Annotated in this window: 48 protein-coding genes and 2 rRNA genes (1 of these 50 only partly in view); 16 read left to right on the top strand and 34 right to left on the bottom strand. The window is 71.5% G+C overall.

Going from position 1 to position 57,483, the window contains the following annotated elements:
- A protein-coding gene (gene ctaD, locus NMN56_RS33415; protein WP_274046243.1) for an aa3-type cytochrome oxidase subunit I crosses the window boundary here: on the top strand, positions 1–1,062 show its 3' portion. Its footprint begins 672 nt before the window's first position; the window shows 1,062 of its 1,734 coding nt (coding positions 673–1,734); the start codon falls outside the window, past its left edge; it ends in the stop codon at positions 1,060–1,062.
- Here the strand turns inward: ctaD and NMN56_RS33410 are convergent.
- The 5 genes from NMN56_RS33410 to NMN56_RS33390 form a co-directional block, all read right to left on the bottom strand.
- Positions 974–1,981: a helix-turn-helix transcriptional regulator gene (locus tag NMN56_RS33410; RefSeq protein WP_274046242.1), complete on the bottom strand. Its 1,008-nt coding sequence runs from the start codon at positions 1,979–1,981 to the stop codon at positions 974–976. The two genes, ctaD and NMN56_RS33410, sit on opposite strands and share 89 nt — an antisense overlap.
- A 113-nt stretch (positions 1,982–2,094) precedes the next feature.
- Complete coding sequence (locus NMN56_RS33405) at positions 2,095–3,099, bottom strand: hypothetical protein (protein WP_274046241.1); 1,005 nt, start codon at positions 3,097–3,099, stop codon at positions 2,095–2,097.
- A complete protein-coding gene (locus NMN56_RS33400; RefSeq protein WP_274046240.1) occupies positions 3,096–4,355 on the bottom strand; it encodes a glycosyltransferase family 4 protein in 1,260 nt (419 codons plus the stop codon). Before NMN56_RS33400 ends, NMN56_RS33405 begins: the two co-directional genes overlap by 4 nt.
- Positions 4,356–4,517: 162 nt before the next feature.
- Positions 4,518–5,873: an ABC transporter substrate-binding protein gene (locus NMN56_RS33395; RefSeq protein ID WP_430542777.1), complete on the bottom strand. Its 1,356-nt coding sequence runs from the start codon at positions 5,871–5,873 to the stop codon at positions 4,518–4,520.
- Entirely contained in the window at positions 5,848–6,411 is a 564-nt protein-coding gene (locus NMN56_RS33390; RefSeq protein WP_274046238.1) for an MTB12 C-terminal domain-containing protein, read from the bottom strand. The genes NMN56_RS33395 and NMN56_RS33390 overlap by 26 nt, the downstream gene beginning before the upstream one ends.
- Positions 6,412–6,534: 123 nt before the next feature.
- Between NMN56_RS33390 and NMN56_RS33385 the strand changes: the two genes are divergently transcribed.
- Genes NMN56_RS33385 through NMN56_RS33375 form a run of 3 tightly spaced genes read left to right on the top strand, consistent with a single transcriptional unit; the run spans position 6,535 to position 10,442 of the window.
- Complete coding sequence (locus tag NMN56_RS33385; protein ID WP_274046237.1) at positions 6,535–7,059, top strand: hypothetical protein; 525 nt, start codon at positions 6,535–6,537, stop codon at positions 7,057–7,059.
- A gap of 3 nt (positions 7,060–7,062) precedes the next feature.
- The gene (locus NMN56_RS33380) at positions 7,063–9,771 is read left to right on the top strand and encodes an ABC transporter permease subunit (protein ID WP_274046236.1); all 2,709 of its coding nucleotides are present in this window, start codon (positions 7,063–7,065) and stop codon (positions 9,769–9,771) included.
- Positions 9,768–10,442 carry an ATP-binding cassette domain-containing protein gene (locus NMN56_RS33375; RefSeq protein WP_274046235.1) on the top strand — a complete coding sequence of 225 codons (675 nt, stop codon included), beginning with the start codon at positions 9,768–9,770 and terminating at the stop codon, positions 10,440–10,442. Before NMN56_RS33380 ends, NMN56_RS33375 begins: the two co-directional genes overlap by 4 nt.
- Before the next feature lie 39 nt (positions 10,443–10,481).
- On the opposite strand, the gene NMN56_RS33370 is transcribed toward NMN56_RS33375, so the two are convergent.
- Positions 10,482–11,096 carry a LysM peptidoglycan-binding domain-containing protein gene (locus NMN56_RS33370; RefSeq protein WP_274046234.1) on the bottom strand — a complete coding sequence of 205 codons (615 nt, stop codon included), beginning with the start codon at positions 11,094–11,096 and terminating at the stop codon, positions 10,482–10,484.
- A gap of 455 nt (positions 11,097–11,551) precedes the next feature.
- On the opposite strand from NMN56_RS33370, the gene NMN56_RS33365 reads away from it, so the two are divergent.
- Both NMN56_RS33365 and NMN56_RS33360 read left to right on the top strand, forming a co-directional pair.
- Positions 11,552–12,373, top strand: coding sequence for a hypothetical protein (locus NMN56_RS33365; protein WP_274046297.1), 822 nt, complete (start codon positions 11,552–11,554; stop codon positions 12,371–12,373).
- A 181-nt stretch (positions 12,374–12,554) separates the two neighbouring features.
- Positions 12,555–12,821, top strand: a complete 267-nt coding sequence (locus NMN56_RS33360) for a hypothetical protein (protein WP_430542776.1) — start codon at positions 12,555–12,557, stop codon at positions 12,819–12,821.
- 141 nt (positions 12,822–12,962) lie between these two features.
- Here the strand turns inward: NMN56_RS33360 and der are convergent, their stop codons facing one another.
- From der to aroH, 5 genes are all read right to left on the bottom strand, one after another.
- Positions 12,963–14,429, bottom strand: a complete 1,467-nt coding sequence (der, locus tag NMN56_RS33355) for a ribosome biogenesis GTPase Der (protein WP_274046232.1) — start codon at positions 14,427–14,429, stop codon at positions 12,963–12,965.
- 67 nt (positions 14,430–14,496) lie between these two features.
- Positions 14,497–15,084, bottom strand: a complete 588-nt coding sequence (locus tag NMN56_RS33350) for a lysophospholipid acyltransferase family protein (RefSeq protein ID WP_430542778.1) — start codon at positions 15,082–15,084, stop codon at positions 14,497–14,499.
- A gap of 65 nt (positions 15,085–15,149) precedes the next feature.
- On the bottom strand, positions 15,150–15,878 hold the full coding sequence (gene cmk, locus NMN56_RS33345) for a (d)CMP kinase (protein WP_274046230.1): 729 nt from the start codon (positions 15,876–15,878) through the stop codon (positions 15,150–15,152).
- Positions 15,879–16,045: 167 nt separating this feature from the next.
- Positions 16,046–17,134 carry a prephenate dehydrogenase gene (locus NMN56_RS33340; protein ID WP_274046229.1) on the bottom strand — a complete coding sequence of 363 codons (1,089 nt, stop codon included), beginning with the start codon at positions 17,132–17,134 and terminating at the stop codon, positions 16,046–16,048.
- 22 nt (positions 17,135–17,156) lie between these two features.
- Positions 17,157–17,519, bottom strand: coding sequence for a chorismate mutase (gene aroH, locus NMN56_RS33335; protein WP_274046228.1), 363 nt, complete (start codon positions 17,517–17,519; stop codon positions 17,157–17,159).
- A gap of 103 nt (positions 17,520–17,622) precedes the next feature.
- Between aroH and NMN56_RS33330 the strand changes: the two genes are divergently transcribed.
- Complete coding sequence (locus NMN56_RS33330; protein ID WP_274046227.1) at positions 17,623–17,943, top strand: DUF952 domain-containing protein; 321 nt, start codon at positions 17,623–17,625, stop codon at positions 17,941–17,943.
- 315 nt (positions 17,944–18,258) lie between these two features.
- Here the strand turns inward: NMN56_RS33330 and NMN56_RS33325 are convergent, their stop codons facing one another.
- From NMN56_RS33325 to pyrG, 9 genes are all read right to left on the bottom strand, one after another.
- Complete coding sequence (locus NMN56_RS33325) at positions 18,259–19,581, bottom strand: pseudouridine synthase (protein ID WP_274046226.1); 1,323 nt, start codon at positions 19,579–19,581, stop codon at positions 18,259–18,261.
- Positions 19,581–20,330, bottom strand: coding sequence for an SMC-Scp complex subunit ScpB (gene scpB, locus NMN56_RS33320; protein WP_274046225.1), 750 nt, complete (start codon positions 20,328–20,330; stop codon positions 19,581–19,583). Before scpB ends, NMN56_RS33325 begins: the two co-directional genes overlap by 1 nt.
- Positions 20,323–21,501 carry a segregation/condensation protein A gene (locus NMN56_RS33315; RefSeq protein WP_274046224.1) on the bottom strand — a complete coding sequence of 393 codons (1,179 nt, stop codon included), beginning with the start codon at positions 21,499–21,501 and terminating at the stop codon, positions 20,323–20,325. The genes scpB and NMN56_RS33315 overlap by 8 nt, the downstream gene beginning before the upstream one ends.
- 25 nt (positions 21,502–21,526) lie before the next feature.
- Positions 21,527–22,183 carry a hypothetical protein gene (locus NMN56_RS33310; protein ID WP_274046223.1) on the bottom strand — a complete coding sequence of 219 codons (657 nt, stop codon included), beginning with the start codon at positions 22,181–22,183 and terminating at the stop codon, positions 21,527–21,529.
- The gene (locus NMN56_RS33305; RefSeq protein ID WP_274046222.1) at positions 22,180–23,244 is read right to left on the bottom strand and encodes a ParA family protein; all 1,065 of its coding nucleotides are present in this window, start codon (positions 23,242–23,244) and stop codon (positions 22,180–22,182) included. Before NMN56_RS33305 ends, NMN56_RS33310 begins: the two co-directional genes overlap by 4 nt.
- Positions 23,245–23,743: 499 nt before the next feature.
- The gene (gene ald, locus NMN56_RS33300) at positions 23,744–24,859 is read right to left on the bottom strand and encodes an alanine dehydrogenase (protein ID WP_274046296.1); all 1,116 of its coding nucleotides are present in this window, start codon (positions 24,857–24,859) and stop codon (positions 23,744–23,746) included.
- Between the two features lie 175 nt (positions 24,860–25,034).
- Entirely contained in the window at positions 25,035–27,218 is a 2,184-nt protein-coding gene (locus NMN56_RS33295) for a tetratricopeptide repeat protein (RefSeq protein WP_274046221.1), read from the bottom strand.
- 175 nt (positions 27,219–27,393) lie between these two features.
- Entirely contained in the window at positions 27,394–28,029 is a 636-nt protein-coding gene (locus NMN56_RS33290; RefSeq protein ID WP_274046220.1) for an NUDIX domain-containing protein, read from the bottom strand.
- Between the two features lie 3 nt (positions 28,030–28,032).
- Entirely contained in the window at positions 28,033–29,718 is a 1,686-nt protein-coding gene (gene pyrG, locus NMN56_RS33285; RefSeq protein WP_274046219.1) for a CTP synthase, read from the bottom strand.
- A gap of 430 nt (positions 29,719–30,148) precedes the next feature.
- Here pyrG and NMN56_RS33280 point away from each other — a divergent pair, with 430 nt between their 5' ends.
- Positions 30,149–31,978 (top strand): glycoside hydrolase family 15 protein, encoded by a 1,830-nt coding sequence (locus NMN56_RS33280; RefSeq protein WP_274046218.1) that lies wholly within the window; start codon positions 30,149–30,151, stop codon positions 31,976–31,978.
- 145 nt (positions 31,979–32,123) lie between these two features.
- Here NMN56_RS33280 and NMN56_RS33275 read toward each other — a convergent pair whose 3' ends face one another.
- Positions 32,124–33,302, bottom strand: coding sequence for a beta-1,3-glucanase family protein (locus NMN56_RS33275; RefSeq protein WP_274046217.1), 1,179 nt, complete (start codon positions 33,300–33,302; stop codon positions 32,124–32,126).
- Positions 33,299–34,246, bottom strand: coding sequence for a glycoside hydrolase family 16 protein (locus NMN56_RS33270; protein ID WP_274046216.1), 948 nt, complete (start codon positions 34,244–34,246; stop codon positions 33,299–33,301). Before NMN56_RS33270 ends, NMN56_RS33275 begins: the two co-directional genes overlap by 4 nt.
- A gap of 143 nt (positions 34,247–34,389) precedes the next feature.
- On the opposite strand from NMN56_RS33270, the gene NMN56_RS33265 reads away from it, so the two are divergent.
- On the top strand, positions 34,390–35,532 hold the full coding sequence (locus NMN56_RS33265) for a LacI family DNA-binding transcriptional regulator (RefSeq protein ID WP_274046215.1): 1,143 nt from the start codon (positions 34,390–34,392) through the stop codon (positions 35,530–35,532).
- A 109-nt stretch (positions 35,533–35,641) separates the two neighbouring features.
- Here the strand turns inward: NMN56_RS33265 and NMN56_RS33260 are convergent, their stop codons facing one another.
- The 8 genes from NMN56_RS33260 to NMN56_RS33225 form a co-directional block, all read right to left on the bottom strand.
- Positions 35,642–37,156 (bottom strand): glycosyltransferase family 1 protein, encoded by a 1,515-nt coding sequence (locus tag NMN56_RS33260; protein ID WP_274046214.1) that lies wholly within the window; start codon positions 37,154–37,156, stop codon positions 35,642–35,644.
- A gap of 345 nt (positions 37,157–37,501) precedes the next feature.
- Positions 37,502–39,253 (bottom strand): DNA repair protein RecN, encoded by a 1,752-nt coding sequence (gene recN / locus NMN56_RS33255; protein ID WP_274046213.1) that lies wholly within the window; start codon positions 39,251–39,253, stop codon positions 37,502–37,504.
- 90 nt (positions 39,254–39,343) lie between these two features.
- Complete coding sequence (locus NMN56_RS33250) at positions 39,344–40,246, bottom strand: NAD kinase (protein WP_274046295.1); 903 nt, start codon at positions 40,244–40,246, stop codon at positions 39,344–39,346.
- Between the two features lie 41 nt (positions 40,247–40,287).
- Positions 40,288–41,097: a TlyA family RNA methyltransferase gene (locus tag NMN56_RS33245; protein ID WP_274046212.1), complete on the bottom strand. Its 810-nt coding sequence runs from the start codon at positions 41,095–41,097 to the stop codon at positions 40,288–40,290.
- A gap of 3 nt (positions 41,098–41,100) precedes the next feature.
- On the bottom strand, positions 41,101–41,529 hold the full coding sequence (locus tag NMN56_RS33240; protein ID WP_274046211.1) for a hypothetical protein: 429 nt from the start codon (positions 41,527–41,529) through the stop codon (positions 41,101–41,103).
- 29 nt (positions 41,530–41,558) lie between these two features.
- Positions 41,559–42,449, bottom strand: coding sequence for an ABC transporter ATP-binding protein (locus NMN56_RS33235; protein WP_274046210.1), 891 nt, complete (start codon positions 42,447–42,449; stop codon positions 41,559–41,561).
- Positions 42,450–42,613: 164 nt separating this feature from the next.
- Complete coding sequence (locus NMN56_RS33230) at positions 42,614–43,645, bottom strand: FecCD family ABC transporter permease (RefSeq protein WP_274046209.1); 1,032 nt, start codon at positions 43,643–43,645, stop codon at positions 42,614–42,616.
- On the bottom strand, positions 43,642–44,700 hold the full coding sequence (locus NMN56_RS33225; protein ID WP_274046208.1) for a FecCD family ABC transporter permease: 1,059 nt from the start codon (positions 44,698–44,700) through the stop codon (positions 43,642–43,644). Before NMN56_RS33225 ends, NMN56_RS33230 begins: the two co-directional genes overlap by 4 nt.
- 132 nt (positions 44,701–44,832) lie before the next feature.
- On the opposite strand from NMN56_RS33225, the gene NMN56_RS33220 reads away from it, so the two are divergent.
- Both NMN56_RS33220 and NMN56_RS33215 read left to right on the top strand, forming a co-directional pair.
- A complete protein-coding gene (locus NMN56_RS33220) occupies positions 44,833–45,855 on the top strand; it encodes an ABC transporter substrate-binding protein (RefSeq protein WP_274046207.1) in 1,023 nt (340 codons plus the stop codon).
- A gap of 127 nt (positions 45,856–45,982) precedes the next feature.
- Positions 45,983–46,867 (top strand): siderophore-interacting protein, encoded by an 885-nt coding sequence (locus NMN56_RS33215; RefSeq protein ID WP_274046206.1) that lies wholly within the window; start codon positions 45,983–45,985, stop codon positions 46,865–46,867.
- A gap of 147 nt (positions 46,868–47,014) precedes the next feature.
- Here NMN56_RS33215 and NMN56_RS33210 read toward each other — a convergent pair whose 3' ends face one another.
- A complete protein-coding gene (locus NMN56_RS33210) occupies positions 47,015–48,154 on the bottom strand; it encodes an HAD-IIA family hydrolase (protein ID WP_430542775.1) in 1,140 nt (379 codons plus the stop codon).
- Between the two features lie 260 nt (positions 48,155–48,414).
- Here NMN56_RS33210 and NMN56_RS33205 point away from each other — a divergent pair, with 260 nt between their 5' ends.
- From NMN56_RS33205 to NMN56_RS33185, 5 genes are all read left to right on the top strand, one after another.
- Positions 48,415–49,704, top strand: a complete 1,290-nt coding sequence (locus tag NMN56_RS33205) for a DUF1015 domain-containing protein (protein ID WP_274046205.1) — start codon at positions 48,415–48,417, stop codon at positions 49,702–49,704.
- A gap of 196 nt (positions 49,705–49,900) precedes the next feature.
- Positions 49,901–51,418: a pyridoxal phosphate-dependent decarboxylase family protein gene (locus NMN56_RS33200; protein ID WP_274046204.1), complete on the top strand. Its 1,518-nt coding sequence runs from the start codon at positions 49,901–49,903 to the stop codon at positions 51,416–51,418.
- A 23-nt stretch (positions 51,419–51,441) separates the two neighbouring features.
- Positions 51,442–52,803 (top strand): lysine N(6)-hydroxylase/L-ornithine N(5)-oxygenase family protein, encoded by a 1,362-nt coding sequence (locus NMN56_RS33195; RefSeq protein WP_274046203.1) that lies wholly within the window; start codon positions 51,442–51,444, stop codon positions 52,801–52,803.
- Positions 52,800–53,378 (top strand): GNAT family N-acetyltransferase, encoded by a 579-nt coding sequence (locus tag NMN56_RS33190; protein ID WP_274046202.1) that lies wholly within the window; start codon positions 52,800–52,802, stop codon positions 53,376–53,378. Before NMN56_RS33195 ends, NMN56_RS33190 begins: the two co-directional genes overlap by 4 nt.
- Entirely contained in the window at positions 53,375–55,183 is a 1,809-nt protein-coding gene (locus NMN56_RS33185; protein ID WP_274046201.1) for an IucA/IucC family protein, read from the top strand. The genes NMN56_RS33190 and NMN56_RS33185 overlap by 4 nt, the downstream gene beginning before the upstream one ends.
- Positions 55,184–55,298: 115 nt before the next feature.
- Here NMN56_RS33185 and NMN56_RS33180 read toward each other — a convergent pair whose 3' ends face one another.
- From NMN56_RS33180 to NMN56_RS33170, 3 genes are all read right to left on the bottom strand, one after another.
- Complete coding sequence (locus NMN56_RS33180; protein ID WP_283742533.1) at positions 55,299–56,021, bottom strand: tetratricopeptide repeat protein; 723 nt, start codon at positions 56,019–56,021, stop codon at positions 55,299–55,301.
- A 1,118-nt stretch (positions 56,022–57,139) separates the two neighbouring features.
- Positions 57,140–57,256, bottom strand: a 5S ribosomal RNA gene (gene rrf / locus NMN56_RS33175).
- A 131-nt stretch (positions 57,257–57,387) separates the two neighbouring features.
- Positions 57,388–57,483: ribosomal RNA gene (locus tag NMN56_RS33170) — 23S ribosomal RNA — on the bottom strand; the annotation flags it as partial.

The raw sequence follows: 57,483 nt of genomic DNA, 5'->3' as shown, positions 1-57,483 counted from the left end.
GTGCTGGCCGCGGCGCTGCTGTGCCTGGAGGCCGACCGGCGGTTCGGTTCGATGGTCTTCGAGGCCGGCAACGGGGGTGCGCTGCTGTGGCAGCACCTCTTCTGGTTCTTCGGGCATCCGGAGGTCTACATCATCGCGCTGCCGTTCTTCGGCATCGTCAGCGAGATCATCCCGGTCTTCTCACGGAAGCCGATCTTCGGCTATGTGATGCTCGTTGGCGCGACGATGGCGATCACCGGCCTGTCGGTGGTGGTCTGGGCGCACCACATGTTCGCGACGGGCGCCGTGCTGCTGCCGTTCTTCTCGTTCATGTCGTTCCTGATCGCGGTGCCGACGGGCGTGAAGTTCTTCAACTGGATCGGCACGATGTGGAGGGGCTCGCTCTCCTTCGAGACGCCGATGCTGTGGTCCATCGGCTTCCTGGTGAGCTTCCTGTTCGGCGGGCTGACGGGCGTGCTGCTGGCGGCGCCGCCACTGGACTTCCATGTGACCGACTCGTACTTCGTGGTGGCGCACTTCCACTACGTCGTCTTCGGCACGGTCGTCTTCGCGACGTTCGCCGGCTTCTACTTCTGGTGGCCGAAGTTCACCGGGAAGATGCTGGACGAGCGGCTCGGCAAGATCCACTTCTGGACGCTGTTCGTGGGGTTCCACCTCACCTTCCTCGTGCAGCACTGGCTGGGTGCCGAGGGGATGCCGAGGAGGTACGCGGACTATCTGGCGGCCGACGGCTTCACCGCGCTCAACACGCTCTCGTCCATCGGCGCCTTCCTGCTGGGCATGTCGACGCTGCCGTTCTTCTACAACGTCTGGAAGACGCACAAGTACGGCGTGAAGGTGGACATGGACGACCCGTGGGGCTACGGGCGTTCGCTGGAGTGGGCGACCTCCAGCCCGCCGCCCCGGCACAACTTCGTGACCCTGCCGCGCATCCGCTCCGACTCCCCGGCCTTCGATCTGCACCACCCGGAGATCAGCCTGCTGGAGGCCGCACACCCGGAGAGCCTCGGGGTGGCACAGGAGACCCGAGGGAGCGAGTCAGCCGGTCCCTCAACCGGCTGATGTGCGCGGCCAGTTCGGGAGGCTCGCGCACCTCGAAGTCCATGCCGAGCATCAGGATGTGCACCAGCAGCGCCTCCTGCGAGTAGCCGCCGGTACGCAGCAGGCAGCTGTGCTCGTCGACGGCTTCAAGTGTGCCCGTCGACAGGGATATCCGTTCGGCGGCCACCTCGATCGGCACACGCAGCACCACGGTGGCGCGTGCGGCGTAGACGCGGGTGGAGACGCCCTCGGAGACCCACGCGGCGAGATCCTCGGCCGGGGGCGTACGGGGCGCGAAGCGGGGGCCGTGCGGCGGGGTGAGGGTGATCCGGTCCGCGCGGAACGTGCGCCAGTCCTCGCGGTCCAGGTCCCAGCCGACCAGGTACCAGCGGCGGTGGGTGGTCACCAGCCGGTGCGGCTCGACCTCGCGCCGCGAGGGGGTGCCGTCGTGTGCCGCGTAACGGAACCGCAGCCGCTCCAGGTCGCGGCAGGCGTGGGCCAGTTCCGTGAGCACGCCGGCGCCGACGGCGGGGCCGCCGGGTGCGCGGAGCATCGGCACGGTGTACTCGGTCAGGGCGCCGACACGGCGCCGCAGCCGGTGCGGCAGCACCTGTTCCAGCTTGGCGAGGGCACGGGCCGAGGACTCGGTGATGCCCTCGATCCCGCCGTGCGCCGCGCCGCGCAGCCCCACGGCGACGGCGACGGCCTCCTCGTCGTCCAGCAGCAGCGGGGGCAGTTCGGCACCGGCCCCGAGCTGGTAGCCGCCCGCCGTGCCGGTGGTGGAGTGCACCGGGTAGCCCAGCTCGCGCAGCCGGTCGACGTCCCTGCGCACGGTGCGCGGGCTGACGCCGAGCCGGTCGGCGAGTGAGCCGCCCGTCCACTCCCTGTGGGTCTGCAGCAGCGAGAGCAGTCGTAGCAGCCGCGCGGAGGTCTCCAGCATGTGGCCGAGTCTGGCACCCCTTGCGGCCGGTCAGTGTCCTCGTTCTTCCCGTCGGTCTTCTCGTCCCCCCGGTCCGCTCCCTCGGTCTCCCAGTCCCTCAATCTCCCGGTCCCTCAGTCCACCAGGTCGCCGGCCTCGGGTTCCCGGTCGATCCGTACGGCCAGGTCGTTGTTGAGGGTGTAGTACGGGGTCGCGGTCGCCACGGGTCCTGTGGTGGCGCTGTTCGGGCCGCTTCGCTGTTCCGGCAGGGGCTCGATGCGCTGCGCGGGATAGGTGAAGATCCGCTTCTTGTCCGGCACGTCGTCCAGGATCCGCGCGATACGGATCGGCTTCTCCCCCTCCCCGGGGCGCAGCCACAGGTCCCACAGCTGGTGGTCCGCCAGCTGCGGGTAGGGCAGTACGGCGGTGAAGTCGGCCCCCTCGGCGGCCACTTCGGCGAACACGGACTCCGCCTCGCCGCGCCGTGGCCGCGCCTCCAGCCGCGCGCTGGGGACGATCTCGGCACCGTAGAGCCGCCCGCACAGCACGAGTCCGCCGTCCATCACCCGCAGGGAGCCCGCCTCGGCGTGCGGCCAGCGCAGCCAGGCGCGGACGCTGAGGTTGCCGTGCTTGGTGGCGTACGGGATGCGCACGCCGAGCCATGTGCGGCCCTCACGCGGGGTGCGGTCGACCAGTGAGCGCAGGTCGTTGATGCCGGGCGCCAGGCGGCGCGGCTCCTGGTCGTCGAGGGCGAGGAAAACGTTCCAGCGCCCCTCCGAGAGCGGCATGGTGCTCGGCAGCGCCGCGCGCAGGGTGATGAGGGGCGCCCCGTCCTCCACGGGCGCGAGCGGCAGCCGCACCGTCTCGGTCTCGCCGGAGGGACCGGGGCGCAGGCGCAGCAGCAGCCCGGGGTCCTGGCCCGGCTCCGTCCCTTCGGGCAGTCTCACATCGAAGGTGAGGCCGCCCGCGATGTCGGCGGTGCAGTCGGCCGTGGGGCCGCGCTGCGCCGACTGACTCTTCCCGGGCGCCGGGGACTTCGCGGCGCGCGCGGGCCGTTCACGCGTGGCGGCGGGGGGCTTGGCGAGGGGCACGGGTCCGGGTGTCCCTGCCGCCGCTACGGTGTCGGTGGTGCTGCTCATGCTGTGCGTCCTCCCTGGAGCGCCCCGAAGCCCGCTGTTGTGCCCTTGATGGCGTCCTTGACCGCGTAGGCACCGCCGAGGAGCGAGCCACGCGTGCGGTGCAGGCCGCGGCTGCCGCGGCTCATCAGGTCCCGCATCAGGGATTCGTAGTGCGCCCCGACGTGTGAGGGGTCGAAGCGCTCGGCGTCGGCCAGTGCGGCCTGTCCCATGCGGCGGCGCAGTTCGTCGTCGTTGATGAGGCCGAGCAGCGCCCCGGCGACGGCGTCCTCGTCGCCCATGGGCACGAGCCTGCCGTCGACTCCCGAGCGGATGATCTCGCCGGGTCCGTGCGGGCAGTCGGTCGCCACCACGGGCAGCCCGCAGCGCATGGCCTCGACGATGGTCATGCCGAAGGACTCCAGGCTGGAGGTCACGGCGGCGATCGAACCCTTGGCCCACTCCGGCTCGATGGGGTGGGTCGGCCCCATGAGGAAGATGTGGTTGTAGAGGCCGAGTTGGTCGATGAGCTTACGCAGCTTCGGCCGCTCGCGTCCGCCGCCGTAGATCCGCAGCCGCCAGTCGGGCCGCTCGGCGACCACCTTGGCGAAGGACCTGATCAGCAGGTCGTACCGTTTCGCCGGCGCGAGGCGGCCCGCCGCGACGACCCACTTGCTGGTGCCGTCGGACGGGATCACATCGGGCGCGGGCACGCTGTTGGGCACGGCCTCGATACGCACGCCGGGCAGCCGGAACAGCTTGCGGTAGTCGGCGGCGTCCGCCTCGGTGACGGTGGTCAGGCCGTCGAGCCGGGGGTAGACGCCGCGCAGCACGAGCTTGAGGCGGCGTGAGTGCGTGGCGAGCGTGAGGTGCTCCTGGCCGAGCCGTACGGGCCCGCGGCGGGTCTGGCGCGCGAGGTGTGTGTTGAGGCCAGGCCGGGTACCGACGACGACGTCGGCGTCGGTGCCACCCAGGTGTTCTCCGATGAGGCGGTCGGTCAGCGCGCTGTACATCGGGTACTTGCCGTCGGCGGCCGGAAAGACCTGGGCCGGCCGGGTGTGCTCGGCGCCGAGGCTCTCGGCCGCGGCACCTCCGCGGGTGTCGACGAGATAACGCAGCCGCACCCCTGGCCCTGGGTCGAAGACCGGTCGGTCCCGGCTTCTGAACACCGAAACGACCTCCACATCGTGTTGTTCGGCCAGGCTGCGGGCGAGGTTGTAGGTGGTACGCACCGTTCCCCCGATGGCGTACCCGTTGTGGATCAAGAACGAAATGTGCATATTCCCCGAGTCCCACAGATCCTTGCGGTCAGTCCCCCTCTGTCCGCCTGTCACCTGCGTAGACCGTTATCGACAAGGAAGGGTTGGGTGGGATGAGCATCTTGTTTCAGAAGAGTTCTAAAAGGTTTCGAAATTGTTATCCCGCCGTGGGAACGCCTGTACTCACGGCTGGTAACCGAGCTGCGGCACCGTGAAGCAGTTGTCCGTCATGTCCCCTCCCTGGTCGCGCCAGCCCTTGCCGTCCCGCCACCGGGCGACGGACAGACAGGTCCGCCGCTCCCCCGGCGGCTCCGCGCGGTGCCCGAACTCCGCGGGAAGCAGCAAGCCCCGTGCGGTGTACGGCTTCCCGCTCTCCATGAAGCGCTCAACGCAGGGACGTGTCAGGCGGTCACCGCAGGACTTCGCCGCGTCGCTGAACCACATCGCAGCCGCCCAGCCCTCCAGCTGCCACTGTGACAGGGCCGGTTCGTCCCCGCCCTTCTTCTTTCCGTCTTTCTTCGCCTGCCGCCCCATTTCGTCGCGGAATGCCCGCACCTGGGGATGGGAGCTGTCCTCGTAGTTGCGGCTGCTGCCGGTCGCCCACAGCGCGTTACGGCAGCGGGGTGCGTTCTTGTACTCGTCCGGGACCGCTGACGACCAGTTCTGTACGTTGGTGACCTTCGCCGTCAGCTTCACTTCCGCCTCGTCGATCGACTCACACAGCTGCGCGTTGCCGTGGGTGTCCATCGCGTCGAAGACCAGGTCCACCTTCTGGGAGCGCAGGTCGGCGGCGACGGCGCGGAAGTTCGGCAGCGCGAAGTCCACCTGTTCGCTCACCACGTCGTAGCCCTCCGTCTTCAGCCCGCGTACCACCAGCCGCGCGTAGGCCGCCGAGGACGACTGGTTGTAGGAGACGACGGCGGCCTTACGGGCGCCCTGCTCGCGCTTGAAGTAGCGGTAGACCTCGGTGCCGCCGTACAGCTTCCCTCCCCAGCCCGGCTCGCCGCCCTCGCGCGGTGCGAGGCTGCCGTAGATCCCGTACAGATGCGGATAGGTCTCGTACTCGGGCCCGATGGGCTGGCCGCCGATGTCGGGCACCTTCGCCTTCGCGACCTGCGGGGCGCCCGCGTAGTCCAGCGAGGCGCCCGCCACGAGCGCGAACACCTTCTCCCTGTGCAGCAGCCGCTGCACGCACTCGTTGCTGCCCGCGCCGCTGCCCCCGTCGTCGCAGGTGACGACCTCGACCTTGCGACCGTGTACACCCCCTTCACGGTTGAGCCGCTCGAAATAGGCCCGCGCGCCGTCCCGCGGCCCCGTGAAGGCGGCGCCTCCCACCGGGCTGGTGGCGCTGCTGATGATGCCGACCTTGACGGGCGGGCCTGCCGCCGGGGCCGAGGGGCCCCGGCGCTCGAAGTCGCTCTCCGGCAGCCTGCTCCCGCACCCGGCGGCCAGCAGCGCCGCCACGGCCAGGAACAGCGTGAGCGCGCGGCGGCAGGGAAGGGACACAGGCCGCTCAGCAGCCGGGTGCCTTGGGGACATCGGTCCCGCTCAGCTTGACCAGCGCGCAGAGCGTCTTGACCGAGACCTTCCAGGTGTCGTCCTGCTCCACGGCCGCACCCTTGGCGTCGGGCAGCGCCGTGGCCTTCTTGAGCAGCAGGGTGTAGGCGACATCGGCCTCGGTGCCCGAGGTGAAGCTGACCTTGTTGACCTTGGCCTGAACCTGTCTGCCGCGCTCGTCCTTGTTGAACGCCTCCAGGAGCAGCTGCATCTGTTCGCCGTTCTCCAGGACCTTGGCCTTGTCGCCGTTGGAGACCTGGGGGTCGAAGAAGCGCTCCCAGTTCTTCCTGACCTCCTTCTCCGCCGCCTCCGGGTCCTCGGGCTCCCCCGCCTGTGACCCCTCGTCCGAAGCGCTGGTCTCGTCGTCCGGTCCGGCTCCCGGGGTGCTGACGGGGGGCGGCTCGGGTTCGCTCGCCCTGTCCTCGCTGTCGTCACCGCATCCGGCAGCGCCCGTAACCGCCCCCAGCACGAGGACCGCCGCGAGGGCGACACCCCTTACGGGGCGCTTCCCACGCCTCATCTGCCCCACCACCGTACGTAGTTGGTCGTCGGTGTGCTTCTGCCTTCGGCTTCCTCACGGCATAGTGCCTCTCATCGCACGTCGTGCACAGTAGGCAGCAGGCACGGGTAGCCAGGGGGACGAATGCGGTTGCTGATCTCGCGCTGGGGCGGCTGGGGCGCGCTCGCCGCCGGCGCTGTGCTCTGTGCGATCGGCTGGTACGGCGTCTCGGGCGAGCGGTTCGCCGAGCGCCAACTGCCCTATCTGGCCTCGTGCACGGTGCCGGGTGCGGCGCTGATCGTGGCCGGCGCCGTACTGCTCGCCGCGTACGGGATCGAGGGGCCGCTCGCCCGCGAGCCGCTCCCCCCGGGGCCCCGGGGCGGGGAGGCGGACGAGCCGCGGCACGCGACGGCCCACGGGGGCCAACAGGGCGCGGTTACCGACCACTTGGGGCTTACGGCGGACGGGTCCGGGACGCACGCCGAGCCCGGCCCGCTGGTCGCCGTGCCCGCCGGAACCCTGGCACACGCGGCCGGCTGCCCGCTGGTCGACGGCAAGCCCGAGGCGGCGCCCGTCACCGCGGAAACGGTGCGCGAGCGGGGGCTGCGCCCGTGTCCGATCTGCGAGCCCACGCTGCCCTTACCGCCGCAGCAGGACGCGGAGGCATAGGAGTTGGCCTCCCTCACCTACGACCTGACCCTCGCCGGGCTCGCCGTCGGCAGTGCGGCGGCGCTCACCGGTATCGGGCTGATCGTCACCTACCGGGCCACCGGAGTCCTCAACCTCGCGCACGGCGCCGTCGCCATGATCTGCGCGTACCTGCTGCGCCAGCTCACCGTCGAGTGGGGCTGGCCCCTCGCGCCCGCTGCGGCCTTCACCCTGCTGGTCTTCGCGCCGGCGCTCGGCCTCGTGCTCGACCGTGCCGTCTTCCGGCCGCTCGCCGGGCACGCGGAGCACATGGCCTCGGCCCTGGTGGCCTCGCTCGGTGTCTTCGTCCTCCTCGTCGGTGCCGCGAGCCTCCTGTGGGGTACGGGAGCACGCGCCGACGCACCCGAACTGCTGCCCGCCGACCCGTGGATCCAGCTCTCCACCGCCGTCGCACTGGCCCTCGCCGTCTCCGCCGTCACCCGCTGGACGCGCTTCGGGCGCGAGCTGCGCGCCGTCGTCGACGACCGCGGGCTCGCCGTGCTCTCCGGCATCGACGCGGGCCGTGTCTCCGCCGCCGGCTGGGCCTTCGGCACCGTAACGGCCGGGCTGACGGGCGTACTTCTCGCACCGCATCTGCGCCTCGACCCCTACGGGCTGCCGCTGCTCGTGATGGAGGTGATGGCCGTCGCTGTCGCCGCGCGGATGCGGAGCCTGCCCGTCGCCGTGGGGGCCGCGCTCCTCGTGGCCGTCGCGCAGAGCCAGTTGGCGCGGTTCCATCCCGAAGGCTGGGCGCAGCCGCTGGTGCAGGCCGTCGGTTCGAACCTCTTCGCCGTCGCGCTGCTCGCCGCCGCCCTCGCCCTGCCCGCCGTACGCACACCGGCCACGCCCGACCCGGTCCCGCCCCACACCCGCGCTCCCCCACCCGTACCGGCCACTCCCACACCGCCCGCCACCCCGCGACCGCCCGGGGTGCCACGGGTTCCCGCGGCGCCTGGCGAGACGGACGGGCCAGCCGGGCCAGCCGCACCCGGAACAGCCCACGCACCCAGCGCGTTCCGCGCATCCCGCGCGCCCACCGCGTTCCGCACGTCCGGCGCGTCCGGCGCGTCCGGCGCGTCCGGCGTCCACGCCGTGCCCCTGCCGCTGGTGGCCGCGATCCTCTTCCTGCTCCCGCTCGGTTTCGCGGGGAGCGACCTGCACACCTCCGTCCAAGTGCCCGCGCTCGCCGTCATCCTGCTGTCGCTCGTGGTCGTGACGGGGCGCGGCGGGCAGATCTCGTTGGGGCAGGCGGCCTACGCCGGGCTCGGCGCGCTGCTCACGGCGCAGCTCTCGCCCCACCTGCCGAACCTCCTCGCGCTGGCAGCCGCCGTACTGGTGGTCGCCCCGCTGGGCCTGCTCACCGGCTGGCCCGCCATCCGCAGGCAGGGGCTCGCACTCGCGCTCACGACCCTCGCCATCTCGCTGACCGTGAGCCGCTTCGTACTCGAACAGCCCTACGCCGTCGAGGGCTTGGTACCCGACCGGCCCTCCGGGTTCGACGACGACCGGGCCTATTACGCGCTGGAACTCCTGCTCCTGGCCGCGGCTGCGCTCAGCGTCTGGGCCCTGCGGCGCGGCAGGTACGGGCGTGCCCTGGCCGCCATCCGGGACCACGAACAGGGAGCGGCAGCGGCGGGCGTGCGCGTCCCGGCGCTGAAGCTCGGCGCCTTCGTGACGGGAGCCGCGCTGGCCGCGCTGGGCGGGGGCCTGCTCACCATGGGAGCCCGTGCCTTCGACCCGGGTGCCTTCGATCCCGTACGGGGGCTGCTGTGGTTCGCGGCGATCGTGGTCCTGGGCTCCGACTCCGTACTCGGCGCACTGCTCGCCGCCGCGCTGCTCGTGGGGCTCGACGCGGGGACACAGGGCGGCTGGGCCGCGGCCGTGATCGGCGTCCTCGCGGTGGCGAGAGGCAGACTCCCCCTGCCGCGCGCCCTCCTCGCCCGGCGGCCCCCGACCGGCGGCCGGGTGAGCAGGGCGCGCGCGGAAGGGGCGGTACGGCCGCGCGCGGAAAAGGCGGTACGGCCGCCGCTGGCGCGCAGACGTACCCCCGCGAGGCAACACGGCCCCGAAGACCGGGGGACGCTCCACGTCGTCGGCCTCACCGCCGCATACGGCAGGCGCACCGTGCTCGAAGAGGTCGCGCTCGACATCCCCAGAGCCCGTATCACGGCGCTGACGGGCCCCAACGGAGCGGGCAAGAGCACCCTGTTCCACTGCCTCGCGGGCACACACCGTCCGGTCGCCGGCAGGGTGATGCTCGGGGACAGGGACATCACCCGCATGCCCGCACACGCCCGTACGCACCTGGGCATAGCCCGTACGTTCCAGCAGCCGGCGGTCTTCCCCTCGCTCACGGTCGAGGACAACGTCCGGGTGGCAGCCGAGCATGACCCGCGCCAAGCCGTCCGCGCGCTGCGCCTGTTCGAGCTGACGGACCTGGCGGGAGCGCCGGCCGCGGGGCTGCCGACGGCCGCACTGCGCCGCCTCGAACTGGCACGCGCACTGGCGACGGACCCGCACACCCTGCTGCTGGACGAGCCGACGGCCGGCCTGGACCCCGCCGAGACGGCCGCCCTCGTACGGGTGCTGAAGGCGCTGGCGGCCGACGGCATGGCGCTGCTCGTCATCGAGCACGACCGCGAGCTGGTGGCCGAACTCGCGGACTCGGTCCACACGCTGGAGGCGCGTCCATGACGGTGGAGCTGGCGCTTGAGGGAGCACGCGTGCACTACGGGCCGCTGGAGGCGCTGCACGGCGTGGACCTGGCGGTACCCGCAGGACATCTGACGGTGCTGCTCGGGCGCAACGGCTCGGGCCGTACGACGGCGCTGCGTGCCCTGGCGGGCACGGTGCGGCTGACGGCGGGACGGGTGCGCAGGCGGGGCGCCGACGTGAGCCGTACCCCGGCGCACGTACGGGCCAGGGACGGCCTGGTGTTCGTGCCCGACAGGCAGGCGGTGTTCGGCACGCTCACGGTCGCCGAGAACGTGGAACTGGCGGCCCGTTCACCCGTCCCGCCCCGCCAACTGCCGTATCCGGCGCTGCGGTCACTGCTGGCCCGTACGGCGGGGACGCTCTCGGGCGGCGAGCTGCGCATGCTCGCGGTGACACGCGCGCTGCTCTCGCCGGCCCGTGTGCTGCTGCTCGACGAGCCCACGCAGGGCATGGCCCCCGCAGCCGTGGCCCGTACGTACGAGCTGCTGGGCGAGGCCGTGCGTGCCGAGGCGCGCACGGTGCTGCTGGCCGAGCAGCGGCTGGAACCCGGGCTGCGCGCCGCGACGACGGTGGTGCACGAACTGCGCAGGGGCGCTGTGGCGTTCAGTGGAGAGCCGCACGAGACGCTGCCGCCCCGCCAGGCAGGGTGACCTGGCGGGGCGGCCTTCAGCTGTCCTGCGGCCCCGCGGTCACAGGTTGATGCGCTGGCCGGGCACGATGAGGTTCGGGTCACCCCCGATGACCTTCTTGTTGGCGGCGTAGACCGCACGCCAGTTCTTGTGGTGGGCCGCTGCGATCGTGCCGAGGGTGTCGCCGCTCTTCACGATGTAGTCACCGGAACCACCGCGTACCGAGCCCCTGTTGATGCGCGTGGCGGGACGCTCACTCGGCTGCGGCTTGGCGGGCTTGGCCTTGGGCTGCGCCTTGGGCTGTGCCTGGGGTGCCGCGGGAGCCTTCCCCGAGGCCCCGGCCTTGGCCGAGCAGTTCGGCCAGGCGCCCCAGCCCTGCGCCGCCTGGACCTTGGAGGCGACGGCGATCTGCTGGGCCTTGCTGGCCTTGTCGGCGGTCGGCGCGTACGCCGTACCTCCGTGTGCGCGCCAGGTGCCGGCGGAGAACTGGAGCCCGCCGTAGTAGCCGTTGCCTGTGTTGATCTTCCAGTTCCCGCCGCTCTCGCACTGGGCGATGCGGTCCCACACTCCGTCGTTCGGCGCCGCCGAGGCCGTAGGGGCCGTGGCGGCGAGCAGTGCGAGCGGGGCGATGATTCCGGTACCCGCGAGCACGGCAGCTGTACGACGCTTGGACAAGAGAAACCCTCTCGACAAACCCGGGAGCCCCCGTTCGTCTCCCCCGAGCGGATGAGTGCGAGGCGCGTCCGGCGCCTGCCCTCTGCTCCGCTGTCCCGGGTGATGCTCGGTGCACCGCCGGGAAACCTATGGAGCTACTCGCCCCACTATCAACCGGATCCTTAACGTTCCAGGCCAGTTGCCGGTTACTCGCTATAACGGCGACTTCAAGACACCCCCCATAAGGGGTGAAAAAGGGGCATGCCACCCACCCGGCTCGCATCCCTGTGAGCCAGCTCACTGGTCGAACTTGCGGACGCTCTACGCGAGTTGACGAGGAGTGAGTGCTTCCGCGGTCAATGTCACTCCCCGTGCCCGACATGGGGATTCCGTTCCCTCCGGCGCGTGACCGCGACCACAGATCACCCGTTGTCCACACGAACAGGAACCGAAAGCCAGGAGCCTCCGTGTCCCCCATGCTCGATGTCAGCGACGCCGTACGCGCCGAGATCGGCGAAGCCGAAGCCGACCGCCTGCTCGCCGGAGAGAACGCCCCGGGAAGTTACGACTGCACCTCATGCCGCACGCCGGGCGACACCGGCCAGGAGCGCACCAGCACGGTGCTGTTCGTCGGCGACGAGACCGCCGTACTCGCCTTCGCGCACGCGACCTGCATCCCCTCCCAGGTCGTGACCGTCTCAGAGGACCAGCTGCAGGGAGCCGTGCGCAGCATCACCGGCGACCGGACGCCGCCCGCACCCCAGGCACCCTCCGTCGCCTCCGTGCCGCCGCCGGCGCCCGCCGGGCCACAGCCGGGTCCACGCCAGGCCGTGCTCGGCGTGACCTGCGGTCAGGTGCTGATCAAGGACACCCTGCACGCCGCGATCGTCGTCGAGCCGACGGGGCCCATCACGCGGCCGGGGTCCGACGGGCCCGGCGACGACTTCCTCCCGCTCCTCATCGAGCAGGGCTTCATGCCGGTCACGGACGTGGCCGGGCAGCCCTCGCCCGTCTCCGGCTGGTCGGTGCTGCTGGCGATGGGCCAGCTGCACGCCATCCTCCAGCCACCGGCCGGGCCGGGAGCGCAGCCCGTCGCCTGGTGGCAGGCGCACCAGCCGCTCGCTGTCACCGAAGGCTGGCGCACGGCGGCGAACAAGAGCCACACCGTCATCGTCTACGCGGCGCCCTCGGGCTCCATCGGCCAGCAGCCACGCGAGGACCTGCTGCGCGAGGCGCTGGAGAAGGCGGCGGCAGGCGGCGTCCTGGTGGCGGCTGCGATGCCGCTCGCCGGAACGTGACGGGGCGTCAGGTATGACAGCAGAGCGCGGCGGCAGCCCGTGCGATCAGGTCATTCGCCGCGCGGGCCCGCATCCGGCGGGCGGCGCGTTCGTTGGCACAGTCGTGCAGCCTTACGAACCTCCCCGAGCCCACAACTCCCATCTCAACCAGGGGCAGATCCCCGGAATGCGACCGGCGCGCGTGCCACAGGAGAGTTCGGCCACCCCGATCTACGACTCGCTGTACGCGGAGTACCGCAGGCTCTTCAGAGCCCTTCCGGGAGACCGCACGGGCGAGGAGGAGCTGCGGTTCGAGGGCTTCGGCACGGTGCACGGCACGGGTACGGGCCACTGGAGCGAGCGCTCGTGGGGCGCTCAGGAGCCGTCCGAGAGCGCCTGGCACGTCCCCGCGGCTCCCGGGTGGCACCGTCCGGCGCTTCCGCCGGCGCCCCGCGACGGCCACCGCTGAGACCGCGGACGCCGTCAGCACCCGCCGGGACCTGCGGACACCGCCCGCGGGACCCGCGGACGCCGTCTTCCGTACCTGTCGTCCTCCGTAGCCGTCGTCTTCCGTGCCCGGCGGGACCCGTGGCCCCGCCGGGCACGGGTCTCACTTCTTACGGCCGCGCTTCTCCCTGACCCGGACCGAGATCTGGATCGGGGTGCCCTCGAAGCCGAACTCCTCGCGCAGCCGGCGCTCGACGAAGCGGCGGTAGCCCGCCTCCAGGAACCCGGAGGCGAAGAGCACGAAGCGCGGCGGCTTCGTTCCCGCCTGGGTACCGAAGAGGATGCGCGGCTGCTTGCCGCCCCGCACGGGGTGCGGGTGCGAGGCCACGATCTCGCCGAGGAACGCGTTCAGCTTCCCGGTCGGCACCCGCGACTCCCAGCCCGCGAGGGCCGTCTCGATCGCGGGAACCAGCTTCTCCATGTGCCGCCCCGTACGGGCCGACACGTTCACCCGGGGCGCCCAGCGCACCTGCACGAGGTCGCGGTCGATCTCCCGCTCCAGGTAGAAGCGGCGCTCGTCGTCCAGCGTGTCCCACTTGTTGTAGGCCAGCACGACCGCGCGGCCCGACTCGACGGCCATCGTGATGATGCGCAGGTCCTGGACGCTGATCGACTCGTTCACATCGATGAGGACGACGGCGACCTCGGCCTTCTCCAGCGCAGCCGCCGTACGCAGCGAGGCGTAGTAGTCGGCGCCCTCCGCCATGTGCACACGGCGCCTGATGCCCGCCGTGTCCACGAACTTCCAGGTGACACCGCCGAGTTCGATCAGCTCGTCCACCGGGTCGCGGGTGGTGCCCGCCACGTCGTCCACGACGACGCGGTTCTCGCCCGCCACCCTGTTGAGGAGCGAGGACTTGCCGACGTTGGGGCGGCCGATGAGCGCGATACGGCGCGGGCCTCCCAGCGCGGTGCCGAAGGTCTGCTCGGGAGCCTCGGGCAGTGCCTTGAGCACCTCGTCCAGCATGTCGCCCGTACCGCGTCCGTGCAGCGCCGACACGGGGTGCGGCTCGCCCAGACCGAGGGACCACAGGTAGGAGGCGTCGGCCTCGCCCGAGGGCCCGTCGACCTTGTTGGCGCACAGCACCACGGGCTTGCCCGCGCGGCGCAGCAGCTTCACCACGGCCTCGTCGGTGTCGGTGGCGCCGACCCCGGCGTCGACCACGAAGACGACGGCGTCGGCCGCCTCCACGGCGAACTCCGCCTGCGCGGCGACGGACGCGTCGATGCCGAGCACGTCCTGCTCCCAGCCGCCGGTGTCCACCACCTTGAAGCGGCGGCCCGCCCACTCGGCCTCGTAGGTGACCCGGTCCCTGGTGACCCCCGGCCGGTCCTCCGTGACCGCCTCACGGCGGCCGATGATGCGGTTCACCAGCGTCGACTTGCCGACGTTGGGGCGGCCGACGACCGCGAGTACGGGGAGTGGTCCGTGCCCGGCCTCGCCGAGCGCGCCCTCCACGTCTTCTCGTTCGAAGCCTTCTTCCGCGGCGATCTCCATGAACTCCGCGAACTCGGCGTCGCCGAGCTCACCGTGCCCGTGCTCGTCGCCGGAGTGATTCTGGTCGTCCATGACGTCTCGTCCTCATAGTTCTACGTGGCTCTACTTCAGGCTTCTACAGGTCGTCTGGTCTGTCCGGTCAGCGGCCCGTGAGCCGCCTGGCCTTCCCCAGGTGTCCGCTCAGCCGCTGCTGGAGCTCTACGGTCGCCTCGTCCAGCGCGCTCCTCGTACGCCGGCCGCTGCCGTCGCCGACCGTGAACGGGTCGCCGAAGACGACGTCCACGCGGCCCCGCAGCGGCGGCAGTGCCCCGATGAGGCGGCCCTGCCGCTCGGCGCTGCCGAGCACGGCGACGGGGACGACGGGTGCACCGGAGCGGAGCGCGAAGTAGGCGAGCCCGCCGCGCAGTGCGGCGAAGTCGCCCTCTCCCCGGGTTCCCTCGGGGAAGATGCCCAGCACTCCCCCGCGCTCCAGCACACCGAGCGCGTTCCCTATGGCGCTGCGGTCTGCCGCCGTGCGGTCGACCTTCAGCTGTCCGATGCCCCGCAGGAACGGGTCGAGCGGGCCGGTGAACGCCTCCTGCTTGATCAGGAAGTGCACCGGCCTGGGCGCCGTACCCATCAGCATGGGTCCGTCGATGTTGTGGGAGTGGTTGACCGCGAGGATCACGGGCCCCGTGGGCGGCATCCGCCAGGCGCCCAGCACCCGGGGCTTCCACAGCCCATACATCAGTCCGATGCCGATACGGCGTCCGACGGCTGCCCCCCGCGTTCCCGGAAGGGAGTCGGTTGGTGTCACTGTGCGGCCTTCTCCATCCGCCCGGCCTTCTCCGCCGCCGCCTTCTCGATCAGGGTGACCACGCACTCGATGACCTGGTCCAGGCTCAGCTCGGTGGTGTCCACCTCCACGGCGTCGTCCGCCTTCTTCAGCGGGGACGCCTTGCGGCTGGAGTCGGCCTTGTCGCGCTGTGCGAGGGCCTGCTGGGTCGCCGCGAGGTCGCCTGCCGCGCTCCCGTCGGCGGCCTTCAGCTCCCCGCTGCGGCGTGCGGCGCGCGCCTCGGCCGAGGCCGTGAGGAACACCTTGAGGTCGGCGTCGGGCAGCACGGTCGTACCGATGTCCCGGCCCTCGACCACGATGCCGCCTCCTGCCCCGGCCGCGATGGCCCGCTGGAGCCCGGTGATCCTGGCCCGTACCTCAGGGACCGCGCTGACGGCACTGACAGCCGCCGTGACCTCCTGGGTACGGATCGGACCCGAGGCATCGGCGCCGTCGGCGGCGATGGCCGGGTCACGGGGGTCGGTGCCGGAGACGATCGAGGGCTTGCCCGAGGCGGCGGCGACCTCGGTGGCGTCGTTCACGTCGATGCCGTTGGTGAGCATCCACCAGGTGATCGCGCGGTACTGGGCTCCGGTGTCGAGGTAGCGCAGTCCGAGCTGGGCCGCGACGGCCCTGGAGGTGCTGGACTTGCCCGTGCCGGAGGGGCCGTCGATGGCGACAATCACTGCTGCCGGGGTTGCAGACACGGTGGTGGGCACCTTTCGTGAATCTCTGGTTTCTCGGAGCAGGGCGTGGGACGCCGGACTGCGCACGGACAGGAAGCTCCGCACACGGAAGCCCCGCACAAGGCTACCGGCTGCCCGGAACTCACCACGCTGCCCGTCGTCGGCGCCCGCCCCTCAGGCTGCCCCCGTCACTGCTGACGCAGCGCCCAGCCACGTTCGCGGAGCGCGCCCTCCAGCACGCGGACGGCGCCGGGTTCCACCATGAGCTGCACATACCCGGCCTGCTGCCCGGTGGCGTGCTCGATCCGTACGTCCTCGATGTTGACCCCGGCCGAACCCGCGTCGGCGAAGATACGGGCCAGCTCGCCCGGGCTGTCGCTGATGAGCACCATCACCGTCTCGTAGACGGCGGGCGCCTGACCGTGCTTGCCGGGGACCCGGGTGCGCCCCGCGTTGCCGCGGCGCAGCAGCTCCTGGATGCCGGCCGCGCCCGCTGAGCGCTTGTCCTCGTCGGCCGAGTCCAGAGAACGCAGCGCGCGCACCGCGCCCTCCAGATCGTTCGCGACCCCGGCGAGGACATCGGCGACGGGACCCGGATTGGCGGAGAGGATGTCCACCCACATCGCCGGGTCGGAGCCCGCGATACGTGTCACGTCGCGGATGCCCTGGCCGCACAGGCGTACGGCCGTCTCGTCGGCCTCCTCCAGGCGGGCGGCGACGAGGCTGGAGAGGAGCTGGGGAGTGTGCGAGACGAGCGCGACGGCACGGTCGTGCGCGTCGGCGTCCATGACCACGGGCACGGCCCCGCACAGCGCGATCAGCTCCAGCGCGAGGTTGAGCACCTCCGTGTCGGTGGCCGGCGTCGGCGTGAGCACCCAGGGCCTGCCCTCGAACAGGTTGGCCGTCGCGGCAAGCGGTCCCGACTGCTCGCGCCCCGACATGGGATGGCTGCCGAGGTACGAGGCCAACTCGCCGCCCAGCTCGGTCAGTTCGCGGCGGGGCCTGCCCTTGACGCTGCCGACGTCGATGACCCCGCGCGCCAGTTCGCGCCGCTGCACATCGGCGACGGTCGCGGGGATGTGCGCCGGCGGCACGGCGACGATCGCCAGGTCGACGGGCTCCCCGGGTTCGCTCTCGGTACCGGCGCCCAGCGAGGCCGCCGTACGGACCCGTCCGGCGTCGCGGTCGCTCAGGTGCACCCGCACGCCACGCGCGGAGAGCGCGAGGGCGGCGGAGGTGCCGATGAGTCCCGTGCCGAGCACGAGGGCTGTACGCATTACCTGGGGGTGTCCTTGCACGTCACTGGGCGATGTCCTTGCGGAGAGCGGCGGCGGCGCCGAGATACACGTGGCTGATCCCGGCCTTGGTCAGGCCGGTCTCCGTATGCGCCAGGATACGGACCACCCGGGGCATCGCGCCCTCGATCTGCAGCTCCTGAGCGCAGATCAGCGGCACGTCGACGATCCCCAGTTCGCGCGCCGCGGCAGCGGGGAAGTCGCAGTGCAGGTCGGGGGTGGCCGTGAACCAGATACTGATCAGGTCGTCGGCCGTCAGTTCGTTGCGCTCCAGCACGGTGATGAGCAGCTCGGAGACCCGCTCCCGCATGTGCGCCGGCTCGTCCCGGTCCAGCTGAACCGCGCCCCGTACCGCTCGTACCGCCACCCGTCCGCTCCCTTGCGTGTCCTGATCCCGTGCCTGACCAGGGTAGATCCGCATGCGTTCGGATGTGCGCGACGCCCGCCCAGTGAGACGGTACAAGAGAGGCATGATCTTCCACGTGGTCCCGCTCGACGACTGGCTGCTCGCTCCCGACCGCCCGTACGCGCCGCGGGTGCTGACCGACGGCGGCTTCATCCCGTGCACGGCCGAGGAGTCCCAGGCGCTGGCCGTGGCCGACGCGCGCTTCCGCGAGGCCGTCGGCCCGCTGATGGCCCTGATGATCGACGAGCACCGCCTGGACGCACGGGTGCGCTGGGAGCCCTCGCCGCAGATCTACGGGCGGATCAACCGCTCAGCCGTCGCCGGGATGCTGGAGGTCGAGCGCGACCACGAGGGCCGGGCGCTGTCACTCGCGCTGTGGTCCTGAACCCCGCACGCGGCGGCGGCACGCGCTCCGCACGTATGGCCCGCTGTCCGCACGGACGGCCGACGCGGTGCCACGAGTGGCCCGCGCTCCTCATGAGCAGACCCGTGACGGCGCTGTGTGCCGCTGTCACGGAGGCAGCCACCGTCGCACTCCCCCGGGCCGTGCCGGGAGCCACGCGGGCCGCACAGGTCCACCAGGCCCCTCGGCTCCCTGGACCGGCGCAGCGGCCCCGTACCGGCGGCTCCGCGCTCCCGCCCCTTCCCGCCGGTGTACCGGCGCCGCCCTCGGGCGGCAGGAAGGAGCGGGGTCGGGCGGCTACAGGCCGACCTCGTTCATGAGCATGCCGACCTCGGTGTTGGTCATCCGCCGCAGCCAGCCCGACTTCTGGTCGCCCAGCGCGATGGGCCCGAAGCGGGTCCGCACCAGCCGCTCCACCGGGAACCCGGCCTCCGCGAGCATCCGGCGCACGATGTGCTTGCGCCCCTCGTGCAGCGAGACCTCGACCAGGTAGTTCTTGCCGGTGTTCTCGACGACCCTGAAGTGGTCGGCCCGGACGAACCCGTCCTCAAGCCGGATGCCTTCCTTGAGCCGCTTGCCGAGGTCGCGCGGCAGAGGCCCCTGGATGGCGGCCAGGTACGTCTTGGGCACGCCGTAGCGCGGGTGCGTCAGCCGGTGTGCCAGCTCACCGTGGTTGGTGAGCAGGATGAGGCCCTCGGTCTCGGTGTCGAGACGGCCCACGTGGAAGAGCCGGGTCTCACGGTTCTGCACGTAGTCGCCCAGGCACTGCCGCCCGTCCGGGTCCTCCATGGAGGCCACGACACCGGCCGGCTTGTTGAGCGCGAAGAACAGGTGGGACTGGGTGGTGATGGTCAGCCCGTCCACCTTGATCTCGTCCTTGGCCGGGTCGACGCGCAGGCCCTGCTCGCGGACGATCTCGCCGTTCACCTCGACCCTGTTCTGCTGGATCAGGTCCTCGCAGGCACGCCGCGAGCCCATGCCGGCCCTGGCCATGACCTTCTGGAGCCGCTCGCCCTCCTGCTCGCCGAACGTCTTGGGGAGCTTGGTCGCCGGCTCGCTGTGCCGCTGCCTGTTGCGCTCCTCGATCTGCGCGTCGTACTCGCGGGGCCTCGCGGGGGCCGAAGCCCTGCGGGAACGTGCCTTGGGCGCACCGCTCTTGGTGACCTCCTTGCGCACGTTCCCCGCACCGCCCCTGCCGCCGCCGGCCGGCTTGCCACCGGTCGACGGCTTGCCACCGCCGGTGGGCCTGCCACCGGCCGCGGGACGGCCACCGGTCGCGGGCTTGCCACCCGTCGTGGGCCTGCCGCCGGAAGCGGGACGGCCGCCCGGGGCCGACTTGCCACCCGGCGCCGACTTGCCGAAGCCCGAGGACTTGCCACCGGTCGCCGGCTTTCCGCCGGTCGCGGGCCTGCCCCCGGTCGCGGGCCTGCCGCGGTCTCCGGTCGGTTTCGAGGCGGGAGTCCCCGGCTTCCCGGCCGCCCCACTCTGGTTGTAGCGCCGTTCCTCGGGCCGGGGCTGCTGGCGGGACTGCCCCTGCTGTCGCGACTGGCCCTGCCGCCCCTTCTGGCTGCCCTGTTTGTCGTTGCGGTTTCCGCCGGTGTTCCTGCCACTGCTTCGCATCAAAGTTCCGTCTGGGAGTCGCTGGAAAGGTCGTCTACGTCGAACGACGGCATGCTCTCCTGGGTCTCCCCCTCGACGGCCTCCGCCTCCGGAAGGAAGGGCGCCAGCTCCGGAAGCTCGTCCAGGCCGCGCAGGCCCATCCGCTCCAGAAAGTAATGCGTCGTCCGGTAAAGGATCGCACCTGTATCGGGTTCCGCGCCCGCCTCCTCCACCAGACCCCGTTGCAGGAGGGTGCGCATCACCCCGTCACAGTTCACTCCGCGCACGGCCGAGACCCGCGAACGGCTCACGGGCTGGCGGTACGCGACGACCGCGAGGGTCTCCAGCGCGGCCTGTGTGAGCCGCGCCTGCTGCCCGTCCAGTACGAAGCGCTCGACCGCGTCCGCGTACGTGCCCCGCGTGTAGTAGCGCCAGCCTCCGGCCACCAGCCGCAGTTCGAAACCGCGCCCCTCGCGGGTGTAGTCGTCGGCCAGCTCGCGCAGTGCGTCGGAGACCTCGCGGGGCCGCCGCTCCAGCACCCTGGCCAGGTGCTCGGGGGTCGCGGGCTCGTCGACGACCATCAGTACGGCCTCCAGGGCCGGCTTCAGCTCCAGCTCGGCGACGGCGGAGGCACCAGCGGGCGCCTCCGCACCCCCCGTGCCCTCCGCCCGCTCTTCGTCACCGGCGGCACGCCGCACGGGCCCGGCCCCGGAATCGGCCTCGGCCGCCTGCACCTCGTAGGTCTCGTTCACCTCGTAGGTCTCACTCATCCGCTGACTCCCCTGACGTCCCCGGCTCCCCCGGCTGTCCCGGCTCCTGGTCGAACTCGTCGGTCACCACCGGTGCCGCGTCCGCCGCACCGCTCCATCTGACGAGCAGCGCCCCGAGCGCCTCGTCCTGTTCCAGTGAGACGGCCTTCTCGCGGTACAGCTCCAGCAGCGCGAGGAAGCGGGCGACGACCGTGAGCGTGTCCGGTGCGTCGGCCGCCAGCTCCTGGAAGCTGGCCTCGCCGCGCTCGCGCAGCCGGGCCACCACGACCTCGGCCTGCTCCCGCACGCTGACCAGCGGCGCGTGGATGTGCTCGACGTACACCTGGGGCTTGGGCTTGGGCCGCATCGCCTTGACCGCCAGCCTGGCGAACCCCTCGGGCCCCACACTGATCGCCACCTCGGGCAGCAGCTCGGCGTGGTGCGGCTCAAGACCGACGGTACGGGGGAAGCGGCGGGCCTCGTCCTCCAGCCGGCCGGCGAAGATCGTCGCGATCTCCTTGTAGGCCCGGTACTGGAGGAGCCGCGCGAACAGCAGGTCCCTGGCCTCCAGCAGCGCCAGGTCCGCCTCGTCCTCCACCTCGGCCTGCGGAAGCAGCCTGGCGGCCTTGAGGTCGAGCAGGGTGGCGGCGACAACGAGGAACTCGGTGGTCTGGTCGAGGTCCCACTCGGGCCCCATGGCCCGGATGTGCACCATGAACTCGTCGGTCACCCGCGAGAGCGCGACCTCGGTGACGTCCATCTTGTGCTTGGAGATCAGCTGGAGCAGGAGGTCGAACGGCCCCTCGAAGTTGTCCAGCACGACCCGGAACCGGCCGTCCCCGACCTCGCTCTCGACCTCACTCTCGGCCGAGCCCCCGGCACCGTCCCCGGCACCGGACGTGACATCCGTCTCGGGCCCGGCTTCCCCCTCGGGCTCGACGGCCGCTTCGGGGTCTGCCGCGACGGCGGCTTCAGGGTCTGCTTCGGTGGCGGCTTCGGTGGTGACTTCCGTCACCGGTTCCTGTACGGGCTCCGAGTCCGGTGCGGGCTCCGGTTCCTGTACGGACTCGTGCGCCGGTGCGGGCACCGCGTACGGCGTCTCCGGCTCGCTGTCCCCGTACGCGGAACCGGGCCCCCGCCCGAGCGGTCGGCGGGAGCCCTGGTTCGCACGTGTGTCGTCAGGACTGAGCATCGCAGGCAGCGTACTGGCAAGCCCTTCAGCGCCCGCGCAACCGCCGTACGAGAATGCTCGCGTCCCCGCGGGACTCCAGGTCGGCCAGGACAACGGCGACGGCCTCGCGCACGATGCGCCCTCTGTCGACGGCGAGTCCGTGCTCACCGCGCAGCACGAGCCGCGCGTGTTCGAGGTCCATCAGTTCCTCGGCCGAGACATAGACCGTGATCTTCTCGTCGTGCCGCTCGCGCCCGCTGGGGCGGCGGTTGGCCGCCCGGGAGCGCCGGGACGAAGAGCCGGACGGCTGCCGCCCCTTGGCGTTGGCGTTGGCATTGGCGTTCCCGCGCCCCGCACCCGCTGCCCCGGCCTGCTGCGAGGCGGGGGACGGGGAAGCCGGGCCCGAAGCGGGGGACGGGGAAGTGCCCCGTTCCTCCTGCCTGGTGGCCGAGCGTGCGTCACGCCCGCCGTGCTCGCCGCCGCCGGAGTGGGTCTCGCCCTCCCCGGCCTCTCCGCCCTCGTACGCCGCCGTGTGCTCCTGCCGGCCTTCGGGGTCGGGCTCGGGCTCGGACGCGGGGGCGGGCACCTTGGCCGGCGCCTCGCCGTTCAGCTGGCCCTTGCCTTGCCCTTGCTGGGGGGCCGACGGCTGCACCGCTGATCCCCCGGTCGTACGGAACAGTTCGTCGGCTGCCGGCAGACTCACGCGGCGTGGCACCGGGCGAGCACCTCCCTGGCGAGCTGGCGATAGGCGGCGGCACCAACGGAGTTGGAGGCGTACGTGGTGATCGGCTCACCCGCGACCGTGGTCTCGGGGAAGCGGACGGTCCGGCCGATGACCGTGTGGTAGACGTTCTCGTCGAACGCCTCCACCACGCGCGCCAGCACCTCTCTGCTGTGCACGGTGCGCGAGTCGTACATCGTGGCCAGGATCCCGTCCAGTTCCAGCTCGGGATTGAGCCGCTCCTGGACCTTCTCGATGGTCTCGGTGAGCAGCGCCACACCGCGCAGCGCGAAGAACTCGCATTCCAGCGGCACGATCACCTTGTGTGCAGCGGTGAGCGCGTTCACGGTGAGCAGTCCCAGCGAGGGCTGGCAGTCGATGACGATGAAGTCGTAGTCGTTCATCAGCGGGCCCAGCGCGCGCTGAAGTGTCGACTCGCGCGCGACCTCGCTGACCAACTGCACCTCTGCTGCGGACAAATCGATATTGCTGGGAAGCAGGTCCATCCCCGCGACCGCCGTCTTCAACAGCACCTCGTCGGGTGCGAGACCCCGCTCCATGAGCAGGTTGTAGACGGTGAGGTCCAGCTCCATCGGGTTCACGCCGAGGCCGACCGAGAGCGCGCCCTGCGGGTCGAAGTCCACGAGCAGCACGCGGCGTCCGTACTCCGCGAGCGCGGCGCCCAGGTTGATGGTCGAGGTCGTCTTGCCGACCCCGCCCTTCTGGTTGCACATCGCGATGATCTTCGCCGGGCCGTGTTCGTTGACCGGTCCAGGGATCGGGAAGTACGGCAGTGGCCGCCCCGTCGGGCCGATGCGCTCGCGGCGCTGGCGCGCGGCGTCGGGCGCGAGGGTGGCGGCGTACTCCGGGTCCGGCTCGTACTCCGCGTCAGGATCGTAGAAGTGTCCCTCCGGCAGTTCGCCGTGCTGCGCGTCGCGCTGGGGATCCTTGTAGTCGGCGAAACGCTCGGCGGACTGACCGTTCGTAGCGTCGCCGGCCGTGGCGTTCACGTGGTGGCCGTCCATGCTCTGGTGGGCTGTCATGCTCGGAGTCGGGTTCTGGTGGGCTGCGAAGGTGCGGACAGCGACGGAGCCGACACCCGCGGGCTCCGAGGGACCTGAGGACCCCTGGCCTCGCACAGGCGCTCCTGGTTGACCACCCCCGGGAGAAAATGTCGACTCATTCACAAGTCGTCCTACCTCCTTGGTGACCAGGAAATTTCTAGACAGGTCAGCGTGACACCATGCCGACGGTTGGCGACTCTATGGCGTGTCGGCGGTCCGCAGCAACACAATCCGCCGGAGACGGCACGATGTGTCGGTAACGGAGCGGCCCTGTGTCAAGGGCCTCAGAGTGCCGCCGGCACCGATTCGTGGGTGGGCAAATCGGTTAGACAGTTACGTTCGCGGCGAGTTGAGAACCGCCCGCACAGAACTGATTACGCCACCGGCCGAACCCTGTTCCCCAAGGTCCGGCCGGTGACGTGATGTTGCCGACGTTGACGCAGCGGCCTGACCGCCGGGGTCTCAACGAAGCGCCGCCTCAGCCCAGAAGCGTGGCGGTGTCCCGTACGGGAAGGCCGTGCGCCTCGCCGACGGGACCGTAAGTGACCTCGCCGTCGTGGGTGTTGAGCCCCTTGGCGAGAGCGGCGTCCCGGCGCAGCGCCTCCCGCCAGCCCCGGTTGGCGACCTCCACGATGTACGGAAGTGTCGCGTTTGTCAGCGCGTGCGTCGAGGTGTTGGGCACCGCACCCGGCATATTGGCGACGCAGTAGAAGACCGAGTCGTGGACCGGGAAGGTGGGCTCGGCGTGGGTGGTGGGACGCGAATCCTCGAAGCAGCCGCCCTGGTCGATCGCGATGTCGACAAGCACACTTCCCGGCTTCATCCGCGACACCAGCTCGTTGCTCACCAGCTTCGGCGCCTTCGCGCCGGGGATCAGCACGGCGCCGACCACCAGGTCGGCGTCGAGGACGGCGCGCTCCAGTTCGTACGCGTTGGAGGCGACGGTCCGCACGCGGTTGCCGAAGATCCTGTCGGCCTCGCGGAGCTTGTTGACGTCCTTGTCGAGCAGGGTGACGTGGAAGCCGAGGCCGACGGCGATCTGTGTCGCGTTCCACCCGGAGACGCCGCCGCCGATGACGACGGCCCGGCCCGCGTTCACACCCGGAACGCCACCGGGCAGCACGCCTCGGCCACCGGCGGAAGCCATCAGGTGGTAGGCGCCGACCTGGGGCGCGATACGGCCCGCGACCTCGGACATCGGCGCGAGCAGCGGCAGGCCGCGGCCCGGCAGCTCGACCGTCTCGTAGGCGATGGCCGTGGTGCCCGAGGCCAGCAGCGCGTCGGTGCACGCGCGGGAGGCGGCGAGGTGGAGGTAGGTGAAGAGCGTCTGGTCCTTGCGGAGCCTGTGGTACTCCTCGGCGACCGGCTCCTTGACCTTCAGCAGCAGATCGGCCGTCGCCCACACCTCGTCGGCCGTTCCGAGAATGGCGGCGCCCGCTTCGGTGTACTCACCGTCCGGGATGGAGGAGCCGGTCCCGGCTCCCCGTTCCACGTACACCTCGTGTCCGTTCCGTACCAGCTCGTGCACCCCTGCCGGGGTGATGGCCACGCGGAATTCGTTGTTCTTGACCTCGCGGGGGATGCCGACCTTCACGTCGATCACGGTCCTTGACTCAGAGTGCAGAAGGCAGAAGAAGGCCGCGTCGCGCATGCGGAAGACACCCGTGATGACCGCGGCTAGACCAGTTTAATGAAGGACGCTGAGCTGTCCAGCCTTACAAAGGGTCGATCTTTTCTGGGATCGCTATATGTTTCGCAGGTCGCAGGGTTCAGGCGCCATCTGCTCCGGCGGCGCCCCCCTCCGCTGTACGCCGGTCCTCCGCTTCCGGTTCTCCCGGTTCCCGCCGCTCCCCGGCATCTCCCGGCGCTTCCGCATCCGGCCGCTCCGCCTCCGTGAGCAGCAGGTTCGCGGCGGCACGGTGGGCACGCTCGGCTCTCAGGTCGCCCACGCGCCGGCAGGCGTCGGCGAGCCGCAGCCGCAGCGCCGCCTCCAGCCGCCTGTCCCCCGCACGCCGCGCGGCCTCCAGCGCCTGCCCGCAGGTACGCAGCGAGTCGTGCGGGCGGTCCGCGTACTCCTGCACCCTGGCGGCCTCAGCCAGCGCGCGGGCGTGTGCCGCGGGTTCGCGCAGCCTGCGGAAGGCGGCGGCAGCGGCCCGCCACGCGCGCAGCGCCTCGTCCCAGTGGCCCGCGTACGTGTGCACGGCGCCGATCCTGCCGTGCAGCCTGGCCACGGCCTCGCGGTCGGCCCGCTCGCCCCTGGTGAGCCGCAGCGCGAGCGCTCTGCCGTACCAGTCGGCGGCGCGCGCCCAGTCGCCCAGCTCCGCGTACGTACCGCCGAGCGACTCCAGCGAACGCCCGGCGGCCAGCGGGTCCTTGCCCGCGCGTGCGGCGTCGAGCGCGGCACGGTAGCGCCCGAGCGCCCCGTCGAGCCGGTCCGTACGGGCGTCGAGGTCACCGAGGTTGAGCAGCGCCGCAGCGCGCTCGCGGTGCAGGGCGCCGCGTTCGGCGACGGCGAGTACGAGTTCGTGCAGCCGGTACAGCTCGGGCGCCGCCTCGTCGGGCTCGCGGTGCGCCTCGAAGGCGCGGCCCAGCGCGGAGACCAACCTGCGGGCGAGCGTGTCGAGTTCGCCGTCGCCGTCCGCGACCGCCATGCGGGTCGCCGCCAGCATCGCCGGCCGCCGCACCTCCAGCCACGCGCGGGCCTCGGCGGGGTGCGCGAAGCGCAGTGAACGGGGCATGCCCGCCATCCTCTTGCGCGCCTCGGAACCCGACGGCTCGCAGACCGCGCGGCACGCCTGGAGCTGCCGTACCGTCCGCTCCAGCATCCGCGCCCTGGCCAGCAGCGCCTGCGCCGGGCGTTCGTGCTTCTCCAACTCGGCGCGCAGCAGCGGGTCGAGGCACCCCGGGACCTCGTAGCACTCGGCGCCCAGCGCGCGCAGCAGGCCCAGCCGTACGAACTCCTCCAGTGCGGAGCGCGCCACCCCGACCGAGCAGCCGGCCAGCGCCGAGGCGGTCTGCGGGTCGGCGAAGCCGGCGGGGGCGAGCGCGAGCAGGCGCAGCATCCGCGCGGGCGTCGGCGCGAGGGAGCCGTGCACGAGGCGGAAGGCGCGGGCGAGGGGGCCGGGGGGCTGTCGCTGGGGGTGGGACTGCTGGGGGTGGGACTGCTGTTCCTGTTCGGCGGCGGCCTCGCGGGGCGGTTCGGGCTGCTCCCCGAGCTGCTTGGTCGCATCGGCGACGGAGAGCTTGGGCCTGGCGCCCAGCCAGCCGCCCATCAGCGCGAGCGCGGCGGGCAGATCGCCGCACGCCTCGGCGAGCGCCTCGGCGCTGCGGGGGTCGACCGTGACACGGGGCGCCGAGCCCACCCGGCGTGCGAGGAGTTCGACGGCGGCGGCGCGGTCGAGGCCGCCCAGCGTGCAGGGGCGCACATCGGGGACTCCGGTCAGCGGCCCCGAGGAGACCGCGACCACGAGGCACTCACGTGACTCGGGCAGCAGGTCGAGCACCTGGTCGGAGTGGGCCACATCGTCCAGCAGCAGCACCAGGGGCGCACTGGCCGTCAGCGCGGAACGTACCGCGTCGCACAGGTCGTCCTCGTCGCAGCCCGCAGGCGGGGTACCGGTGATGCCGAGCGCGGCCAGCAGGTCGCGCGCCGCGCGCTCGGTGGAGACGGGGACTCCGCCGGGGTCGGTCAGCCGGGCCCTGAACACCCCGCCGGGGTAGCGGCCCGCGTGCCGCCGCACGAATTCCTCGGCCAGCGCTGTGCGCCCTGACCCCGGGGCCCCTGCGATCAGCAGGACCCGGCTGTGCGCGGGTGGGTGGCCCGAGAGGGTGTGCAGGCCGGCGCGGCCGATGTCGTCACGCAGGGCGCGGAGTTCGCGGTCGCGCCCGGTGAAGGTGTGGGGGCCTGTGGGGCCCGTGGCCGTTCCTGTGGGCTGCACCGCCTGATCCGTCACGGGCCACGCTCCCGTTCACCTGCGCCTGTGCGTACGAACGCACCGAGCGTAGTTCACAACCGGATCTCAGCCGGGGAGTCAGGTCGCGCCGTGCGGGCTGAAAATCACCACAGCGGCCCAGCCGGGTGAGCCCGCTCGCCGGACGGGCAGCGCGTGCCCGTCCGGCAGGTGAGCGTTACGCCTCGAAGGGGCGCGCGGGCCAGGGTGCGTCGGACGGGCGCAGCGCGCCCGTCCCGCCGCCGCCCATGAGGACAGCGTTGAGCGCGAAGGCGCCCACGACCAGGCAGTTGTTGTGCAGCTCGCCGGCGAGCGCGCCGCGTACCAGCTCCTCCAGGGGGATGCGTGCCAGCTCCATGTCGGCCTCCTCCTCGGAGACCTCGAAGCGGACGCCCTCGGCCTCGGACAGCTCCCGTGCCAGGAAGATCCGTACGGCCTCGTCGCTGCCGCCGGGTGTGGTGTAGACGTCGACGAGAACGCGCCAGTCCTCGGCCTTCACATGAGCCTCTTCGTACAGCTCGCGCTGGGCCGCGTGCAGCGGGTTCTCGCCGGGGATGTCGAGCAACCCCGCGGGGATCTCCCACAGCTTCTCGCGCACCGGGTGGCGGTACTGGCTGAGCACCAGCACCCGGTCCTGGTCGTCGAGGGCCAGGATGGCGACGGAGCCCGGGTGCGTCTGGTAGTCCCTGCGCACCACGGCGCCGTCGGGCATGACGACGTCGTCGGTACGCACACCGGTCTTGTTGCCCTGGAAGGGTGTGGAGGTCGCGGTGACCTCCCACTCCTCAGGAGTGTCAGCGATACGTGTGGCCATCGTTCACTCCCCCTCGGACTGGTTCTGACCCTGGCTCTGGCCCTGGCCCTGCTGGCGCTCGACGGCGGCCTTGACCAGACCGGCGAAGAGCGGGTGCGGGCGGGTCGGGCGGGAGCGCAGCTCGGGGTGTGCCTGGGTGGCGACGAGGTACGGGTGCACCTCGCGCGGGTACTCGACGTACTCGACGAGCTTGTTGTCGGGCGAGGTGCCGGAGAAGACGATCCCGGCCTTCTTCTCCAGCTCGGTGCGGTAGTGGTTGTTGACCTCGTACCTGTGCCTGTGGCGCTCCTGGACGTAGGGCTCGCCGCCGTACGTCTCGCGGACGAGGGAGCCCTCGGCCAGCTTGGCGGGGTACATGCCCAGCCGCATCGTTCCGCCCATGTCGCCCTCGCCTGCGACGATGTCGAGCTGCTCCTCCATGGTGGAGATGACCGGGTGCGCGGTGCCCTGGTCGAACTCGGTGGAGTTGGCGTCCTTGATGCCGGCGAGGTTGCGGGCGCCCTCGATGACGATGCACTGGAGGCCGAGGCAGAGGCCGAGCAGCGGGATCCCGCGCTCCCTGGCGTAGGTGATGGCGCCGACCTTGCCCTCGACACCGCGGTCGCCGAAGCCGCCGGGGATGCAGATGGCGTCGCAGTCGGCGAGCTGGCCCTCGGCGCCCTCGGGGGTGCGGCAGTCGTCCGAGGTGACCCACTTGATCTTCACGCGGGCCCGGTTGGCGAAGCCTCCGGCACGCAGGGCCTCGGTGACCGAGAGATAGGCGTCGGGCAGGTCGATGTACTTGCCGACCAGTGCGACGGTGACCTCGTGGTCCGGCTCGTGCACACGGCGCAGCAGGTCGTCCCACTGGGTCCAGTCCACGTCGCGGAAGGGCAGGTCCAGCTTGCGTACGACGTAGGCGTCCAGGCCCTCGGTGTGCAGGACCTTGGGGATGTCGTAGATCGAGCGCGCGTCCTTGCAGGCCACGACCGCCGCGTCGTCCACGTCGCACATCAGTGAGATCTTGCGCTTGATGGAGATGGGCACATCGCGGTCGGCGCGCAGCACGATGGCGTCCGGCTGGATACCGATGTTGCGCAGCGCGGCGACCGAGTGCTGGGTGGGCTTGGTCTTCAGCTCGCCCGAGGGGCCGATGTAGGGCAGCAGCGAGATGTGGACGACGAAGACGTTGTCCCGGCCGACCTCGTGGCGCACCTGGCGCACGGCCTCCAGGAAGGGCAGCGACTCGATGTCGCCGACGGTGCCGCCGACCTCGGTGATGACCACGTCGACGTCGTCGGTCGCCATCCGCCGGATGCGGTGCTTGATCTCGTTGGTGATGTGCGGGATGACCTGGACGGTGTCGCCCAGGTACTCACCGCGGCGCTCCTTGGCGATGACCTGGGAGTAGACCTGGCCCGTCGTGACGTTGGCCGAGCCGTCGAGGTCGACGTCGAGGAAGCGCTCGTAGTGGCCGATGTCCAGGTCCGTCTCGGCCCCGTCGTCGGTGACGAAGACCTCTCCGTGCTGGAAGGGATTCATCGTGCCGGGGTCGACGTTGAGATAGGGGTCCAGCTTCTGCATGGTCACCCGCAGGCCCCTGGCCTTGAGCAGGGCGCCCAGGCTGGAGGCGGTGAGCCCCTTGCCGAGCGAGGAGGCGACACCCCCGGTGACGAAGAGATGCTTGGTCGTCATGGACGTAGGCGGCATGGCCAAGAGGGGGCTCCCGTGGTCGCTTGGTGGGGTGCGGAGCGGCAACCTGGCTTCGGTGCCAGTGGTGCCGTCGCTGCGGTTCGGGGGGCTTTCGGGTCGAACAGAACGCGTTCGCGTGCCCACCGGTCCACGGGCTACCAGCGTAACAGTGCCTCTGCCGGGCCGCTCCGGACGCTGCTCCCCGGCGGTCAGGGGCACGCAGGAGCGCGCCAGGCGCATCCCAGGGTGACCGGAGCGTCGCAGCAGGTGAACGCGTCGGCAACCTCACCTAATCGGCGCACCCGGACTGCGGCGACCGTCGGGCGTACGCCATCACTGCGTCGTATCCTGCTCGGAAACTTGCCGTGGACAGGCAGAAAAAGCACAGGTCATCCAGCACGTACCTCGTCCATGTCGGGGTACGTCACCGCAGTTCGTTCGACTGGAGATGCACGTGGCTGGGCGCATCGAGGATTACGCACTTATCGGGGACATGCAGACCGCAGCCCTCGTCGGCAGGGAGGGGACGGTCGACTGGCTCTGTTTTCCGCGATTCGACTCCCACGCGGTGTTCGCAGGACTCCTGGGTACCGAGGAACACGGCTTCTGGCGGGTGGGCCCCGCCCACGCAGGCGGGGGTGATCCACCGCCGGCCGACCGTCGCCGCTACCGGGGAGATTCCCTGGTGCTGGAATCCGAGTGGGACACCCCGCGGGGCACCGTGCGAGTCATCGACTTCATGCCGCCCCGCGAGGACCACGCACCGCAGTTGATCCGGATCGTGGAGGGCGTGAGCGGCCGGGTGCGGATGCGCTCCTCGCTGCGGATGCGTTTCTCCTACGGCTGGGTCGTGCCGTGGGTGCACAAGGTGGGCCAGCGCACGGTCGCGGTCGCCGGGCCGGACTCGGTGTGGCTGGACACCGAAGCCGACACGTACGGCCAGGACTTGACCACCTACTCCGACTTCACCGTCGCGCCGGGTGACCAGGTCACGTTCGTGATCAGCTGGCAGGCGTCGCACAAGAGCGAGCCGCCGCTGCCCGAGCCGGCCGAGGCGCTGCGTACGACGGAGGACTTCTGGCGCGAGTGGGTCGAGGAGTGCACGTACCACGGCCCCTACCGCGAGGCCGTCATCCGTTCGCTGATCACGCTCAAGGCGCTGACCTACGCACCGACGGGCGGCATCGTCGCCGCACCCACGACCTCGCTGCCCGAGGCCATCGGCGGCGGCCGGAACTGGGACTACCGCTTCACCTGGCTGCGGGACGCGGCGATCACCCTCTCGTCGCTGCTGCGCACCGGGTACAGGGAGGAGGCACGCGCGTGGCGTGAGTGGCTGCTGCGCGCGGTGGCAGGCGATCCGGAGAACCTCCAGATCATGTACGGCATCGCGGGCGAACGGGAGCTGTCGGAGGCGGAGTTGACGTGGCTTCCGGGCTACGAGAACTCCACACCCGTACGCGTCGGCAACGGCGCGGCGGGTCAGCTCCAGCTCGATGTCTACGGCGAGGTCGTCGAGGCGCTGCATCTCGGCCATATGACGGGCCTGGCGCGCAACGACTACGCACAGCTCCTCCAGATCAAGCTCATCGGCTACCTGGAGAACCACTGGTACGAGAAGGACGAGGGCATCTGGGAAGTACGCGGTCCCCGGCGGCACTTCGTGCACTCCAAGGTGATGGCCTGGGTCGCTGTGGACCGCAGCGTCAAGCTGATCGAGGCGGGTGATGTGGACGGTCCGCTGGAGCGGTGGCGCGATCTGCGCGAGGAGATCCACCGGGAGGTGTGCGAGAAGGGGTACGACAAGGAGCGGAACACCTTCACGCAGTCCTACGGTTCCAAGGAACTGGACGCCTCGCTGCTGCTGATCCCGCAGATGGGTTTCCTGCCGCCCGACGACAAGCGCGTCATCGGCACCATCGAGGCCATCCAGCGGGAGCTGTCCACCGAGGACGGCTTCATCATGCGCTACCCGACCAGCTCCGAGGACGGGGAGGACGGGGAGAGCGCGAACGTCGACGGTCTGGAGGGCGAGGAAGGCGCGTTCCTGGCCTGCTCGTTCTGGATGGCCGACGATCTGGCCATGATCGGCAGGGTGGACGAGGCCAGGAAGCTGTTCGAGAAGCTGCTGGGGCTCCGTAACGACCTGGGGCTGCTCGCTGAGGAGTGGGACTCGGCCAACCAGCGCCAAGTGGGCAACTTCCCACAGGCGTTCAGCCATGTGCCGCTCATCGACACCGCGCTGCGGCTGACGGCCTCGGGCGCCTACGGCGTCTGAGGCGGAACCCGGCGGCCCGTACCTCCCCGTGTGACGGCGGGAGGGTACGGGCCGCTGTCGCGTGAACTCCCCTGTGGCGTACGGCTCGTGGCGTACGGCGCGTGACCGTGCGGTTCAGAGGGTGCGGCTCAGAGGGGCGTGCGGGTCAGAAGGGTGTGAGGGTCAGCGTCATCTCCGAGGCGGCGCCGTCCTCGATGTACGAGGCGAATCCGGCCACGTCGTCGAAGGCGAAGCCGTACGCCTTGCCGTCCTCGGTCGCCTCGTGCATGGCCTTCACGTAGTGGTGCGGGGTGCCGCCCTGGTAGAAGCGCGCGGGGTCCTTCGAGGGCTGCTCGGCCTCGGTGACCAGGGTGGTGCGGTTGAAGCCGGCGCCGAGTACCGCGGCGACGGGGCCCGTGACGCCGTCGTTGGGCGCCGCCAGCGCACCGTCGCAGAAGAGGACGTCCTTCGTGCTGGGCTTGTCGAAGGAAACCTCGCCGGGGCCCGTGAAGGCGAACTTGCCGCCCCTGACCCGGCCCGTGAACGTTCCCGCGTTGGTGGTGACCTTCAGGTCCTTGCCCTCGTACAGGCTCCACACCTCGTCGATGTAGGCGGCGAAGTGGTCCTCGGCGAACTTGCCCGCGCCTATGCCGTGGCCGGGTGCGATGACGCGCTTGTCGTCGATGACCAGGCCGGAGAAGCCCTCGGCAGCGCGTACCTGCTCGAAGACCTTGGCGCGCGCACCCGGTTTGAGGGTGCCGGTCGTCTGGTCCTTGGCGCCCTTGAGGTGGATGGCCAACGGCACGCTGAACATGTCGACCATGGTCGTGTTGCAGTACATGGCGCCCGACTTGTACGTGAACTCGGCGCAGTCGTGGACGACTCCGTAGTTCGGGTCGGACTCCACCCAGGCCGCCGGGTAGGCCAGCGCGGCGCCCTGGCCGCCGTCGACCGCCTTGAACTTGAGCTTCTCACCGCACGCGACGTAGATCCGGCCCGACATCTCCGGCAGCTGGAGCGGGGTCTCGTCGCCGGTGAGCGGGATGGCGTAGTCGGTGTAGCCGTCGGGGCCGTTGTCGGACAGCTCGACGGGCTTCAGCTCGCCCTCGGGTGTGACGCGGCACTGGCGGGTGCCGTCGTTGCCGACGATGTAGACGTGGATGGAGCCGCTGTCGTACTCACCGGTCTTGTTGGCGATCTTCAGGGACAGTCCGGCAGCGCTGGACCGCGCGGAACGGCCGTCCGGACCCGCGTTCGCGTGCGCGGCGAGCAGGCCGGCAGCGGGCGCGGCGACGGCGGTGGCTGCGGCGGTGCGCAGCAGGGTCCTGCGGCTGAGGGGGCTCACGGTGCGGTACCTCCGGTGGTCTGGACCGAGACGTGGTCGACGAACAGCGAGGCGCCGGGCTCGGTGGTGTCTGTGGGGGTGGCCCGGCCTGCGGCGCCGTCCGGGAAGGCCCCGCCCATGGCCAGGTTGAGCAGGATGAAGTGGCCGTGGTCGGTGGCCTGGCGCCAGGTGTCGGCGCCGATGTCGGACTCCTTGACCGAGTGGATCTGCTGGCCGTCCTGGTACCAGCGCAGTTCCTCGGTCCCGCCCGTACGGTCCAGCTCCAGCGCGTACGTGTGGAAGCCGCCCTGGCAGCTTCCGCCGCACTGGGCCTTGGCGCCGATGCCCTGGGTCTCGTTGCAGGGGCCGCCGGGGTTCACGCCGCAGTGGAGCACACCGTGCGCCGCGGCGTCGCCGTTGACGTTCTCCATGATGTCGAACTCGCCCACGCCGGGCCAGTTCTGGTAGTTGCCGCGGTAGTCGGCGCCGAGGGTCCAGAACGCGGGCCAGTAGCCGAGTGCCTGGTCGCCCGAGACCTCGGGCAGCTTCAGGCTCGCCTCGATGCGCAGCTTGCCGCCCTCGGGCGCCGCGAAGTCGGTGCGCTTGGTCTCGATACGGCCTGAGGTCCAGGTGTCACCGTTCTTCAACGCCGTGATCTTCAGGTGGCCTTCGCCGTCCAGGCTGAGGTTGGCCGGGTCCTTGGTGTACTCCTGCACCTCGCCCGTGCCCCAGTTGCCGGGGCCGCCCGGATAGCCATGGCCGGTGTCGATGATCCAGTCGTCCTCCGAGGGCAGGCTGCCGCCCGCGCCGTCGAAGTCCGTACGCCAGACCTCTTCCATGGCACCCGGGCCCTTCTGCCGCTCGGGGGCGCCCTGCGCGCTCTGCGCGAGCGGTACGGCGGTGGCGGCGGCGGCCAGGAAGACCGTGGCTGCCAGGGCGGGGAACCACCGGCTTCTGCCGCGCATCCGCGGCGCATGTCGTGTTCTTCTCATTTCGCGCGCCTCTCGGTGTGGGGGGAATTTGAGAGCGCTCTCACGTCATGGGCATGCACATTGGCGCGAGTTGGCGATAGCGTCAAGTGCCTTCGGAGGAAAAGGAGTTCGACGACGTGCGTAACGAGCGCCCCGCGCGCCCCACCCTTGAGGCCGTCGCCGCACACGCCGGTGTCTCGCGCGCCACCGTCTCCCGAGTGGTCAACGGCGGTACGGGCGTGCGCGACGAGGTGCGCCAGCGGGTGCGGCGCTCCGTGAGCGCACTGGGGTACACACCGAACATCGCGGCACGCAGCCTGGTCACACGCCGCACGGGTGCCGTGGCCGTGGTGATCGCCGAGCCGGAGAGCCGGGTCTTCTCCGACCCGTTCTTCTCACGCCAACTGCGCGGAATAATCCGGGAGTTGGCCGACAACGACACCCAGCTCCTGCTCATGCTCCAGGAGCGGGCACAGGACCACGAACGCATCGGCCGGTATCTCGCGGGCGGACACGTCGACGGGGTACTGATGTTCTCACTGCACGGCGAGGGGCCCCCGCCCGGCGCATGCGCCCTGGAGGCGGGGCTGCCCACGGTGTTCGGCGGCAGACCGGGCTGGCACGGCGCGGACCGGGACCCGCGCCTGCTGTACGTCGACGCGGACAACAGGGGCGGCGCACGGCTCGCGGTGGCCCGGCTGCTGGAGCAGGGGCGCCGCCGGATCGCCGTGCTCACGGGCCCGCTCGACCAGACCTCGGCCCTCGACCGGCTGCACGGCTACCACGACGCGCTGGCGGCGGCCGGCCTGCCGCCCGATCCCGCACTGAGCGCCGACGGCGGCTTCACGGCCGAGGGCGGCGAGCATGCCATGGCGGCGCTGCTCGCACGGGAGCCCGGCCTGGACGCGGTGTTCGCCGGGTCCGACCTGATGGCGGTGGGAGCCCTGCGCACGCTGCGCGCCGCGGGCCGCAGGGTTCCGCAGGACGTGGCGGTGATCGGCTTCGACGACCTGGAGGCCGCCTCCTGGGCCGATCCCCCGCTGACGACGGTCCGTCAGGACGTCGAGGGCATGGGCAGGTTGATGGCCGGACTGCTGCTGCGCCGGATCGCGGGCGAGGACGGCTACGACGGTGACGGTGGCGGTGACGGCCGTGACGGTGACGGTGGTGGCGGTGGCCGCGAGGGCGAGGACGGCGCGGGTGGCGGCCGGACGGGGTGCGCCGCACCGGTCGCGCCGGTGATCACCGAGGCACAGCTGGTGGTACGGGCCTCCGGCTGAGGGACAGGACCGCCGCGACACCGCACCGGCCTATCGCCGCGACACCGCGGAGCCGCACCGTCGCGGCTTCGCACCAGCGCGTTTCCGCACCGCCGCGGCTCCGCATCGCTCAGCCCGGCGCCGGGCGCGTCAACTCGTCGTAGACGCTGAGGACTTGGGCCACGGTGTCGTCCTCGGTCGGCCAGGTCTCCGCCCGCGTGCGGCCCGCGTCGGCGAACGCGTCGCGCCGTACGGGGTCGGCCAGCAGCGCGAGGACGGCGGAAGCGAGCGAGTCGGGATCGCCGTACGGGATCAACACGGCCGCTTCGCCCACCAGTTCGGGGATACCACCAACCTCCGTCGCGACGAGCGGTACACCGGCGCGCAGCGCCTCCTGCGCGAGCAGCGACCTGCCCTCCCAGGAAGCGGACACCACCGCCAGATCGGCTCCCGCCAGCAGCCGCAGCGCGTCCTCGCGGCGCCCCAGCAGCCGGACGGGCAGCGCCTCCGCTTCGATACGGGCCTGGAGCGCGGCCCGTTCAGGGCCCTCGCCCGCGATGACGAGCAGCGGCGGCGGCTCCAGGCCGCGCCAGGCGCGGGAAGCGGTCAGCACCGTGTCGTACCCGTGCCGGCGGTCGAGCCGCCCGACGGCGACCAGCAGGGGACGGCCCACCGCACCGAGGTCGGCGCGGATCTTGTGCCGCAGCGCCTCCGCCCGCCCGGCATCGGCGTGCCCGTGCGCCGCGCCCGTACCGTCCGTACTGCCCCTGGCGTCCGTACTGCCCGTAACGCCCGTAGCGTCCGTAACGCCCGCCCCACCGGCGGAAGAAGGGCCGGACGGGCCGGGCACACCGGGGGCTGCGGGGCCACGGGTCCTGGCCCGCCCTTCGCCTCCCGCGCCGGGGTCACCGTCCCGGCCGTGGGAAGCCTGTGCGTGCGGGGGCCGGTCCGGGTTCGAGGGCTGGTCCCGGTTCGGGAGCTGCTCCGGGTCCGGGAGCTGGTCCGGGTGCGGAGGCCGGCCCGGGTGAGCGGGGGCGGAGGCGGCAGGGGCGGTGCGGCGTGGTCCAGGGAGGGCGACGGGGGCGAGCCGTGCGTCCCGGGCGCCGCAGTCGCGCGCCGCGTCCACGAGGTCGGCCGTGACGCCGAGAACGACGGTGGCCGCGCGGGCGACCCGCCTCTTGAGCAGCCGCGTGACCAGTCCCCGCGCCCCGTGCGCACGGCCGGGCTCCCCCGTACCCGGCAGCGGCAGGGTGTGCCAGGTGACGACGAGGGGCACCTCGCGGCGCAGCCTGCCGAGGGCGAGCGCGGCGGCGAGCCCGGCGCGCAGCCCGTGCGCGTGCACGAGGTCGGCGTCGGCGCAGACGGCACGCAGGGAGGCGACGGCCTCGGGTTCGGTATGGCCGCGGGTGGCGGCGAAGCGCGCCCCGATCCCCGTGAACTCCTGGTCGAGGCCCGACTCCTGTGCGGCGCACACCGTGACCCGTACCCCCCGCGCGACCAGGCCCTCGGCGAGGGAGCGCACATGCGCCGCCGTGACCGCCGAGGGAGCGCCGCCGAAAGCGGATGAGGCACCACCGAGCACCTGGACGGCGTGCAGCGGGGCCCTGCCGACGGGCGGCTGATACGGGGAGGCGGTACGGCTCACGGCAGGTCGGGCTCCCGGCTCGCAGGGGGGAGGTGCAGGGGATGGCTGGCGAAGTCTGCCCCAGGATGCCAGGTGGGGTCGCGCCTTCGCACCGCAGTACGGCCGCTCGGGCGGCCGGCCACGGGACGGGCCACGCCCTATCACTCACTCGGGCGACCATGGGTGCACACGTGCGGCTCAGCACTCCGTGTGCGAGCCGGCCGCCGCGCGTGCGAGCCGGCCCGCCGCGTGTGCGAGTCCGGGGTGTGGAGTCCGGTCCGAGGGCTCAACTCCCGGCGGGTATGGAGTCCGGTCCGAGGGCTCAACTCCCGGCGGGACGTGGGGTCCGGTCCTGGGTCCTGGGGCTCAACTCCCGGCGCGCGCCGCTTCCAGCAGTTCCTCGGCGTGTGCCCGTGCGAGGCGCGAGTCCTCCTGGCCCGCCAGCATCCGGGACAGCTCACGCACCCGGTCCTCGCCCTCCATGGCCTGCACACCGCTGCGGGTGACCGAGCCGTCGTCCGTCTTCTCCACCACCAGGTGCCGGTCGGCGAACGCGGCGACCTGCGGAAGGTGGGTGACGACAACGACCTGCGCCGTCCTGGCCAGACGTGCCAGGCGGCGGCCGACCTCGACGGCCGCCTTGCCGCCCACACCGGCGTCGACCTCGTCGAAGAGGTAGGTGGGTACGGGGTCGGAGCCGGCGAAGACGACCTCCACGGCGAGCATCACCCGCGAAAGCTCGCCTCCCGAGGCGCCCTTGGCGATGGGCCTGGCCTGCGCTCCGGGGTGCGGGGTCAGCAGCAGTTCGACCTCGTCGGTTCCGTGCGGCCCGAACGCGAGGGTGCGGCCGTCGATGTCGAGCCCCTCCCCCTCTCCGGTGGTCTCGGTGTACTTGAGGTCGAAGGAGACACGGGCGTGCGGCATGGCCAGCTCGGCCAGTTCCTCGGTGACCGCGTCGGCGAACCGTTTGGAGGCGTCGGCGCGTGCCTCGGTCAGCGTCCGCGCGTGCCCCGCCAGTTCCGTACGCAGGCCGTCGCGCTCCTCGGTCAGCTCGCCGATCCGTTCGTCGTCGCCCTCCAGCTCGGCCAGCCTGTCGGCGCTCTGTTCGGCCCACGCGAGCACGGCCGCGATGTCGGGCCCGTACTTGCGGGTGAGCTGGCCGAGGTCCGAGCGGCGCTCTTCGACGGCGGCGAGGCGCAGCGGGTCGGCGTCCAGATTGTCGGCGTATCCGGCGAGTTCGCCCGCGACGTCCGCGAGCAGGATGTGCACCTCTCCGAGGCGTTCGGCGAGCGCGGCGAGTGCCGGGTCGTGGGTGCGTACGGCGTCCAGGGTGCGCTGGGCCCCCGCGACGAGGGTGGCGGCATCGAAGCGCTCGGGGTCGGCGGGGTCGCCCGCGAGGGCTCCGTGTGCGGTGGTGGCGGCGGAGGCCAGGGCCTCGGCGTGGCCCAGCCGCTCGGCCTCGGCTGCCAGTTCGGTGTCCTCGCCGGGCTGCGGCTCCGCCGCCTCGACCTCCTGGATGCCGTAGCGCAGCAGGTCGGCCTCCTGCGCGCGCTCGCGGGCACGGGTGGTCAGCTCGTCGAGTTCGGCCGCGACGGTGCGCAGCCGGCGGTAGGCGGCGGTGTAGGCGGCGAGGGGCACGGCGACGGCGTCACCCGCGTACCGGTCGAGCGCCTCGCGCTGGCGTGCGGGGCGCAGCAGGCCCTGCTGATCGGTCTGCCCGTGCACCGCCACCAGGTCGTCGCTCAGCTCGGACAGCAGCCCCACGGGAACGGAGCGGCCCCCCACGTGGGCGCGTGAGCGGCCCTCCGCCGAAATGGTGCGGCTGATGAGCAGCGCGCCCTCGTCCAGTTCGGCTCCCGCCTCCTCGGCACGGCGCGCAGCCGGTGACCCCGGCTGTACGGCGATCCTGCCCTCCACGACGGCGGACTTGGCTCCTACCCGCACGAGCGCCGCTTCGGCCCTTCCTCCCAGCAGCAGCCCGAGGCTTGTGACGACCATGGTCTTGCCCGCGCCGGTCTCGCCGGTCACCGCGGTGAAGCCGGGGGACAGCTCCACGACGGCGTCGTCGATCACGCCCAGGGCTCTGATCCGCATCTCCTCCAACACGGATACGACCATACGAGGTTCCGCGGGGTCCCCCCACCCCAGGGCGTGCGGCGCCCCTCGTGCGGGGGGAATACACAGCGGACATACAGCCCGTGTACGCCGTTACCGGGGTGCCCCGCGCCAGCCGGAGACGGGGAGGGCGAACTTCGCGACGAGCCGGTCGGTGAAGGAGGCGTGGTGCAGCCGTGCGAGCCGTACCGGTACGGCGCCGCGCCTGACCTCCACCCGCGCGCCGGCCGGGAGTTCGACGCTGCGCCGCCCGTCGGCCCACAGCACGCCGTGCGGCGTCTGCGGCTGCACCTCGACAGCGAGCACCGAGTCTGGCGCCGTGACCAGGGGCTTGGCGAACAGCGCGTGTGCGCTGATGGGCACCATCAGCAGCGCCTCCACCTCGGGCCACACCACGGGCCCTCCGGCGGAGAAGGCGTAGGCGGTCGAGCCCGTGGGGGTCGCGCAGACGACGCCGTCGCCGCCGAAGCTGGAGACGGGGCGGCCGTCGATCTCGGTGACGACCTCCAGCATGCGCTCGCGTGCCGCCTTCTCGACGGACACCTCGTTGAGCGCCCAGTCGGCGTGCACGATGTGGCCGTCGTTGCGTACGAGGACGTCGAGGGTCATGCGCTCCTCGACCTCGTAGGAACGGGAGGCGACCCGCTCGACGACCTGGTCGAGGTCGTCGCGTTCGGCCTCGGCGAGGAATCCGACGCGACCGAGGTTGACGCCGAGCATGGGCACGCCCGAGGCCCGCGCGAACTCGGCGCCGCGCAGCAGGGTTCCGTCCCCGCCGAGCACGACGAGCAGTTCACACCCTTCTGCGGCGTCCGGTTTGGCTGCCACGGTCTCCACGAGCCCTGGCAGCGGCAGGTCGGCCGCCTCCTCGGTGAGCACGCGTACGCGGATTCCGCAGCGCAGCAGCCCCCGGACGACCAGCTCCGCGCTCCGGACGGCCGCCGGCCTGCCCGTGTGCGCGAGCAGGAAGACCGTACGCTCCTCCATGCCGTCCATGTCCCCCGCCGCTGTCTCTTGTGTCAACTGGGTCACTTGGGTCACTTGGGCCCCTCCGCCACCGCTCGCTCGACATCGGCCGGGTCGAGGTCGGGCGCCCCGGCGCGCAGCCACAGAAAGTACTCGACGTTCCCCGAGGGCCCAGGAAGCGGGCTCGCCGTGACGCCCAGCACCCCCAGGGCCAGCCCGGCGGCGTGCCCCGCGACCGTGCGTACGGCCTCGGCGCGCAGTTCCGGACTGCGGACCACACCGCCGCTGCCGAGGCGCTCCTTGCCCACCTCGAACTGCGGTTTCACCATCAGCACCAGGTCGGCGTCCGGCGCGGCGCAGCGCGCGAGTGCGGGCAGCACCAGGCCGAGCGGGATGAAGGAGAGGTCACCGACGACGAGGCCGACGGGCTCCCCTCCGATCGCCTCCAGCGTCAGCTCCCGTACGTTCGTACGGTCCTTGACGGTGACGCGCGCATCGCTCTGCAGGGACCAGGCCAGCTGCCCGTAGCCCACGTCGACGGCCACGACATGAGCGGCGCCCGCACGCAGCAGCACATCCGTGAACCCGCCCGTCGAGGCCCCCGCGTCCAGCGCCCGCCGGCCCTCCACGCGCAGCCCACCCGGGCCGAAAGCGGCCAGTGCCCCGGCGAGCTTGTGCCCGCCGCGTGAGACGTAGTCCGGGTCGCCTTTGTCCTCCTTGACGACCAGGGCCGCGCTGGTCTCCACCTGGGTCGCCGCCTTGGTCGCGGTGTTGCCGCCGACGGTCACGCGCCCCGCGGCGATCAGCTGGCTCGCGTGTTCGCGCGACCGTGCGAGGTTGCGGCGCACCAGCTCCGCGTCGAGTCGGGGTCGTGCGGCCACGTGTCAGCTCCGGGGTGTGTGCGGGCGGTCCAGTGCGGCGAGCGTCTCGCGCAGGCCGCGGTGGACATCTTCGTACACCTCCAGATGACCCGATACGGCGAGGTGGTCGGCGTCTTCCAGGCGGTGCAGCCGCGCGTCGACGGGGCCGTGCCCCGTGGGCCTTACCCCGACGCCGAGCGGTACGGGACCCTCCTCGGGCTCCTGCCCGCTCTGCCGCTCCTGCTCTCCGTCGGGGTGCGCCTGTGCCTGGTCGGGGTGGGCCTGCTCGGGGTGGGCCTGCTCGTCGCCGGGCCGCGCCTGGCCGGGCCGCGCCTGGCCGGGCCGCGCCTGGCCGGGCCGCTCCCGTGCCCCGGCGGTACCGGGCTCGTGGGTGTCCTGTTCGGGGCCGTGTCCGGCCTGTTCGGGCCCTGGCCCCTGCGCGAACTCGCTCATGCCCCGACGCTACCGCGAGCCGCCGGGGTTCAGCGCCTGGCGGCGGGCACGACCAGCGGCGTTCCGGATTCGGGGTCGTCGATGACGCGGCACGGCATGCCGAAGACGTCCTTGACCAGTTCCGCCGTGACCACCTCGCCCGGCGGGCCCTGCGCGACGATCCGGCCCTCGCACATCGCGATCAGGTGGGTGGCATAGCGCGCCGCGTGGTTGAGGTCGTGCAGGACGGCGACGAGGGTGCGGCCCTCCTCCTCGTGGAGCCGGGCGCACAGATCGAGGATCTCGATCTGATGGGCGATGTCCAGGTATGTGGTGGGTTCGTCCAGCAGAAGCAGCTGGGTCTGCTGCGCGAGGGCCATGGCGATCCACACCCGCTGGCGCTGGCCGCCGGAGAGTTCGTCGACGAACCTGTCGGCCAACTCGCTGATGGCGGTCGCCTCCATGGACTCGTTCACGACCCGCTCGTCCTCGCGCGACCACTGCCGCAGCAGGCCCTGGTGCGGGTAGCGGCCACGGGCGACGAGGTCGGAGACGGTGATCCCGTCCGGCGCTATGGAGGACTGCGGCAGCAGCCCGAGGGTGCGGGCGAGCGCCTTGGCGTGCATGCGCGCGATGTCGGAACCGTCCAGCATGACGCTGCCCTTGGCGGGCTTGAGCATGCGGGAGAGGGCACGCAGCAGCGTGGACTTGCCGCAGGCGTTGGGGCCGACGACGACGGTGAAGGACTGGTCGGGAATCGCCACGTCCAGCTCTTCGGCGATGGTGCGCTGGTCGTAGGCGAGGGTGAGGTCACGCCCTGTCAGCCTGGCCCCGGCAGCGGCGCCCGTGGCCGCGTCCGCCGTTCCGCCGGTGCCCGTGGCCTTGCCTGTGGCGGCGCCCGTCGCGCTGTCCCGCTTCGCTGTCCGGATGTCGGTCTTCATCCTGTGGTCCGCCTCCGTGTTGGCACCGGCACTCGTATCCGTTCGGGCTTCCGTGTCCGCTGCGGCCTTCGTACGCGTTACGGCCGCCGCCCCGCAGCTCGTCTCCGCCACGACCTTCGCATCCGCCCCGGCCGTGGCGGCCGTTCCCGCCTCCGGCCCGTTTCTCATATCCGCCCGGCCCTGCGCTCGGTGGCCAGCAGCCATACGAGGTAGCCGCCGCCCAGCACTCCGGTGATCACGCCGACGGGCAACTGGTGATCGCCGAAGGCGCGTTGGGCCACCAGGTCGGCCGTCACCAGCAGTACGGCGCCCATGCACATCGCGGGCACGAGGTTGGGCCCCGGCGCCTTCGTCAGCCGCCGGGCGAGCTGGGGCGCGGTGAGCGCGACGAAGGAGACCGGGCCCGCGGCAGCGGCCGACAGCGCGACCAGCAGCACCCCGGCACCCAGCAGGGCCAGCCGCGTCCGTTCCACGCGTACGCCCAGCGCGTACGCCGCGTCGTCGCCCATCTCCATCATCCGCAGCGCACGCGCGCACCCGAACAGCACCAGCGGCACGAGTACCGCCATACCGGCGAGCAGCGGCAGCGCGTTGCTCCAGCCACGCCCGTCGAGGCTGCCCGTCATCCACAGCACGGCGCGGGACGCCTCGGTGATCTGGGCGCGGGTGATCAGGTAGCTGTTGACGCCGGTGAGGATGGCGGTGGCGCCGACGCCGACCAGCACCAGCCGGTAGCCGTGCATGCCGCGCTTCCACGCCAGCGCGTAGATGAGCCCGCTGACGACGACGGCACCGAGCACGGCGCCGCCCGCGAGGAACGCGCTGCCGCCGCCCGCGACGACGATGACGACGAGCGCTCCGGTGGCGGCGCCGTTGGTGAAACCGAGGATGTCGGGGCTGCCGAGCGGATTGCGTACGACGGCCTGGAAGACGGCCCCGCACAGCCCGAGCGCCGTGCCGACGAGCAGCGCCGTCACGGTGCGCGGCAGGCGCAGCTCCTGGACGATGAACGCGTCGGCGGGGTCGCCCTGGCCGACGAGGGTGCGGACCACGTCGGCGGGCGCCATGGGGTATTCGCCGCTGCCGATGGCGAAGACGGCGGCGACGAGCGCGAGAACCAGACAGGCGCCGCCCACGAGCAGCGCACGGGGCCTGTAGGTGACGGAGAGGCCGGCTCCTGTACGTATGACGCTCATGCGTGTGCCACCCTCCGGCGGCGGACGAAGTAGAGGAAGAAGGGACCGCCCAGCACCACGGTCACGATGCCGACCTGGAGTTCGCCCGGCCTCCCGAGCACCCGCCCGAGCACATCGGCGGCCAGCAGCAGCACCGGCGCGAGGACCGCGCAGTACGGCAGCATCCAGCGCTGGTCGGGACCTGTGAGGGCGCGCACCATGTGAGGCACCATCAGGCCGACGAAGACGATGGGTCCGCAGGCAGCCGTCGCCGCGCCGCACAGCAGGGTGACGGCGACGATGGCACCGGCGCGCGTCCTGGTGGGCCGGGAGCCGAGGGCGCGCGCGGGCTCGTCGCCGAGCGCGAGCGCGTTGAGCGGTCTGGCCAGCGCCAGCGCGACCAGGGCGCCGGCCGCGATGAAGGGCAGCGCACCCACGACGGTGGATTCCTGGGCACGGGCGAGCGAGCCGACCATCCAGAAGCGCATCCGGTCCAGCGACGCGGTGTCGAGCAACTGCACCGCGTTCACATAGGAGATGAGGGCCGCGTTGAGCGCCGTTCCCGCGAGCGCCAGCCGCGCGGGGGTGGCTCCGCGTCCGCCGCCGACGGCGTAGACGAGCGCCGAGACGGCGGCGGCACCGAGGAAGGCGAAGCCGATGTACCCGGTGTATCCGGAGATCCCGAAGAACGAGATGGCGGTGACGACGGCAGCGGCGGCGCCCGCGTTGATGCCCAGGAGTCCGGGATCGGCCAGCGGGTTACGGGTCAGCGCCTGCATGACGCCGCCCGCGAGCCCGAGCGCGACCCCGGCGAGCAGCCCGAGGAGCGTACGGGGCAGGCGCATCTCGTGCACGACGGTGTAGGTGGCGGAGCCGCTGTCGACGAGCCCCGCCCATGCCTCGCCGAGGGAGAGCTGGCGGGCGCCGACGGCGAGGCTGAGGAAGAGGACGAGCAGCAGGAGGAGCAGGGCGCCGATCAGTCCCGCGGCACGTGCCAGGGGAGGCCGCGCACGAGCGGACTGGTCCTGACCGGCCGCCGAGTCTCCTCGGACCTGCGGGGACTTGGTGAGAGTCACGTACGGGCTCCGGTCGGGGGGCCGGAGACGGGGAGCTCCGACCACTGGACAACAATGACTTTGGTTAGGTTAGCCTAACCAAGACTTCGGTCTCAGGGCCGCCCCGTCAGCACGTTGAAAGAGGCTCCACACATGCCCAGCTCGTCCCGAATGCCCCACCTTTCCCGGCGAGGACTGCTCGCAGCAGGCGGCGTCGCCGGTCTCGGTGCGCTGATCTCGGCCTGCGGCAGCGACTCCGGGTCAGGCTCGGGCGGCTCCAAGGGCGACGCCTGGTCCTTCACCGACGGCCGCAGTAAAAAGGTCAGCCTCGACGCCGTACCCGAGCGGATCGTCGCCTACACCGGAACGGCCGCCGCGCTCCACGACTTCGGCGTGCGCGACAAGATCGTGGGCGTCTTCGGCCCGACCAAGCAGAAGAACGGCAAGCCTGACGTCGTCGCGGGCGACCTCGACATCTCCAAGCTGGAGATCATCGGCAACGCCTACGGCGAGTTCGACATCGAGAAGTACGCCAAGACGCGCCCCCAGCTGCTGATCACCAACATGTACGTCAAGAACGCGCTGTGGTACGTACCCGACGAGAGCAAGGAGAAGATCCTCAAGCTCGCGCCCGCCGTGGCGATGACGGCGGCGCAGGTCCCGATGATCGAGCCGATCCAGCAGTTCGCCAAGCTCGCCGAGTCCCTGGGCGCCGACCTCAAGGCCGGCAGCGTCGTCGACGCCAAGGCCAGGTTCGAGAAGGCGTCCGAGCGGCTGCGCAAGGCGGCCAAGAGTGGCATCCGCGTCATGGCGGCCTCCGGTTCGGCCGACCTGCTGTACGTCTCCGACCCCAGCGCCAACGCCGACCTGAAGTACTTCAAGGACCTCGGCGTCAACTTCGTCGTCCCCAAGAAGGTCAGCTCGCAGGGCTTCTTCGAGGAACTGAGCTGGGAGAACGCCGACAAGTACAAGGCCGACCTGATCATCCTCGACAACCGCACCCAGTCGCTCCAGCCGCCGGCCCTCAAGTCGAAGCCGTCCTGGGGCGATCTGCCCGCCGTCAAGGCCGGCCAGGTCGGCGAGTGGATGGCCGAACCGCGCTTCTCGTACGCGGGCGCCGCACCGCTCGTCGAGGAACTGGCCGAGGCGATCGAGAAGGCCAAGAAGGTCGGCTGACCGCACGGCACGGGCACCCGCCGACGAGCACCCCACAGCCCCCACGCCACAGCTCGCCCCCCAGCTCGCACGCCACAGCCCGCACGCCCACATGCCAGGAAACGCACTCCCGGGAGGAGCAGACACGATGAGCACCACGGTCTCCGAGGCGCCGCCGGCACCCGCCACCGTCCCCTTCAAGTTCTTCGAGTTGCGTGTCGTCAGGACACGGCGGCTGGGCCCGACCATGCTGCGGATCACCCTGGGCGGCGCCCAGCTCTCCTCGTTCGCCTCCGGCGGGCGCGACCAGCGCTTCAAACTGTTCCTGCCGCAGCAGGGCCAGGACAGGCCCGTGCTGCCGCTCGAAGCCGGGGACAACTGGTTCGCCGAGTGGCGGGCCATGCCCGAGGACGAGCGGGCCCTCATGCGCTCGTACACCGTGCGCTCCTTCCGGCGCGGCAGCGAGTACGGCGCCGAGGACGAGCTGGACATCGACTTCGCGCTGCACGGCGACGGCGGCCCCGCCTCGCGCTGGGCGCTCTCCGCGCGGCCCGGCGACCGCGTGACCCTGCTCGGGCCCGTGGTCGAGGACAACGGCGGCGTGGACTTCCGGCCGCCCGAGGGCACCGACTGGGTGCTGCTGAGCGGCGACGAGACAGCGCTGCCCGCCATCGGCGCCATCCTGGAGTGGCTCCCCGCCGGAATGCCCGTACGGGTGTGGGCCGAGGTCGCGCACGCCGAGGACGTACAGGACCTCCCGACGGTCGCGGACGCGGAGATCACCTGGCTGGTACGCGACGAGTCCTCGCAGCCCCGCGCCGAGACGGTGGTGAACGCGGTCGGTGCCGCCGCGTTCCCCGCCGGCACCCCGTACGCGTGGATCGCGGGCGAGGCAGGCACGGTCAAGGCGCTGCGCCGGCACCTCGTCAAGGAACGCGACATCGACCGCCGCGCGGTCAAGTTCACCGGCTACTGGCGCCTGGGCGCCACCGAGGAACAGCTCGTCGCCGAAGCCCTGGCCACAGCGGGCTGACCCCGAGGCGGGGCCCAGCAAAACGGGTACGCCCCGGAAGGGCGCGGAGCCGTGACATGTGCGGCTCCGCCGCGTGGGCGCGACCAGCCGCAGCAGGCCGACAGCCCGCAGCGCACGGCAAGGGGCACCCTCTCGCCGGGCCGGCGGCTAGAAGCCCAGCAGCGCCAGCGCCTTGCCGCTCTCCAGCGCGCACGACGTGTCGCCCGCCGCGTTCCACGCGGCGGCGCACAGCGCGCGGAGCCCGTCCACCGGGTCCAGCCCGTCCGGCGAACCGGGCCCTTCCTGCGGGTCGGACCCACCCAGTGGGCCCAACTGACCTCCCCCACCGATGAGTTGGAGTTCCCCTTCGGCCGCGACGGCAGTCCAGCCGCCGCACATGTAGCCGGAGCCGGCCTCACCCGTCACCTCCGGCTGCGCCTCCAGCAGCCCCCGCAGATCGCGGGCGACGTAGGTGGGCCGGTGCTCGGGACGGGCCGCCAGCAGTTGCGCTCCGTCCGTCACGCCGGTCAGTACGAGCAGCGAATCCACGCGCCCCGCGTGCGCCCCTTCGATGTCCGTGTCCAGCCTGTCGCCGACGACCAGCGGCCGTTGTGCGCCCGTACGCAGGATGGATTCGCGGTGCATGGGCGGCAGCGGTTTGCCCGCGACGACCGGCTCGGGCGCCTCCCGCATCCAGCGCGTCGCGATACGCACGACCTCGATGGCCGCACCGTTGCCCGGCGCGATGCCCCGGCCGCTGGGGATCGTCGGGTCCGTGTTCGAGGCGAACCACGGCACCCCGCGCTGCACGGCCACCGCCGCCTCCATCAGCCGCTCCCACGGCATGCCAGGGCCCCCGTACCCCTGCACCACGGCTGCGGGTTCCTCGTCGGCCGACTCCACGACGGTGAGCCCGCGTTCCTCCAGTGCGGCCCGCAGCCCTTCGGCGCCGATGGCCAGCACCGGAGCGCCGCCGGGCACGCGCTCGGCGACGATCCGGGCGACGGCCTGAGCCGAGGTGATGACCTCGTCCGGGGCCGCCGGTACCCCGAGTTCGGTCAGGTGGGCCGCGACGGTCGCGGGCGTGCGCGCGGCGTTGTTGGTCACATACGCCAGCCGCAGGCAGCGTTCGCCGGCGGTGCGCAGCGAGCCGACCGCGTGCGGCAGTGCCTCTCCCCCGGCGTACACCACCCCGTCCAGGTCAAGCAGAGCCGTGTCGTACATCTCGCTCAGCGGCTGCGCGCTGGGCAGCGGCCCGTACGGTGACCGCCGCTGCCGTTCGCCGTGATCAGCGGGGGTGTCGTGCATGGATTTCGCTCCTCGGGGGTTCGTTCGCCGGGAGCGGGGTGCGCAGGGTGAACCCGTCAGCCGCCCCGCGTCTCCTCGCTCACCCTGATCCTCTCGCACACCCGCGCACCCGGGCCCCGCGGCGGGCGCCGGCACAAAGCGGGGTTCAAGGTCCGCCCAAAGCGGGGTCAAAACCCGGCGGGGTGTTGCATCGAGCCCGACTCAGCGCGCCCCCTGTGCCCCACTCCACGCCCGGCGCAGCAGCGGCATAACATGCACAGATGACCGCCGAGGGCCTGAGACTCACCCCGTTCCGCGGGCTTCGCTACGCGCCGGACCGGGTCAGCAGCCTCGCCGCCGTGACCTCCCCGCCGTACGACGTGGTGGTCAGGCCCGACGGGCTGCGGCATCTGGAGACGGCCGACCCGTACAACATCGTGCGGCTCATCCTTCCGCAGGCAGCCGATCCGGCCACCCGGCACCGCCAGGCCGGCGAGACGCTGCGCCGCTGGCGTTCGGACGGCGTGCTCACGCCGGACCCCGAACCCGCGCTGTACGTCTACGAGCAGCGCAGGGGCGAACTGCTCCAGCGGGGCATCATCGGCGCCCTGTGCCTGTCACCTCCCGAGGACGGCATCGTCCTTCCCCATGAGGAGGTGATAGCTGAGGTCGTCGAGGACCGCGCAGCCCTGATGCGCGAGACCGCCGCTAATCCGGAGCCGCTGCTGCTCTCGTACCGCAGCGGCGGCACCCGCACCGGCACCACAGCGGTCATCGAACGCACCACCCGGCGACGGCCCCTGGTCGCGACCACCACGGAGGACGGCTTCTCGCACCGCCTGTGGTCGGTCACGGACCCCGCCGAACTCGCCGAGGTGGACGCCGATCTGTCGGCTCACCGCGCGCTGATCGCCGACGGGCACCACCGCTGGGCGACGTATCTGCGGCTGCGCGCCGAGCACACGGGAGAGACGACCGACGGCTCGTCCCCCTGGAACTACGGGCTGGTGCTGCTGGTCGACACCGCGCGGTACCCGCTCCAGGTGCGCGCCATCCACCGCGTACTGCCCCATCTCCCGCTCAAGCGCGCGCTCGACCTGCTGGACCGCGCGGACGGCTCGTTCCGGGTACGTACGATCGAGGCCCCGCTGGACGAGGTGCTCGAAGAGCTGGACGACACCCCGGGCAACGCCTTCGTACTGACCGAGGGCGACGGCTCCTTCCGCCTGCTGGACCGGCCCTCGCCCGCGCTGCTGGCGCGTACGGTCGACGGCGGCCGGCCCGAGGCGTGGCGGCAGTTGGACGCGACGGTGCTGCACTCCGTGCTGCTGGACGAGATCTGGCGGATCCCCGACCACTCCTCGGACATCAGTTACATCCACCACACCGAGGCCGCGGTCGAACAGGCAGCGCTGCACGGCGGAACGGCCGTGCTGATGCGGCCCGTACGCGAGGAGACGGTGCGTTCCCTGGCGGAGCAGGGCGTCACCATGCCCCGTAAGTCCACCTCGTTCGGCCCGAAACCGGCCACCGGACTGGTGCTGCGCACGGTCGACAGCGCGGCAGGCTGAGCGCACCTCTGACCCGCGCGCACCCGGCTGACCTGCACGTTCCCCTCCTTCACCGCGCCCGCCCAGTCCTTTCACCCGGGGCGGGGCGGTCCCCCTTGCGGTGCTACTCGGCCACCTAGTTAGGCTAGCCTTACCTGACCGCGCAGTAGGAATTGCGCGGTGCGCCGTACGACGTCCGCGTCAGGGAGGACAGTTCATGAGCAGCAGGTCACACCTGCTCAACGACAGGACAGCGGAGCACTACAGGCGCTCCCTCACCCAAGGGGTCGAGCGCCTGGCCGACAGAATCGCCGGCACCGAGCGGCCGTTCACAGGCATCACGCCCGCCGAACTGGCACCCACCGTCTCCGCTATCGACCTGGAACAGCCCCTGGAGAATCCCCAGGCAGCCCTCGACGAACTGGAGGACGTCTACCTCAAGGACGCCGTCTACTTCCACCACCCGCGCTATCTCGCCCACCTCAACTGCCCGGTGGTGATACCCGCCGTCCTCGGCGAGGCCGTACTCAGCGCCGTCAACTCCTCGCTGGACACCTGGGACCAGAGCGCGGGCGGCACCCTCATCGAACGCCGGCTCATCGACTGGACGGCCCGCCGTATCGGCTTCGGGCAGGGCGCCGACGGCATCTTCACCAGCGGCGGCACCCAGTCCAACCTGCAAGCGCTGCTGCTGGCGCGGGCCGAGACCTGCCGTCTGGTACGCAAGAACGCCGAGACCGCGCTCACCACCCCCGAGATCCTCCCCCGGCTGCGCATCCTCACCTCCGAGTGCAGCCACTTCAGCGTGGAGAAGTCCGCCGTCCTGCTCGGCCTCGGGCCCGACGCCGTCGTCCCCGTGCCCACCGACGCGAACCGCCGCATGCGCCCGAGCGCGCTGGCAGCCGAGATGGAGCGCTGCGCGCGGGAGGGCCAGGTGGTGATGGCCGTCGTCGCCACGGCCGGCACCACCGACTTCGGCAGCATCGACCCGCTGCCCGAGACGGCCGAGCTGTGCGAGCGGACCGGTACGTGGCTGCACGTGGACGCCGCATACGGCTGCGGGCTGCTGGTCTCCCGGCGCCGCCACCTGCTGGAGGGCATCGAACGTGCCGACTCGGTGACCGTCGACTACCACAAGTCCTTCTTCCAGCCGGTGAGTTCGAGCGCCGTCCTCGTCCGTGACCGGGACACGCTCCGCCACGTCACCTACCACGCCGACTACCTCAACCCGGCACGCTCGGCCGAGAACAGCATTCCCAACCAGGTCGACAAATCGATCCAGACCACGCGCCGCTTCGACGCGCTCAAGCTCTGGATGACCCTGCGCGTCATGGGCGCGGACACCGTGGGCGAGCTGTTCGACGAGGTGATCGACCGCGCGGCCGACGCCTGGCACCTGCTCGACGCCGACCCGCGCTACGAGGTCGTCACCGAACCCCAGCTCTCCACCCTGGTCTTCCGCTACGTCCCCCAGGACACCCCCGGGGACGCCTACCAGGACGAGAGCGCGGCCCTCACCGACCAGGCCAATCTGCACGCCCGCGAGGCCCTGTCCGCCTCCGGCGAGGCCGTCGTGGCAGGCACCGTCGTCGACGGCCGCCACTACCTCAAGTTCACGCTGCTCAACCCGGAGACCTCGCTGGCCGACATCGCCACGGTCCTCGAACTCATCGCCGGGCACGCGGAACGCCACCTCGCCACACAGACCACACTCAGCGGCGCCCCGGCACGCTGACCGACCGTCCCCGGAGTCCCCACGTGACCCCCTCCCCCCACCAGGCCGACGAAGCCGAAGCGCGCGTACACGACTTCATCGCCATCGGCCTCGGCCCCTTCAATCTCGGCCTCGCCTGTCTGACCGACCCCATACCCGGGCTCGACGGCCTCTTCCTGGACGACCAGCCGGACTTCACCTGGCACCCCGGCATGCTCCTGGAAGACAGCACCCTCCAGACGCCGTTCCTGTCCGACCTGGTCACCCTGGCCGACCCCACATCCCCGTACTCCTTCCTCAACTACCTGAAGGAGAGCGGGCGGCTCTACAGCTTCTACATACGCGAGAGCTTCTATCCCCTGCGCGCCGAGTTCAGCGACTACTGCCGCTGGGCGGCCCACCGGCTCGGCGACACCGTCCGCTTCGGCCACCGCGTCACCTCGGTCACCTACGACGAGGCCGACGGCCTCTACACCGTCGGCGCCGACCACCTCCCCGACGGCACCCGGCGCACCTTCCGCACCGCCAAGCTCGTCCTCGGCACCGGCACACCGCCCCACCTCCCCGAACCCGTACGGGATCTCGGCGGCGACCTGATCCACAACTCCCGCTACCTGGGACGCAAGGAAGCACTCCAGAAGAAGTCCAGCATCACCCTCGTGGGCAGCGGCCAGAGCGCCGCGGAGATCTACTACGACCTCCTCCAGGACATCGACAGGCACGGCTACACCCTCACCTGGGCCACCCGCTCCCCCCGCTTCTTCCCCCTCGAATACACCAAGCTCACCCTGGAGATGACCTCCCCGGAGTACGTGGACTACTTCCACTCGCTCCCCGCCGACACCCGCGACCGCCTCGTCGCCTCGCAGAAGAACCTCTACAAGGGCATCAACTCCGAGCTGATCGACGCCATCTTCGACCTGCTCTACCAGAAGAACCGGCTCGCCCCCTGCCCCACGCGCCTCATGACCAACACCGCGCTCACCGACGCCTCCTACGACGAGGCCGACGGCACCTACGCCCTGGGCCTGCGCCAGGAGGAACAGAAGCGGGACTTCACCCTCACCACCGAGGGCCTGATCCTCGCCACCGGCTACCGCTACCAGCGCCCCGCCTTCCTCGACCCGGTCGCCGACCGCATCGAATGGGACACCCAGGGCCGCTTCGCCGTACGGCGTGACTACCGCATCGACAACGCTGACAGCGCAGGCGGCGAGATCTACGTCCAGAACGCCGAACTGCACACCCACGGCTTCGCGGCCCCCGACCTGGGCATGGCGGCCTACCGCAACTCCTGCATCATCCGCGAGCTGCTCGGCCACGAGCACTACGCCGTCGAAAAGGCCATCGCCTTCCAGGAGTTCGCCGCGCCCTTCGCCCTCCAGAACGACGAGGAGGCCCCGTGACCACCGCAGTCACCCGCTTCACCCGCACCGACCCCCGGCTCGGCACCCTCACGCTGCGCCCCGTCGACCCGCTCACCGACTGCGAGCTGCTGCACGGCTGGGTCACCCACCCCAAGTCCGCCTTCTACCTGCTCCAGGACGCGACGCTCCTCGACGTCGAGCGCGAGTTCATGAGCATCGCCGCCTCGCCCCACCACGACGCGTTCCTCGGCCTCCACGACGGCACCCCCGCCTTCCTCGCTGAGCGCTACGACCCCGCACACGTGGAACTCGCCGGGCTCTACGCCCACCAACAGGGCGACGCCGGCATGCACTTCCTCTGCGCCCCGGCCGAAACCCCGGTGCACGGCTTCACCCTCGCCGTCCTCACGACCGTCATGGAGATGCTCTTCTCCGACCCCGCCGTGCACCGCGTCGTCGTCGAACCCGACGTACGCAACACTGCGGTGCACGCCCTCAACGAGGCGGTCGGCTTCCGCGTCGACTCCACCCTCACCAAGCCGGAGAAGGAAGCCCTGCTCAGCTTCTGCACCCGCGAGCAGTTCAGGACCGCCACAGGAGACACCCCCTCATGACCCTCCCGACCACACCGCGCGCCACTTCGCCCCGCGAGGCCGTGTCCCATCTCACGCCCGAACGCTGGGCGCACGCCACCCGGCTGCTCATCCGCAAGGCACTCGCGGAGTTCACCCACGAGCGGCTGCTGACCCCCGAGCCACTCGACGGCGTCCCCGACGGCTACGCCGTACGCTCCGACGACGGCGCCACCGAATACCGCTTCACCGCACGCCGCTTCGCGCTCGACCACTGGCAGGTCGACCCGGACAGCATCACCCGCCACCGGGCCACCACCGAACTCCCCCTGGACGCGCTCGCGTTCATCACCGAGCTGCGCACCACCCTCGGCCTGGGCGAGCAGATCCTCCCCGTCTACCTGGAGGAGATCAGCAGCACCCTCGCCAGCACCGCCTACAAGCTCGCCGCCCCCCACGTCGGCGCCGCCGAACTGGCACGCTCCGGCTTCCAGGCCATCGAGGCCGGCATGACCGAGGGCCACCCCTGCTTCGTCGCCAACAACGGCCGCCTCGGCTTCGACATCGCCGAGTACCGCGCCTACGCCCCCGAGACCGGTAACCCCGTACGGCTGATCTGGGTCGCAGCGCACCGCGACCGTGCGACGTTCACCGCCTGCGCCGACCTCGGCTACGACAAGCTCATCCTCTCCGAACTGTCAGGACCCACCCTCCGCCGCTTCTCCGCCACGATGACGGAACAGGGCCTGGACCTGGACGACTACTTCCTGATCCCCGTACACCCCTGGCAGTGGTGGAACAAGCTCTCCGTCACCTTCGCCGCCGAGGTCGCCCAGCGCCATCTGGTCTGCCTCGGCCACGGCGACGACGAGCACCTCGCCCAGCAGTCCATCCGTACCTTCTACAACACCAGCAACCCCGCCAAGCACTACGTGAAAACGGCGCTGTCCGTCCTCAACATGGGCTTCCTGCGCGGCCTCTCCGCCTCCTACATGGAGGCCACACCGGCCATCAACGACTGGCTCGCCCGCCTCGTGGCCCAGGACGACACCCTCCGCGCCACGGGCCTCGCCGTCCTGCGTGAACGCGCCGCCGTCGGCTACCACCCGGCCCCCTACGAGGCCGCTGCGCCCAAGGGCTCCCCCTACCTCAAGATGCTGGCGGCGCTCTGGCGGGAGAGCCCGGCGGCCTTCCTCAACGAGGGCGAGAAGCCCGCCACCATGGCCTCGCTCCTCCACGTCGACCGGGAGGGTAACTCCTTCGCCGCCGCCCTCATCGAGGACTCGGGCCTGCCCCCCACCACCTGGCTGCGCCACTACCTCGACGCGTACCTCACCCCGCTGCTGCACTGCTTCTACGCCTACGACCTCGTCTTCATGCCGCACGGCGAGAACGTCATCCTCGTCCTGGACGAGAACGGAGTTCCCCGGCGCTCCCTGTTCAAGGACCTCGCCGAGGAGATCGCGGTCATGAACACCGAGGCCGTACTCCCGCCCGAGGTCGAACGCATCCGCGCCGAGGTCCCCGAGGACATGAAGATCCTCTCCCTCTTCACCGATGTCTTCGACTGCTTCTTCCGCTTCCTCGCCCCCACGCTCGCCGAGGCCGGCACCCTCGACGAGGACACCTTCTGGTCCACCGTCGCCGACCACGTCACCGCCTACCAGAAGGCCAACCCGCACCTGGCCGACCGCTTCGCGCAGTACGACCTGTTCGCCGAGGACTTCGCCCTCTCCTGCCTCAACCGCCTCCAGCTGCGCGACAACCAGCAGATGGTCGACCTCCAGGACCCCTCGGGCGCCCTCCAGCTCACCGGCACCCTCAAGAACCCCATAGCCAACCGCTGACGAGGAAGCACCCGCACAAAAAAGCACCGCGACACGACACCGGAACAGCAAAGGGCGGGCCCCATGGGAGCCCGCCCTTTCTTTCCCTCACACTCGCGTCACGCGGAGCCGAAGCTCACTCCTTGGTGCCGTCCGTGTCCTCCGCGCCCTCGTCCAGCGCGTCGATGAACTCGACACCGTCCAACTCGGCCAGCCGGTCGGACGCATCGGTCAGCCCGCCCTGATCGGCCTCCAGCGCCTTGGCGAACCACTCGCGCGCCTCGCTCTCCCGCCCGACCTCCAGCAGAGCGTCCGCGTACGCGTACCGAAGCCGCGCCGTCCACGGCTGCGAAGAGTTCGACGCCAACTCGGGGCTCTGCAACGTCACCACGGCCGCGTCCGGCTGCCCCATGTCACGCCTGGCCCCAGCGGCGACGAGCCGCATCTCGACCTGCCCCGCCTTGTCCAGCCTCTTGACCTCGGGCTCACCAGCCATGGCCAGCGCCTTCTCCGGACGCCCCATACCGCGCTCACAGTCGGCCATCACAGGCCACAGATGCTGAAGCCCCGTCATCCGCCGGGCCGTCCTGAACTCCGCCAGCGCCTCCGCGTACTTCTCGACCCCGTACGCGGCGAAGCCCGCCGCCTCCCGTACGGAAGGAACCCTGGAGGCCAGCCGCAGCGCGATCTTCGCGTACTCGTACGCCCGCTCCGGATCCTCGTCCAGCAGCCTGGCCACCATCACCAGGTTCTGCGCGACGTCCCCGGCAAGCGTCTTCGGCAGGCTCATCAGCTCCTGCCTGACGTCCTTGTCCAGCTCGTCGCCCGTGACTTCCTCATCGATCGGCAGTCGCCGCAACGGCTCGCGGTCCGGACGCTCCCTGCGGTCCCGATCCCGGTCCCCGCCCCGGAAGCCACCCCCGCGGTCATCCCGCCGAGGCGCGGCCCCACGCCGGTCGTCCCGTCGGTCGTCACGCCGGTCATCGCGCCCGCCACCGGCCTGCCCATACGGCCGCCGGCCACCACGCTCGTCATCCCGCCGAGGCCCACGCGCCCCCTGCGTACGTCCCGCGTCCCGGTCGTCCCGACGGTACGGAGCACGCTCAGCGCCCCGCCCCTGCGGACGCCCCCGGTCCCGGTCATCACGCTGCGGCCGATCGCCACGGGGCCTGTCATCACGCGCCCGATCCGGCCGATCACCACGCGGACGCTCGTCCCGCGGCCGGTCCGTACGGGGACGCTCCTCACGGGGACGGTCACTACGCAGCCGATCATCGCGGGACCGGTCATCGCGCCGGAAACCCCCACCCGATCCGCCACGACCCCGATCATCCCGCCGCTCGCTACGCCTGTCGTCCCGCTCCCGCCCGGTCCCGAACCCACGCCCCCGCTCCTCACTCGGCCGTTCACCCCCGGGCCGGTCACTACGCGGCCGGTCCGTACGGGGCCGGTCGTCACGGGGACGGTCGCTACGAGGGCGGTCCTCGCGCGGACGGTCACTACGGGGACGGTCGTCACGAGGGCGGTCACTGCGGGGACGCTCGCTACGAGAGCGGTCCTCGCGAGGGCGGTCAGTACGAGGGCGCTCGTCACGGGGCCGGTCACTACGGGGACGGTCATCGCGCGGACGATCGTCACGAGGGCGGTCAGTACGAGGGCGCTCGTCGCGGGGCCGGTCGCTACGGGGACGGTCACTGCGCGGACGGTCATCGTCCCGCCGGAAACCACCACCCGATCCACCACGGCCACTGTCATCACGCCGGGGCCCACGCGACCTGTCATCGCTCCGGCGAGGACCGGACTGACGCGGCCGACGCTCAGGTCGGTCGTCGGACGGATTGGGGGACATCAGCGTGACTCCTGTCTGCGGGCACCGCACAACATTGTCGCGCAGCCGCCTCAATAGCGCTCTCCGGAAAAACAAAAAAGCCCTTGGCCTTCAGCGCATGCACGCTGAAGGCCAAGGGCCTAAAGATTGTTCGGCGGTGTCCTACTCTCCCACACGCTCCCGCATGCAGTACCATCGGCGCTGAAAGGCTTAGCTTCCGGGTTCGGAATGAGACCGGGCGTTTCCCTCACGCTATGACCACCGAAACTCTATTCGGGAATCCTGAATTCAGAGAATTCGGCCCCAGAGTCAAGCGAACAAGCACACTCTTCAATTTGCGGTACCGCAAGAAGACATGGTTGTTGTCTCAGAACCTACACAGTGGACGCGAGCAAACATGGACAAGCCCTCGGCCTATTAGTACCGGTCACCTCCACCCCTTACAGGGCTTCCAGATCCGGCCTATCAACCCCGTCATCTCCAGGGAGCCTTA

The sequence above is a fragment of the Streptomyces iconiensis genome (genome assembly GCF_028657195.3).
GTDB classification, from domain to species: Bacteria; Actinomycetota; Actinomycetes; order Streptomycetales; family Streptomycetaceae; genus Streptomyces; species Streptomyces iconiensis.
Note: the sequence above shows the minus strand (reverse complement) of the source record. Positions and strands in the feature narration are given on the sequence as shown.

Coding starts and splice junctions, on each gene's coding strand:
- NMN56_RS33270 (WP_274046216.1), bottom strand. CDS start 34,246: ATGCGCGGCAGAAGCCGGTGGTTCCCCGCCCTGGCAGCCACGGTCTTC.
- NMN56_RS33305 (WP_274046222.1), bottom strand. CDS start 23,244: ATGACAGCCCACCAGAGCATGGACGGCCACCACGTGAACGCCACGGCC.
- NMN56_RS33185 (WP_274046201.1), top strand. CDS start 53,375: ATGACCCTCCCGACCACACCGCGCGCCACTTCGCCCCGCGAGGCCGTG.
- pyrG (WP_274046219.1), bottom strand. CDS start 29,718: ATGCCGCCTACGTCCATGACGACCAAGCATCTCTTCGTCACCGGGGGT.
- NMN56_RS33400 (WP_274046240.1), bottom strand. CDS start 4,355: ATGCACATTTCGTTCTTGATCCACAACGGGTACGCCATCGGGGGAACG.
- NMN56_RS33200 (WP_274046204.1), top strand. CDS start 49,901: ATGAGCAGCAGGTCACACCTGCTCAACGACAGGACAGCGGAGCACTAC.
- NMN56_RS33395 (WP_430542777.1), bottom strand. CDS start 5,873: ATGTCCCCAAGGCACCCGGCTGCTGAGCGGCCTGTGTCCCTTCCCTGC.
- NMN56_RS33230 (WP_274046209.1), bottom strand. CDS start 43,645: ATGAGCGTCATACGTACAGGAGCCGGCCTCTCCGTCACCTACAGGCCC.
- NMN56_RS33290 (WP_274046220.1), bottom strand. CDS start 28,029: ATGGCCACACGTATCGCTGACACTCCTGAGGAGTGGGAGGTCACCGCG.
- NMN56_RS33220 (WP_274046207.1), top strand. CDS start 44,833: ATGCCCAGCTCGTCCCGAATGCCCCACCTTTCCCGGCGAGGACTGCTC.
- NMN56_RS33315 (WP_274046224.1), bottom strand. CDS start 21,501: ATGCTCAGTCCTGACGACACACGTGCGAACCAGGGCTCCCGCCGACCG.
- NMN56_RS33340 (WP_274046229.1), bottom strand. CDS start 17,134: ATGCGTACAGCCCTCGTGCTCGGCACGGGACTCATCGGCACCTCCGCC.
- NMN56_RS33280 (WP_274046218.1), top strand. CDS start 30,149: ATGCACGTGGCTGGGCGCATCGAGGATTACGCACTTATCGGGGACATG.
- recN (WP_274046213.1), bottom strand. CDS start 39,253: ATGGTCGTATCCGTGTTGGAGGAGATGCGGATCAGAGCCCTGGGCGTG.
- NMN56_RS33350 (WP_430542778.1), bottom strand. CDS start 15,084: ATGTATGGGCTGTGGAAGCCCCGGGTGCTGGGCGCCTGGCGGATGCCG.
- NMN56_RS33325 (WP_274046226.1), bottom strand. CDS start 19,581: ATGCGAAGCAGTGGCAGGAACACCGGCGGAAACCGCAACGACAAACAG.
- NMN56_RS33405 (WP_274046241.1), bottom strand. CDS start 3,099: ATGAGCAGCACCACCGACACCGTAGCGGCGGCAGGGACACCCGGACCC.
- NMN56_RS33215 (WP_274046206.1), top strand. CDS start 45,983: ATGAGCACCACGGTCTCCGAGGCGCCGCCGGCACCCGCCACCGTCCCC.
- NMN56_RS33210 (WP_430542775.1), bottom strand. CDS start 48,154: ATGCACGACACCCCCGCTGATCACGGCGAACGGCAGCGGCGGTCACCG.
- NMN56_RS33365 (WP_274046297.1), top strand. CDS start 11,552: ATGCTCGATGTCAGCGACGCCGTACGCGCCGAGATCGGCGAAGCCGAA.
- NMN56_RS33240 (WP_274046211.1), bottom strand. CDS start 41,529: ATGAGCGAGTTCGCGCAGGGGCCAGGGCCCGAACAGGCCGGACACGGC.
- NMN56_RS33250 (WP_274046295.1), bottom strand. CDS start 40,246: ATGGACGGCATGGAGGAGCGTACGGTCTTCCTGCTCGCGCACACGGGC.
- NMN56_RS33330 (WP_274046227.1), top strand. CDS start 17,623: ATGATCTTCCACGTGGTCCCGCTCGACGACTGGCTGCTCGCTCCCGAC.
- NMN56_RS33375 (WP_274046235.1), top strand. CDS start 9,768: ATGACGGTGGAGCTGGCGCTTGAGGGAGCACGCGTGCACTACGGGCCG.
- NMN56_RS33205 (WP_274046205.1), top strand. CDS start 48,415: ATGACCGCCGAGGGCCTGAGACTCACCCCGTTCCGCGGGCTTCGCTAC.
- NMN56_RS33390 (WP_274046238.1), bottom strand. CDS start 6,411: ATGAGGCGTGGGAAGCGCCCCGTAAGGGGTGTCGCCCTCGCGGCGGTC.
- der (WP_274046232.1), bottom strand. CDS start 14,429: ATGGACGACCAGAATCACTCCGGCGACGAGCACGGGCACGGTGAGCTC.
- NMN56_RS33235 (WP_274046210.1), bottom strand. CDS start 42,449: ATGAAGACCGACATCCGGACAGCGAAGCGGGACAGCGCGACGGGCGCC.
- scpB (WP_274046225.1), bottom strand. CDS start 20,330: ATGAGTGAGACCTACGAGGTGAACGAGACCTACGAGGTGCAGGCGGCC.
- NMN56_RS33385 (WP_274046237.1), top strand. CDS start 6,535: ATGCGGTTGCTGATCTCGCGCTGGGGCGGCTGGGGCGCGCTCGCCGCC.
- NMN56_RS33410 (WP_274046242.1), bottom strand. CDS start 1,981: ATGCTGGAGACCTCCGCGCGGCTGCTACGACTGCTCTCGCTGCTGCAG.